The sequence below is a fragment of the Eubacterium sp. AM05-23 genome (assembly GCF_003477535.1).
GTDB lineage: Bacteria > Bacillota > Clostridia > Eubacteriales > Eubacteriaceae > Eubacterium > Eubacterium maltosivorans.
This window is the reverse complement of the sequence record NZ_QUDF01000006.1, coordinates 236915-294585: the sequence shown is the minus strand read 5'-3', so window position 1 is coordinate 294585 and position 57671 is coordinate 236915. Positions and strand designations below refer to the sequence as shown.

Below are 57671 nucleotides of genomic sequence, written 5' to 3'. Positions count from 1 at the left end.
AGGGCAGAGGGACTGCTATCTGGCAGCTTTTCTTCAAAATGAACTTCCACCTTGTGGTCTGCGTTCATATCACTGAAGGTAAAGCTTCCACCATCCTGAAGGGGCCGCGCGGAACCATCCACAACAACTCCTGTGACCCGGTACAAATCACCCGCGTTCCATGTCACCGTATGGTTTTCACCTGCTGCGATTGTCTGGGTTTCTGTCAGGGAAGTGGTGGCATCGCCGCCAACTTTCACGGTCTGCACGGTATAATAGACCGCCTCGCCGGACGGGGCGTCCGCGTCCTTTTCAAAAATGACGTAAACGATACGGTTTCTGTCCGCCCTTGACTGTGTATAGCTGCCGCTGTGTCCATTGCCCAGCAGCTCGTCATGAACGCCATTGTCGATCATCACCTGGGCGACGTGATAGCCCTCGTCTGCTTTCCAGCTCACAGAATACCTGCTGCCCTCATCGACTGTTTTAGAAAGATCGATGGTTCCATGACCCACCTTAGCGGTCAGGATGTCATAAACCTTTTTCCATTGCGCCTTGGCTGTCATGGCGTCTCCTGAAACCTGCCCTTCATTCTTGACGGTTTCAGCCGTGATGCTTTCTTCCCCGAATTTCCAGCCGTCAAAACGCCATTGCTGCCCCTGGCTGTCCATCCAATTCTGAGGCGTTTCCGGCAGTTTATCGCCGATGGCCTGTCCGTAAACCATATTTACCTTGGCTGCCTCTGTCCCCTGGGGGCCGTAGTCAAAGGTAATGACATAACCGGTATTCTGCCAGACAGCATATAGTGTTGTGGGGCTGTCCGCTTTAAAATCCTTTCCAAGCTTGTCCTCAGAAATCAGCTCAGCAGCCGAAAAATCTTTGTCTGTCGCAGCAAAATCTGTGTGTGGCTTGGCCGACCAGCCCAGAAATTTATAGCCCGCCCTTGCGTTTGCCTGTGCGTTCATATCTGGCAGGGTAAAGGTGTTATCGGCTGAGACATTGACCTTTTCGCCATATTGCTTCAGCTGGTCTGCTGTCTCTGGGGTATCACCGACCTGCTTCTGGCTGCTGTCTAGAAAGGTTATCTGGGCATCTTTGAATACACTGTAGATTTCCAGTTGCGTGTTTTTCCCGGCTGCTGCGTTCTCCGCGTCCCTGGCAAAGACCTCTTTTCCAAAGAGATCCTTTGTGATTTTGCTGTCCTTTGTAAAGGCACTGTCCTTTTCCTCCTCTGTCTCTGCCGCCGGTGCCACAGCCTTCGACGGGTCCTCCACGCTCCAGCCTGTAAAAAGGCGGGATTTTGGCTTGCCTTCATCATCGACTGCTGTGGTATCCACAAAATTTTCGGCTATCGGCGCGCCGTTAAAAGAGGGAAAATCATTTTCCTGGACCGAGCCGTTATAGGCGATGTCCTTAACAGTCCTGCCGTCGCCGGGTTTTGCCGGTTCAGCGGCAGACGGATCAAAATCGAAATGGACATCATAGGCGTTGTTTTCCCAGACCGCATATACCTTTGTATCCACAGACACAATGGATTTACCAGGAATAAAGGCATTGGCCGGCTCGGTATAGTCCGGGCTGTCAGGATTGGCGGCTGTAAATGCCTGCAGCTCCTGTTTGAAATCAGCCAGACGGATATCGCCATCTGTCATTTCCTCATCCTTTGTGCTGTCTGGCACCACCTGGCTGTTTTTTGACCAGCCTGCGAACGTGTATCCTATACGGGATGGGGCGTCAATGGTGGTTTCCGCACCGTCATTGCCAGTTACTTTTTTCTGCAGCGCTGTTGTTCTGTCGCCAGCCTTGAGTGTCCGTTCGCCAGTGCTGTCGCCGTAGATGTCAAATACTGTTTTATCCTCAGTCGTATTCCGGTCAGCCTCATCAAACCCTTCGGGATTTGCGTATTCGGCAGCATCCGGGGCTTCTGCTTTTACATTGTTGTAGTAGGTGACGGTGAGAGGGTCTGTGACGGTGAGGGTTTTACTGTCCTCATAGGTCGTGACCGCACCTGAACCCCCCGCTACAGGTATTTCCCATCTATACTTGATTCGATAGGTTCCCCGGTCGTCAGAGGTTGCCGTTCCTGATACATCCTCGCTGCCATTTGTAAAATCTTTCTCTCCACGAAATTTAGCGTCCAGGTTATTCTGAGACAAATCTGAAATCAGTGTCTCAATTTCCTTGCCGGGGTTGTCCTTATCCTTTGTCACCTTATATACCGTAGTGGTTATTTTTCCACGGTCATTATTTGTTCTGTCTACAGCGATGTTTGTATAACCGGTATCTATAATATCCGGATTATATCGGATGGCTGACAGACTGGAACCGCCTGAATTTTTCATAATATTATCCAATTCCTCTGCGCTGGTCTTGACAAAGGCAATGGTGTTCCGGTGGTTATATTTCTGGTCAACATCTGTGACAAGCCCTCCGTCATTTTTCTGCAGTCCCACATATATCCGAGAATCTTTAGAGCCCGGCGCCAGAGGATGGTCACTCTCGCCAAGAGACATTGTAGTGGTAGGAATAATACGCATGGCCCGTTTACCGACAACGGTATTCTCACCTTCTGTCATGGCGACCTCCACATTTGCCCAGCCGACACCTGGGTACATCCTGGTGATATGGTCATCCTGAACCACTGTCCCGTCTTCTTTAACGGTGCGTCCAATGGTCAGTACCGGCGGATTGATCATCTCCTTTTCCGGGTTTCCATCTGCGCCCAGTACCGGTTCGCCTTTGTTGTCCTTTTTTGTCTGTTCAATCTGGAGTGGGCTGGCGTCGCTGCCGGCTGTCCATTTGACATTGTATTTGCCGGTGTCAACCACCGTGTTATTGCTGAAGGTCGGCGGCTTTAAAATATTCCGAACCGTGTCGTAACCCTTGATGGCCCCAGTATTTTTATCCTTCTCAACGTTAAAGATTGCGCTGGATGCCGAAGCCGCTGAATAAGCCCTGGCAGTCAGCCGTTCGTAATCAGAGGAAAAGGCTGTATCTGCCGGGTTTGCGAGCGTATTTAACTGCGGATATAAGCCGCTTTCAATGGTGTAGGCATCCATCGGCTGCTTCTGGAGCTCCTCGGTGGTGAGGCCTGTGATTCCATCCTGCTTATCGGTGGTACCGCCCTTGGCGTACTCACCCATGGCAGTGGTCTGTTTATCGTAATAGCAGTTTTCATAAGCACCTGCGCCTGTTCCGGCAAAACCACCCCAGGATGCTTTTTGACTTTCATTTAATGTGCCCACCTCACCGGCAGCGTAACAGTTTTTAATGGTGGAGCCACCGTTATTTCCAACAAAGCCTCCCAGATTTGTACCGCCATCCTGCATACCCACCATAGCGGTGGCATAACAGTTCACAAATCTTTGATTTGATCCCGAATTTCCAATAAATCCACCTAATTTAGACCCTGCCTCAACAAAACCAGCGGCATAACAGTTTTTAAATACATCATTTTGACTATTATTCGCCCCGATAAAACCGCCCGTTTCATTTGTACTATAAACAGATGTGTTGGTAAAACAATTTTCGATATGAGTATTCCAACCACATGAAATAAACCCACCAGAGTGGCCAGTAGCATGGGTAGAAATAACCACACCGTTAACCGCATAACAGTCTTCTATAATTCCATCACTACCTGTTGATATACATGCTGAAAAATTCCCCTCACACAGGGTTCCTTTGACATAGACTTCTGAAACCCCACATTTTTTTATTTTATTTTTGCCAGCACTATTAAGATTTGTACCGAGTAAGCCTCCAGTATGCTTTAATCCCAGAACTAGCCCTTTTTCAAAAGTAATCCCCTCCAGATAGAGACCGGACGCACTGGAATAGGCAAAGATGCCAGTACCTTCAACAGCATTACTTTTAATTTTTACTCTTTGAAAATGAAGGTCTGTCACCTTTAAAGCTTTGTTGAAATCGCCAATGAATCCTCTTCCATCAATATCCAAGTTATAAAACCTGTGTCCGTTTCCCGTAATCTCCAATTCGCTCGTCAAATTGACCGGTGTCCACTTTTTCGTCTGTGCAGCATCTTCACGGCCGCCCATATCCATATCTCTTTGGATATCAATCAGCGTGATCTTTTGGCTGGCAGTATTTTCCAATGCCCAGCGCAGTCCTTCAGGAGTGCGAACTATACAGGCTTTTTTATTGGTTTCTATTTCCCTGAGTTCTGCATCATCTATTGGCTTTTGCGAAGCTGCTTTCATACCATTCCATGGTATGAGGGCATTGCCATCTGCACCCGGCACGTTGTCTAAAAAATTTATTTTAGATTCACAGTCTGCCCAGACAGCGTCGACATCTGTCGCGGCCCTTGCTGTTTCTGGCACTGCCACGGACATCATACTGAGTAGCAGGGCCATGATCATCACTATACATCCCAAATACCTTACTCCCTTTTTTGCGCCATTCATGTTAATCTCCTCACTTCTTATCTTATTCTAATCCTTTTTGGAAGCTTTGCATGCTGTCATTTTAAACTTTTTTTACCGGATTCTAAGAATCCCTGATAAAGCGTTCCCTGATTTTTTAGACCATCTTTTTTGGAAAAAGGGTTCATTTTTTATGCCTGTGTCTAAAAAATTTTCTGTTCTTGACAGAATGCTGGGATTGGCCTATCCTATAATCATGAATAAAATGAGCCCAAAACTTAAGAAAAAAATTGAATCCTTACTCGTGGCATATGGAAAAGGGGACTGTTCAGCCTTTGAGGAGGTATACCGGCTTGCCTACAACTTTCAGTTTCTTCAGGCCTGTCAATTTCTCGGCGACGCCTGCATGGCAGAGGACGTTGTCCAGGAGACCTTTCTGCGCCTTTATAAAAACCCCGAGAAAATCGCCAATATCCGCTATCCCTACGCTTATCTGAAACAGATTACCTATAATCTCTGTATCGATAAAATCTCCTCACCGATCAACACGAATGAGTGCCGGGCGGACGAGGAGCTTCTGTGTTTTATCGAGGATGAACGGCCGGATGTTTCTCCAGAATCCCATGCTGTTCTCACAGCCGCCAGCGATGAGCTGAACGCTGCGCTCCAGACGCTTCCGCTGGATGAGCGGACTATTTTTATCATGCGTTTTGTTGACGAGCTGAAAATAAACGAAATCGTTCTTGCTACTGGGTTGTCAAAAAGTACGGTTAAGCGCAAAATCCAAACTGCCAGAGAGCACATGAAAAATATACTTCATCCCAGATGGATGCCTGGTTTTCTGCTCACTGGAACGCTGGCTTCCTTTGTCCAGAAGGGATTTACCGATTTTGCCATGGACACAGCGAGGGCAGACAGTATCCTTTACGCGCTGATGGAACACGGCTCTGAGCTGGCAGGGCAGGGGAGTGCTGCTGGCATCTCCGCACAAACGGTATCCTCCATATCCGCCAACTCCAAGTTTTCTGTCTTTTTCTCGTCCTTAAATTCCTCGACCCTTATCACTGCAACCTGTACGGTAGCGGTGACCGGAGCGGTGCTGATTGCGCCATCGGCCATTCATCACAGCATTGTAACGGCAGATGATACAACAGAATCCCTTGAACCGGAACCCTATACCCTTGCTGAAGAAAATCCGGAAGCGGCAAATGCCTCCACAGACACACAAATACCAGAACTGGTTTCCTATGAGTGCATCGACGGGACCATTGTGCTGACTTTAAAGGACGACTCCTCCGGTGTCGATTACGCTGCCATAACTGCCACTTCGGATGCCGGACCTATCCCTCCTGTTAACATCAACGAGGCTGAAAACCAGGTGACCTTTGAAATCTCAAATGCGCCTTTAATGGTCAATATCTGCGATAAAGCAGGGAATAGCGGGAGCATGGTTATTGAACCCGACCCGGCCCCTGAGCAGCCATAACCACCATTGCAAAAGCATAACAAAAACGCCCCTTTAGACGCTGTCTGCTGGCAGCCATCCAAAGGGGTATTTTTTATTGAGGGGTATCTTCCTTTTCTTTTTGATCTCCCAGCAAAATTAACATCAGTGCTCCCATCAGAAGCAGTATCAGGAAGAGGGGAGACCACTTATCAAAAAAGGTAAATTTCAAAATCAGCGGTTGTGTGGCAAAGAACAAGATAACCGCAGTAAGCGAGGCAATGACGCCAAAGCCCCATGCCCGTTTTTTAAACAGGAAGGCCGCCAGAGTCAGCACAATCACACCAGAGGTCGCAAACAGGTCAAGGAGCGATAATGCGCTGGCGCTGTCTTTTAACCCAAACAGTTTCTGAAGCAGGGGCTTCTGGCCGTTTTCCTGCGCCACACGGTCTCTGATTCCGGTAACTGGCGCAATGCTGCTCATGGTCACCTGTGTTGTTTTTTCAAACATTGAAGCCGGTTCACTATTTACAGCTCCGCCGCTATACTGTCCGCTGTCATGACCTCCCTGTCCGTCTCCATCGGGATAACCCGGCGTAACAGCTCCTTCGCCAGATGGGGAATCGGTTTTTTTATAGGAAACCCGGATATCCTGGCTGTTTTCCACGTGCTTAAGGTCAATTCCATTTTTCCCAATGAGGTCTGGGCGTTCTTCGCCGTTTATCCAGACCATCTCAACCACGTATCCCTCTGCTGGTGTCCAGCGGACAGAGGCGTTCTCTCCTTTTTCTATTGTCATGCCGCCGCTGATGGTTCCAAGTCCGCCCTTGATCCCTGTTGTTATCTGAACCGGCTCGCCTGGGGAGGGCACGATGCCGTCTTCTTTTTCAAAGATAACATTGACGGTATGATCTTTTCCGATGCTGTCAAAAGTGATTTCATCTTTTTGGGTAGGCTGTGGCTGAACCACGCCGTCAATCTCTACCCGGACTGCTTTCCAGCCTTTTTCAGGCTTCCAGGCAACTGTGTAGCTGCTGCCTTTTTCCAGGCTGGCCGTAGGCGTGATGTAGCCCTGTCCCTCAATTGAGGTGCCGATCTCATAAAAATCTTTCTGAGTTTCCCCACCGCTTCCGGCTGGGGTATAGATTACCGTAATCTGGTGATCCTCTGTGACGTTGTCAAAGGTAATACGGTCTTTATCTCTGAGGTCATCGCGGACGACGCCATCCACAATAACAGTGCCGACCTCCTGGCCTTCGCCTGGCTGCCAGTGAACCGTATGGCTTTGGCCGTCCGGCACAGCTGCGGTGCTGTCGATGCTGCCGCTGCCTCCGCTAATAGTGGTGTCGATGGTGTGTTCATGCTTTTGTCCGCCGCTTCCGCCGTCTTTTTCAAAAGTCACCTCAACCTGATGGCTCATCTGAATGTCCTTAAATCCTGCGCTGTCCTTATCCACAAGATCTGGCCGCTCAACGCCATCCACAATCACCCTGGCCACTCTGTAGCCTTCGTCCGCTTTCCAGGTAACCCGATGATCTGCTCCTTTATCAACGGTTACGGTAGGGCTTATGGCGCCTCCGGCATTGCGGAGGGTAGAGATGGTATACTGGCTATTTTCGCCGGGTATATCACTAGGATCCTGACTTTTTTCCCTCAGAATAACCTCAATCCGGTGATCGGCCTGAATGTCTGTAAAATCATAGGCTGTGGCCTCCTTCAAGCTGTCAACAAGGTTTCCGTCAATCCTCACCTCCTGTACCTCATAGCAGCTGCTGTCAATCTTCCATTCAATGTGCTTCTGGCCCCCCGGGGCTATGCCCACGATGGATGGGGTTATCTCTCCCTCGCCGTTTTTCACGGCTGTCTCAATGGCGTAACGCGTCTCTGGTGCTTCTGGCGTTTCGGGGTCACTGCTGCCAGAGCTATTGTTTCCTTTCATGCCAATGGTCACAATGATGTCATAATGGTCATGAATATCCTCCAGGCTCAGACTGCCCTCAGACACAGAAGACGCGAGGTCCGGCCGTTCTACGCCGTTGACGGTCACGGTCACTTTTTTGACCTCATAGGTGTCCGGAATCCCTGTCCATTGAACAGTTGTTCCTTCTCCAGCTTCAAACATCCCTGTACCGTTCACTGTCCCCGGGCCGCCTTCAATATGGCCTGTGACAGTATGCATCTGTTCCTCAGAGGGTGGCACTTCACCGTTCTTAGCATAAATTACCTTTACCTCGTGGTCTGTGGTAATACCGCTGACCGGTACGACGACCTGGTCACCGACAATGTTGGTATCAATTTCGTTTTTTTCTGCCGCATACACAATCTGTTCCGCGAAAGGATTTTTGATACTGGCTGTCTGCTGCGCATCCGGGTCTTTATACTCGTGGATGGTCTCGCCGTCAACCTTGACTTTCCATAAATACCAGCCCTCGTCCGGCTGAGCGTTAACCTCATAATCCTGTCCGTAGAACAAGGTGGCCGAGGGGGAGATGGTTCCTTTTCCAGCGACCGCTGTCTGAATATTGTACAGATTTGGCTTCAGGATAACCTTGACTACCTGATCCTCCTCGATCGCGTTAAATTCTTCAACGCTCATATCCTTGCTGTGCTCCTCATCATTGACGAGCACCTTGTCCACCACATAATAATTGTAATATTCGCCGTCCGGCTTTGCGATTTCATCCGGAAGCTTCCATTCAACTTTATAGTCGCTGCCCTTTTCAACCACGGCAGAGCTGGTGATCTCACCCGGTCCACCAACCAGACTGGTAATGATCTGAACCTTTTCTATGGGATCAGGTTGGCTGCCGGATTCTGCCTTTTTAAAGACAACATCCACAACATGGTCAGCGTCTGTCTGGTTAAAGTCAAAGGAGCCCGCCGCGATTTCCCCTGGTGTCAGTATTCTTTCATGATCTGTCCCCTGGTCAATAATAATACGCTCGACGCTGTAAGGCGCCAGTGCTGACCAGCTGACGGTATGGTCGCTGCCCGGCTTAACCACACTGCTCGGTGTCAGGAAGGTTTTCCCATTTTCTGAAGGGTCGCCTCCGATATGGTTGGTGGTGATGGTATAAAAACCTGGGGTTGTGCTGCCGCCAATAGAGGTGCTCTTTTCATAAATCACTTCTACAAAGTGGTCACTCTGTATGCCGGTAAAGGGAATGAATCCCTCATCACTGGCCGGATAGCTTACGCCATCCACGATCACCTGTGCCACATAGTATTTTTCCGCAGCTTTCCATTCAACCACATAGCTGCCTTCTTTGTCTCCCGGAAGCGTCTTGGTAGGACTCAGGAAGCAGTCGTCGCTGCCGCCGGTCTTTTTGGTATAAACTGTATAAAAACTGTTCTCTCCGGGCACTGGGCTGCCTTCGGTTTTTTCAAAGGTCACATAAACATGATGATCTGCCGTAATATTCTCAAATGCCACACTCCCGGCTGCTCCGCCATTCAGCAGATCATCGCGGATCTGTCCGTCGACCATGACCCTGCTTGCTACATATCCGTCATCCGGCTTCCAGGCCACTGTCGTGGCAGCCCCCTCCTCAAAGTTTCCAGTACCGCCGGTAATACTTCCCCGGCCATATTTAGAAGCAGTTATCTCAAAGAGTCTGCTCCAGACAGCTTTCAGACTGACATCGGACGCTGGCATGGTCTCAGGGAAGGCATAAAAACCGTCTTCCAGACTTCCATCTGCTCTCACAGTCTTCCAGCCCTTAAAGGCATAACCTGAAGCCACTGGATTTTGGGGTGGGGTAAGGCTGGAGCCGTAGGGCAGGGTAATCGGGGCAAGCTGCTCTCCGTGGCCATTCATGTCAAAACGAATCGTTGCGTTGACACGGTCGTAGTAAAGTCTCAGCACCAGGTGGGTGCTGTCGCCGGTGATCACTCCCTTGACCGGTTGTTTTCCGTCCTTGTCTCCTTTACATATAAATCCTGTATAAGCCTTTGAGATGGCGGTTACCTCTGTTCCGGTGGTCCCCGCCAGAGTGTCTGTCTCTGCCAGAGTATAACTGTCTCTGTCTACATTTTGCCTGTAATGCTCTACTGTATAAGGCGTGTTGATATCACTGCTCCATTTAGCATAAAAGCTCTGGTCTCTGGCTGCTGTAAAGTTTTGGCTGAAGTCATAGGGCTCACCGCCCTGGTTTTCTCTGTCCGCATACCATCCGGCAAAAATATAGCCGTCCCGTACCGGGCTGGCCTCTGGCGTTTTATAAGGCTGGTCTGTTGTCTGTTCAATATTCTGAACGCTCTGTCCCGCCCCAAAACTGCCGCCGTTAGCGTCAAAAACTGCCATATAGGCATTGGCGCTCCACAGCGCGTAGACTTCCATTTCCTTTTCAGTAATCCGCGTATTCTGGTCAAAATTATTGACAGCCTTATCCAACGACCAGCCCATAAAGCGGTAACCGCTCCGGACAGGTTCCTGTGGATATCGACCAACCTCGCTCAGAGTCTGCTCGTATTTTATGGCGTTAACTTCCTGATACGGTGTCTCTGGGTTATTGATATTTGGATAAAAGCGCACCGTTAACGGCACGTAACGCCAGACCGCATAATAGGTTATTTCTTTTTCAAAGCCTTCATAGGGTTTTTCTGAGCCGGCTGGCAGTTCATCATCAAAGGTCTGTTCAAAATCTAGAGGTTCCTCTGCCTTCCTCGACCAACCCATGAATTCAAAGCCTTCGCGCGCTGGCTCAGCCTGTGGCCGGGTGTACAAACCGCCGTAAAGGATAACAGCTGCCTCCACAAAGTGATGGTCTGTACTGTCATTCATCTTAAAGACCAAGGTTCCCGCCGCCTCCCGGAACACAGGGTAGACATGCGTATTTGCCGTGACTGCGTAGTCTGCATTCACATTGGCATCTGCTGTTTCAGCATCTGGCGTTAATGCCCATCCGATAAATACTTTTCCTTCAGGCGGCGCCGGGCTGCCTGTTGGAAACTGACCGCCGATGGCCTGGCCTGAGGGAATATTTTCGACAGCCATAAAGGTTTCTGAATTTTCGCCGCTCTCTTTGTGGAAGGTGACATCATAGACCTTCTCATACTGAGCCTGAAGGTCAAGGACATTGTCACTGCCCACCGACGCGTCGCCAACATGATAGACAGTCTCCTTTGTGACTGCCTCTGTGGTATGCTCCCGGTTGACCCATCCGGTAAAATGATATTTCTGGCCTGAACTGTCTGTGTAATATTGATAGTCCCTCATATCCGGCAGAGCAATCCTTTCTCCGTAGATACCTGTCTGACTGAGGGTATCTTCGGGAGTGTCGCTGCCCTTTACATAAGCATTGACCGTGTAGGTATTATCACGCCAGACTGCATAATATTTTAAAACAGGCTCCTGTCCGTCATAGATGGCGCCCTCTGGAAAAGCATCGGTAAATTCGTCTTCAGCTGGCCCCTGTGGGGTGAACAGCTTAACTGGTTCCTCCGACCATCCTAAAAAGACACGGCTGTTTTCCCACGAGGGATCATCAGGTCGGGTGAGGGCGGCGCCGAAATTTACCGTTCCGCCGGCGCCTGAGATTAAAGCGCCACCATTGCCAGGTTTGTCCAGAGCAGTATTTTTATTGTCGTAAAATTTACAACTTCCCGTACTGTAAACAAAAACCGGGTAGACATCAATAGTGCTGCTGTTGTCAAAATCAAAATTCTTTAACGGATTGTCCTTTGCTGTTTTATCGCCCTGAGTAATGGCTGTATCTTCTGTAAAATTCCCAGCAAAGATAAACTGCTTACCATCTTTATAGGGATTGAGCGTGCTCCAGCCCATAAATCTTTTGGCAGTACCGTCAACGGTGCAGGTCGCTCCCAGCGCCAGATCAGCCGGGAAAGCCTCTGCGCCTTTTTGGACTATGGCAGTGTCGTAGGGAATATCCGCCACGTTTTTTTCTGCCGGCACCACACCGTCCGGCAGGATGATTTCTTTGCCGTTTTCCATAAAATTAAATTTCACATCATAATTTTTTGGCTGCCACAGGGCGTAAACCTTCAGGGTTTCAACATTGGGAAGAGCCGTTTCATCGGTAAAATCCGCGGCGCTGGCAGTCTTATCCACTGACCAGCCCACAAAGGTATAGCCTGTGCGGTCCGGGTCTGCGGGCATGTCCACATTTTTATCCTTCAATGTCTCACCAACCAGCAGCTGGACGGTTGAGCTTCCCTCCGGCAGGACGGCGTAGCTCTCCACTGTGTCATCGTGGACGCCGTCGTTCCATTTAAACTGAATAGTCATCGGATCACGCACGATGACACGTTTGCTGTTAGTTAATTCGGCAGTCTGCCCATTTTCAATGGTCCAGGTGTATTTAATGGTGTAGGTTCCTTTATCCTCCGAGGTAAAGGTTCCGCCTGCGAATAAATCTTTGTAGTGCTGCTGCTGTTCCGTTGTGCCGCTGCGCAGCAGATCCGCTGACAGAGTGCCGTCAGGATTTTCTTTAAAGATTTCCACCTTGACACTGCCGTTCTTTGCAGAAACAGTGACATTTGGATTGTAGGTCGTATCATCCAATGGATAATTGATTGGAGTTATTGTATTTCCAGTCGCCAGCTGTGCTGCCGTGGCGTAGACAAGGCTGACGCCTGGCCGGTGGTCGTAGGTGTTTTTCCCTGCGATATTCGGATACAGGTAGGTATCCTTGCCTGCGTCCAGGCTGCCCTGGCCGCCGCTCAGGGAGAGCACCGAGGTGGGGACAATCCGCAGCGACCGGCGGCCGATCACGGTATCTGCGCCCTGTGTGTAGGGCACCTGCACATCTGCCCACCCAATGCCCGGCGCCATATTGGTCACCTGATCGTTATTCGGAGTGTTCAGGGCGTTGGTTCGCCCGATGGTCAGAACCTGCGTATCTTTGACAATACCACTCTCGATATCCCGGGCTGTCCAGTTGATCTTAAAGCTGCTGCCCTTTGCCATGGCGTCATTACTGAGGGGGAAGAGCTCGGTGATCTCCCGGACGGTATCGTAGTCTGTCAGGTTTTCTGCCGTGGTGTTATCCCGCATAAAGGCCGTGGTGACCGAGGCCGCTGAGTAGGCCTTGGCGGTGAGCTTATCCTCCTCGCTGGTGAAGCCGTCTGCTTCGGTGAAAGCTTTGAGCTGAGGGTACAGGCCCTCGAAAAAAGCCCAGTCTGCCTCAGAGAGCTTCATGGTTTCTTTTGCTTTTTCACCCGTCAATTCACGGGTAACCTTCCCGGAAATACCACTGGAAGCTGGTGTTCCTGGTCCTACAGCGGTTTCCCTCATGGCAGAGGTTTGCTTATCATAATAAGCATTCTCAATTACAGTACCTGGAACACCGCCTGAAAATCCGCCTACCCAAGGCGTAGTGCCCGCATTTGTCACCAGAGCGCCCACCTCTCCCGAGGAAAAGCAGTTCTTTATTGTCACGTCCGCATCGAAATTTATCGTAGCGGAATTTTCTTCCAGTCCAATAAAACCACCTTGATAGGTGCCATTCTGCCGCATTCCCACCATGGCGGTCGTATAACAGTTTTCAAACAAAAATTTACATTGGCCAACTTTCTCACAATTTCCGGCCCCTGCCACAAAACCGCCGAGATTGGTATTGCCTTCAACAAATCCCGCGGCGTAGCAGTTGATAAATTTAGAAATACCATCGCCGCCTGGCGTATAAACACTATCTTCCGGGTGCCCCACAAAGGCGCCAGTATTATTGTTGCTTGCATATGCCCGCACATTGGTAAAGCAGTTTTGAAAAATATAGTTACCCGCGCAGGAGGTAAAGGCTCCGGAATGGCTTGCTGTCCTCATGGTACCGTCAATGGCGTAGGAATTTTCAATATAGCCACTGATGGGTCCAAAAATATTTCCAGAACAACTATTAGATTGTACGTACACATTTTTAGTATGGCAGTTAGAAGCATATACTCTGCCAAAGCTTCCGGCATGGCGGTAATAAGCATGACCAACTAGACCTCCAACATGGCCTGTTCCATTGATCAGCGCGTGCTCCAGACTGACCTCTTCCATAGAAATATAAGTACTGATGTTTGTCCCTGTAAATAATCCACTCTGCATCTGGGCAGACACCACCTTAATATTTTTCGCGATAATCGGCTGGCTCCAAGAGCCAATCAAGCCACCCCCAGTGGTATTTAAATTATAAATGGTGTGTCCGTTGCCGTCCATAAAAACTTTACTGCTTAAATCAGCTGTCGACCATGTCCTGTCCCGTCCGCCCATATCCAGATCGCTCATCAGCCTGAAGCTTTTCTGATTTGTAATAGCCCAGCGCAGTTGTTCTGGAAAATAGATTTCATAGTACGCTACCTCTTCCGTTTCTTCTGCCGGCAGCGTAAGGGTCCCGTCTCCCGCTACATTGATTGCTTTATATTGGACGGTCTCTTGTAAAACTTGATGTGGTATGACCGCAGCATCCTTTTCGGGGTCTCCATCATTTTTAGTGGAAACAGCATTGCTGCCGCTCCATTTAGGGACAGCGTCTTGCGTCTCTGTCCATCCCTCATTGCCGTAGCCCTTAAACTCCGCCACATCGCTGGCCCAGTCATCTGCTGCCTGGACGTTTCCCGGCTCCAGAGCAGAGCCCAGCCCGGCGGGCAAGCTCACAATGGCCATGATCATCGTCAGCGCCATGACCATGATCTGTTTGATAAATTTCTTTTTACCTCTCACCCTTACTCCTCCATCATATTAAATCAATGTTAAAGCCCTGCGCTGGATTTTTTCGACGAGCACAGGCGCTGATTCTTTTAAACCGTTAATAAGACGCACAGACTTTTCAAAAAGGTTCATTTTTTCTGAATTCTTAAGAAAAAAATTTTCTTATGGCTGGTCTTAATGTTTTTAAACTTGACAAGCCAGGCAGATTAGCTTACAGTTTAGTTAGATAAGGTAAAAAGGAAGGTTTTTAATGAAAAATTTAGATTACGAGCAGCTTGGCGCGCTGGTTGTAAGCGTTCAGGAGGGCAATAAAGCAGACTTTGAAAGGCTCTACCGATTAACCTATGATTCACAGTATTTTCTGGCTTCACAGATTATGGAAGATCCCTATCTGGCAGAGGACGTCATTCAAGATGTGTACATAAAGCTCTTAAGCAACATTGATACCATCAGAAAGCCGGGAATGCTTATCTCCTATCTCAACCGAATGACCTACAATACCTGTATCTCTTACAAACGAAAGCAATACTATATTGTGGAAAAACCGTCAGAGGACAGCTATCTGGATTCTCTCAGCAGCACACACTCGTATTATCCCGAACCGGCTGAAAAGCTTATGCATCAGGAAACCAGCCTGGAACTCTTAAGCTTTTTGTCGCTTCTTTCAGACCGTGACAGAGCCATCTTCATTCTTCGCTACCGCGAGGATATGAAGCTTAAGGACATCGCCCTTTCTCTGGACTGCTCACTGAGTACCGTTAAACGGCAGCTAAAAAAAATCCGTCAGTTATTTGTCGAAAAGCTGGGGAAGGAGCGCAGTCCGGCTTTTTTTCTTATGCCCGCGCTCAAAACCTCAGCTGCCGGCTTTGCTTTTGAAAGCTCCGGGGCTTCTGCCCTTTTAAATAAAATAATGACTCAGCCAGAGGGCTTTGCAGCTTCGCAAAATCCAAACACCTTCCAAAGTTTTTTAAACACCGCCGAGCGTATAAAAAGACAACAGCATCTAAAATGGCTTCTCCCACCGGTTTTTGCGTTTGTATCCATATTACTTGTTCTGCCCGCTGCCCTGAGCGATCTGGTATTTTCTGCTGCTGAACCCATAACGGTAGCAGACACAACCATTCCTGAGCTGCTCTCCTATCAAGCAACCCCGACAACTCTTTCGGTTATCCTTTATGACGAAGGCTCTGGTGTTAATTTTGCGTCCATCTACGCTGTCACCAGCCAAGGTGAAGTTATCTATCCCGAAAGCACATCCCCCGAGCAAAACGGTATTACCTTTTCGCTTCCGGAGCGTCCCGGCCAGCTGGAGGTTTATGTTTCAGACTATGCTGGAAATCTCGGACGATCAATTGTAATAATCGAATAAAATAAAACGCCCGTTCCAGCCTGTGGTAAGTGCACAGTGCCAAAACGGGCGTTGTTTTTTCATAAAAAGCTATTCAATTTCTTCTTCCGGAGCGTCCTCGTTTTCTTTAGAAAGCCGCCGAGCCGCCAATTGACAGACTATCAAGGCGAGAAACAAAATACTCCAGCTGTCAAATATCACAAAGCGTAAAATCAAGGGCTGTGTCAGTAAAAACAGCAGTAAAGATGTGATTGCGGCCATCATTACAACCATCCTTGCTTTTTTCTTTCTTCTGAACACAAGCCCTTCCGCCGCCAGCGCGGCCGACAGGGCTGTCAAAATCAAATCTGCCAGTGCCATTCTGTCACTTTTGAGTGGCCACTGCCCGTTCAGAAGCTTTGCGAGCAGGGCCGTCCTTCCCGCTCCGCTTTCACGCAGTCCTGTATTTGGTGCAAAACCGCTCAGAACAATTTTTTTACTTGAAACACTTTCCGCAGAAGGTGTTTCTTCTTTTTCTGTCATACCTTCGTCAGGATACATAGGCTTCATAGAACTGCCGTTATCTCCTTCTTCCAGTTTATTCCCATCCTCAGGCCCGCCGTCAGTTTCTGGGGGAACACTGCTCTCAATGGGTTCAAAAAATATTTCTATTTCCTGATCTTCTGTAACTTTTTTCAGCTCAAGGCTTGTCTTATTTAACAGGTCAGGGCGAGTTGTCCCATTGATCAAAATTTTGCCAACACGCCAGCCTTCCTCGGGCTGCCAGTTAACTGTGTAGCTTTCGCCCTTTAAAACAGTCGCTGACGCGCTCACTTTTCCAGAACCTCCGGTAACAGCCACGCGGACCGTACAGGTTTCCACAGGGATTACCGGTTCACCGTCTTTTTCAAAAATCACCTGTACCTGGTGGTTTCCTGAAAGCTGTTTGAAAACAATTTTTCCCTCTTTAATAAACTCTGGACGGCTCACACCGTCGATTTCCACACGCGTTACCTTATAGCCGGGATCTGGGGCAAAAACAACCTCATGGTCTGAACCCGCTTTGATGGCCGTGGTGGGAGTGATGCTGCCGTTTCCTTGCCTGAAGGTTTCGACCACATAATTTTCAGGGGTAATGCTCCCGCTGTCCTTTTGGAATACTACGGTCACCGTATGATTTCGGTCTATTTTTTCAAAAACCACACTTCCTTCTGAACCCGGCTTTTGCAGATCACCCCGCACAATTCCGTCGATAATAACGGTTGATACTTCGTAACCCTCAAATGCTTTCCAGTGCACCACAGCGTCGCTGCCTTCCTGTACTGTCACAGCAGGGTCAATACTGCCGCCGCCTCTGGCGGCTGTGCTGACCGTAAACTGGCCCTTTTCAGGCTCCTTTTGCTCAATAACTCCCAAAACAATTTCGATGCGGTGATCTGACTGAATATCGTCAAACGCGTATTCAAAGCTGGCAGCCAGCTCTGGATGGCTGACGCCGTCGACGTTGACCGCTTTCACCTCGTAGAGCAGAGCGTCATAGCTCCACTGCACCGGCACTGAGGAGCCGGCCGCCAGATGGTACTGCGACGGGGTGATGTCTGCCCCCGCGGCGCCAGTAATGACTGTCTGAATATTATAGTACACAGGCGCCTCGCCGCCAGATGGGTCATCTGTCTCAAGGTCGCCGTGTTTTAATACCACTGTGATATCGTAAGCATCGCAGATATCACTGAGAACTAGGCTGTTATCCTGTACCGCTGCTGAGAGGTCATTTCTTAAAACACCATTTACCCGGATATCCACATGGTCAACGACAAAGCCTGGATCCGGGCTCCAGTTAATCTGGATACCTTCTCCTCTGGCAACAGCACCTCCCGGCGTAATTGTGCCTGTGCCGCCTTCAATATGTGTTGAAACGTGAAACAAATCCTCCGCTGGCGTTTCAATCTCACCTTCTTTTACAAACGTCACCTTAACCTGATGATCTTCAACAATGCCCTCAAAGGGTATGACAATATTTTGATTTTCATCAACAGTAACCTGATGTTCTGCCGGATCGGCCAGAGTGCTCATGAGCATGGCATTTTGCGGGATAGCCGGATCTGTAAACTCTCCTGCTACCTCGCCGTCAAGCTCTACCCGCCGCAGATACCAGCCCTGGGCCGGCGCTGCCTTAACGGTGTAGCTGTCTTTATAAAAAACGGTTTTGGACGGATCAATGCTACCCTGTCCCACTCTGCTGGTCTCAACCACGCGCAGGTTTGGCTTGAGCTTTACTTCCACCCGGCTGTCCTGCTGGATGTTTTCAAAAAATGTTTCCTCTTTGCCCAGGTCCTGGGGCGCGCCGTTGATCTTGATTTCCTCCACAACATAATGTTCATCCTCTGGCCCTTTCCACTCAACCTTGTACTGGTCGCCTTCCTCTACCACTGCCGAGCCAGTAATCACACCTGGCCCTCCGGTGAGTGCTGTCTCAATTTTGTACTGCTTTTTATCCGGGTCATCCGGTTTTTCCGGATAGTCAAAGACAACATCCACGGTATGATCCTTTGAAATGTTGTCAAAACGCCACTGGCCGGCCGCGATTTCATCGGCGGTCAGCGTCTGCTCATCCGGGGTTTCCTTGTCGATGACCACTGCCTTTACAAGATAGCCGCTGTCTGGTGCTGCGGACCACTCGACCACTGGACTGGTGTTTTTGACCACCACAGCGGTGGGGGTAAGGGCAGTGGCGCCTCCTGAAACATCACCGCCAGTCTGGCGGGTAGTAACGGTCCAGAAGCCTGGTGTTGACCCGGCGTCCAGCTCTGGCGCTGCCGCTTCAAATACAACGATGACCTCATGGTCGCTTCCGATCTGGTTAAAATCAATTTTGCCCGAATCGCTCACTGGATGCGCCACACCGTCCACCGTGATGCTCGCAACGCGGTAACCGTCGGCGGCTTTCCATTCAACCTGATAATTTTTCCCTTCCTCAACCGTCGCTGTTTTTGTAAGCGTGGACAGGTCTCCGCCGCCGGTTTTCGTTGTGGCCACAGTATACCAGGGCTTTTCAGGGCTACTTCCGCTGTCCTTATCAAAGGAAACATAGACCTGGTGATTTTCGTGAATATCCTTAAAGGCAATATCGCCGCCTCTTCCGCTGTTCAGCAGGTCATCCCGCACAACGCCGTCAATCATAACCCGGGTCGTTTTATAGCCGCTGTCCGGCTGCCAGCTGACCACTGTGTTCTCTCCAGCCGGGTAAATACCAAGCCCGTTAGTAAAGCTTCCGTGGCCGTATTTACTTCCCGAAATGGTGTAGACCCTCTGATTATAAGTTCCTGTGATCACACCGTGATCCTCTTTTAAATCTCCTGGATTAAAAACAGTCTGGTTATTTACCGGATTACCGTCAGCATCGACATAACCGGTAAATTCCCATTTCTGACCGCTTTCATCTGTCCAGTACTGGGGCGGTGAAGGCAGGCGGTCGCCAAGGGGTGTGCTGTATGGCACATCCTCGACAACCCTGTCAGGCTTTGACGGATCTTTTGCGTCCGGGGTTAAAAACACATCCAGGCTGTAGGGATCTTTAGACCAACAGGCATAATAGGTCTCATCGCTCCCGACCACTGGATTTTCCGGAAGCTTCTCTGTACCTTCAGGACTCCTGAACCATCCAGTAAAAGTATAGCCCTCCCGCACAGGCGGTTTTAGCTGCTCATCACTCAAAACGCTGCCGTAGGCGATATTTTCCAGCAGGCTTTCATTGTCTGTTCCGTCATTATGCTTCAGTGTAACTGTAAAGGTCTTGATGCGCCATACGGCGTAGTAGTCCTTGGTTTGGTCAAAGGTTCCGTTCTCAGGATATTCGCTGTCAAAGGCTTCGTCCGGTTTTAATACTGGCTTCTGTTCACTGCTGTATCCCACAAAAATATGTCCGGGGCGCTCTCCTGCGTCCGGCGGGGGAAGCAGAGCGGCGCCGTACTGGTAGGTGACTGCACCGCCAATCTGCGGCCCCTTACCATCGTTATCGGGACTTCCGTCATTTTTATAAAAGCTCAATATGCCTTCAGAGGGCCGGTAAACCGGATACACCTGGATGGTTCCGTTGTTCTCCGTCTCACCCACAAGGGTCTCGTCAATGACGGTATCGCCCTTCAGTGAGGGCACCGCGCCGGGGTTGTCTGCCGGATTTTCTGTGCTCCAGCCCGCAAACACATAGCCCTCCTGTTCCGGAGCCTGCGGTATACTGTCGCCCAGAGCTTCACCGTAGGTTCCGCTCACTGTGACGGACGGGGCTTCTCCTGGCATATTAAACTCGAAATTATAGCTGTATGGTTTCCACAGGGCATGGACCAGCACATCACTTTCCATGACCGTATCTTTTTTAAACGCCACGGTGTTATTTTTTTCCTTGGTGTAGTCTGCCTCGGTAGCGTCTGGACGGGTTGACCAGCCGATAAAGCGGTAGCCCTTACGCGATGGATCCTGCGGCATTTTATCGCCAATGGCATCGCCCACCTTCAGGGTATCCTCTGGCGGCTTCAGTTCTGCGTAGGTGCTGCTGTTTTCACCGCTTTCCTCTGTGTGAATACTGTCATTCCATTTAAAAACAGCTGTGAGTCCGTCACGCACAGTAACCTTTTTACTGTTTTTAAGAATCATATCCGGATCGGTGTCATTGACCTGCCAGGAATAGGTAAGGGTATAAACGCCCTTATCCGCTTCGGTAAAAGCTGTAATGCCGTTAAACAAATCGGCATAATATTGGGTATTACCGCCTGTAAGAAGATCCTCGCTCTGGGTGCCGTCGGGAAGGGTTTTTGTAATGACCACGCTGATTTTCCCAGTCACTTCCTGCCCGCCGTACTGGATCACCACCGGCTGGTCTTTATAGCCGTTACCCTCAGGATAGGGGTAGGAGGGGAGTGTGGCCGGGTTTTTGCTCAGGGTCGCCGCGTCGGTCTTGGCCAGCTTCACGCCGTCAACATGGTCGTACAGCGTTTCCTCGCCGGTCAGAGACGGGTAGAGCACCGCGTCCTTTCCTGCTCCCAGACTTGAATCGCCCTCCTGATCCAGCGACAGGATCACTGTAGGTACAAAGCGCACGGCATGATTTCCTGAATACCACTTTCCGTTCTCGTAAAGGTCTGCTTCGATTCTGGCCCAGCCGATGCCGGGCGTCATATTTGAAACATGATCCTTTGAGCCGCTGTCTGAAATGGTGAGAATGTCACTGCCAAAGGGCCCCACGATGTTGTCTGGGTGGGCCGTATCCTGCTCCCAGGTGAAATGTACCAGGCCATTTTTGCCCTCGCCAGTGTTCTCATCATTGGACATGGGGAACAGGTCCGTGATTTCCCGCACAGTATCATAGTTCTTACTGTTAGGATCACCCCCGGTCTGGTCTCTCAGAAAAGCAGTCGCCACGGATGCCTGAGAATAAACCTTGGCGGTAGCGATATCATCCGGATCAGTGAAGGCAGAGCCTGTGGAGAATACCTTGAGCTGTGGGTAACGCCCTTCCTGAAAATCCCAGACTTCCGGGTCAAAGCCAGACAGCTCAACACCTGTCAAGTTCTTGGTTGTTAAACCCTTAACTTCTGCGGTTCCACCGCCAAACTCACGGCGTGCGCTTGTCTGTTTATCGTAGTAGCAATTTGTAAAGCTGCGGCTGTTAGCGCCTATAAAGCCGCCTATATTGCTATAGGAATTATTAGATGTTGTCAATGCTCCGACTTCACCCACAGCGTAACAATTTGAAAATACAGCTGCTGTCCCATCGCTATACCCGGCAAAACCGCCATAATTACTTCCAGCCTCGTTGATAACCATGGCACTCGAATAGCAATTTTTAAATTGCGCGCTGTTGGCATCGCCAATAAATCCGCCAACTTGTGATCCTGTACCAACCACAAATCCCGCAGAGTAACAGTTTTCAAAAACAGATTTTATTCCTTCGCCCTGAAAAGAACCTATTTCAGACGTTCCATACATACTTACATTTGTAAAGACATTTGTAACCTTTACACCTGCGTTTGTGCACCCAACGACACCGCCTGCATGACTAGTGACAACTAAAAGCGAGTCCACCACATAGCTATTTGAGATTTCACCTGTAGCGGCGCCGGCGATTGTCGCCGAATGAGCATTTCCCTTAACCTGGACATTCTTAATATGGCAGCCGGTGATGTTGGAATTATACCCTGAACCCGCAAGGCCCCCCGCAAAGTCGCCGCCTCTTACCACGCCGTTTTCGAGCCCGACGTTTGTCATAACTGACGGAATGGCTTCGGTACTGCCGCTTGTGCTGGCAACAACCCCAACTGCTCCGCTGCCGTATATTTTAAAGGTGTCAAAGGTGATATCCCGGAGCACAGCTCCGAGTCCCAGGTTGACAAAGCCTGTGTTCGCGGACAGATTGTAGATGGTGTGGCCGTTTCCGTTCACCTCGCAGTTTTTCAGTGTCACAATACTCCATAATTTATAATCACCGTTGGCGATATCGGCTGTGTCATTGGCGGTACCATCGAAATTTGTTGTTTTAATCTCTCCGCCCATGTCCAGATCACACATGAGCTCGACATTTTTACTGCCGCTCAAGGCCCAGCGCAGCTCCTCCGGTGTCCATATTTCATAGACGGTCGTGCTGCCTTCCTTCAGCCTTGCCACTTTGGCACTGCCGTCCCAACGGGGAACTGCACTGCCAGTGGCAGTGTCACCCATACCTGACGTATCCTTCCGGCTGATCTTTCGGATGCCGTCCTCCCATACCTGCTGTCTTGTCTGGGCCTGGACTTTACGGGGCGTTAATGTTCCGATAAGGCCCAGAGCCAGTACAAACGCCATGACAAAGCACATGAAGCGTCTGATCTCTTTTCGCTGTTGCATTTTCTTTTTACCTCTCTCTTTCACTATTATAAAATATTTTAACGAAGCCCGCCATCTTAAATTTCAAGCCTCGGAATTCAGGGATTTTATTGGAGTAAGACGCAGTACGCATATAGAGGGGTCATCTTTTTTGAAAAATTTTTTAAAGTTTAAGAAAAGTCTGAATTTGAGATTCTCAATTGACATTCTTTTGCATATTTAGTACATTTAGATATGAACTACTCAAACTGAAGGTGACAGAATAATGGAAATTTTTGATTATAAACGCCATGAGCCCATCGTGTCACGGGCCATAGCAGGAGATTCCGAGGCATTTTCGGAGCTTTACCGCCTGACATGGCGGCGGCAGTACGTCATTGTCAAAAAATATTTTAACTCAGATATTTTAGCAGAGGATATCCTTCAGGATATTTATGTCAAGCTGCTTCAGTCTATCTCAACCCTTAAAAACCCTAAAACCTTTATGGCGTTTCTAAATCGGATTACTTATAATACCTGTATTTCCTATTATCGGAAAAAGGAACCTCAAAATGAGCAGCACTGTTCGGATGACACGCTTTTTTTAAATCAACCCGAAATGGATCTTGTCTTTATCCCAGAGGAAAAAGCATTGCGCGATGAACGCTATTCGGCATTGGCAGAGGCGATGAAAACACTTTCGGCAGATGAACGTTTTCTGCTGTCCATGCGCTATTACCAAAATCATAAGCTCTCAGAAATCGCGGAAATTATGAACTGCTCCCTCAGCACCGTAAAACGCCGATTGAATACCGCGCAGAAAACACTTCATCAATACTTTTCTCAGCGTGGGCTTTACAGCTTTCAAATTAGTCTGCTGCCAGCTATGTTCAAGCTCTCCGAAGGCGCTCTTCCCGAAACGCTGCCTTTTTTATCAGCGCTTCCTGAGGCAACCGCACAGCCCCCGGCAAAAAATATTTCTTCCAAAAAGCGCGGAATTTGGTGGATTCCCGCTGTCTTTGCTGCTGTTATAGGTCTCATTCTGGGCGTATCCAGTCTCAATCCGGAAAATACCGGCTCAATTGAGGATACCGAACCACCTGTTCTCTCAGGCTACTCCTCCAGCGATAAGGAACTCACCTTTACGCTAAAGGACAATCAAAGCGGCATTAACCCAGACAGTGTTTATGGGCTTGACGCCGATGGAAATCAATATTTCCCTGCGCATAAATCGGGCAGCACCTTTGTTTTTGAAATTCCTGACAAAAATCTGACGCTTTTTTCCAGTGATTTTGCTGGAAATCAGAGCAGCGCTGCGCTTACCATATCAGAATAAATTAAAAAAAGCCCCGCCTTTTTCAGCGGGGCTTCTTTATCTAAGTGGTCTAAGTTGGGTGTATTAACGAGTTGGTTTAATCTTGATAATGGATTACGGTCTAATCTACCAGTCCTTCAAGCCCTTCCATGGAGATATTTTGAGTCAGGGTTTTCTGGACTTCGTTGTTTTTGATATAGAGGACCGCCGGCACTTCGGAGATGCCCAAACGTCTGGCAATGCCGTCGGATTTGTAAATATCCACATTGGTGACGTGGAGGTCACCTGCGTGTTTTTCCTGGAAGGCTTCAACGGTGGTCATGAGCTCACGGCAGTTGGGATCTACCGCGTTCCATACATAGACGACGGAGGGTTCGCCATTGTTGAGCACCTGGCTTTCGTAGATTTCCAGTTCGGAGATATATTTTTCTGCGCCGTAGCCGGCAATGGCGCCGTCGCCTACGGCTGTGGCAACCTGTTTTAAGAATTTATCACGGACGTCGCCTGCGGCAAGAACACCTGGCACGTTGGTTTCCATCCGTTCGTTGGTAATGAGATAACCGCCGCGGTTCATATCCAGAATATCCTTAAACCATTCGGTATTGGGGAGATAGCCGATAAAGAGGAAACAGGTATCTACCTTGACGGGGATGGACTCCTCGGTTTTAATGTTTTTCAGCACGACAGTATCCAGGTGCTCGTCGCCCTCAAAGCGTTCGGCAACGGTATTCCAGATAAATTCCATCTTTGGATTTTCCAGGGCCTGGGCCTTGGCGATCTCGTTGCAGTCCATTTTGCCTTCCTCATGCATAACGGAAACGATGACCTTGTCCGCGAATTTTGTCAGGAAGGTGCCTTCCTCAATGGCCGCGTCACCGCTGCCGATGACCATAACGGTCTTTCCGGTGTTGGCGGCCGCGTCACAGGTCGCGCAGAAGGAGATACCCTTGTCGTACAGATATTTATCCTCGTTTTCAGCGCCGGTCAGACGCGGCTTTCCGCCGGTGGCCACAATGACGACCTTGGCCTCAAAGCGGTTTCTGAAAGTTTCAACCACCTTGGTTTCGCCGGAGAAATCTACGGAGCGCACATCGGTCAGCTTAAATTTCACGCCGAATTTCTTGGCCTGTTCATGGAATAAATCCATGAGCCCCAGACCGCTTGAGCCTTCTGGAAAACCGGGATAGTTTTCAATTTCACTGGTATAGGTGGCAAGCCCCCCCACCAGTGCCTTTTCGATCAGCAGGGTTTTCAGGCGGGCACGCCCGCAGTAGATCCCCGCGGTCAGGCCAGCAGCGCCGCCGCCGATTATTACAACATCATACTGCTCTGTTTTCTTATTCATTCCATACTCCTAATTGATTTTACATAAAATACTTTGCCAGCAGTTTACTGCCGATAAAGGCGCCGACCATCAGGAAGGCTGCGAAAATCCAGCCGGAAAGGGACAGGGAAGAGATTCCGCTGTACAGCGCTCCAATATTACAGCCGTGGGCCATTCTGGCGCCATAACCCATGAGCAGCCCGCCTAAGATGGCGGCCACTACCTGACGGATAGACTTGATCTTTTTAATTTTAAACTGTGATGCGTAGAGCGTGGCCAGCAATGCTCCAACGATGATTCCAATATTTCGGATAGAACCGCCGTCGTGCAGAAAGCCTGCGGCCAGGGTATGCTGCGCCTTTTCGCCTGCAAAATAAGCCCAGGAGCTCACATCCCCGCCAAGGCCCTGGTATATCCAGGCGCCCCAGTCCGCAAAAGCGCTGGTAACGCCCCAGGCACTGCCGAGGGACGCCAGGTGCGCGATCTGGAAAACAGACAGGAGCACCGCGCCAGCCACATAGGTCAAAGGCTCTTTCATCAATTTTTTATAAAAATCATTTTTACTGAGCTTTTGAAAAAATTCTTTCACAATAACAACCTCCCCCTCATATTGGGTTATTTGGTTTTTTCAATCACAACTTCCCATTCGCCATCGTCCACTTCCTCGATTTCGACGTTATGGCCCTGAGCGCGCGCCCATTCCGGCACATTTTTCATGGCACAGCTGTGGTCAATAGAGACGATTAACAGATCGCCGACATTCAGTTTTGCCAGTTCCTTTTCAGTTTTCATCAATGGCACTGGACAGGCTTCACCTAAACAATCTAACGTATATTCACTCATTTTAATTTCTCCTTTTTCTTATAATTTCTTTTTTGAATTCCAAATTAATCCGCTGTTCCCATCTTCTTTTTCTGCCACTGCCTTGCGGCAATATACAGCAGAAGAATAATTAATCCCTGGACGACTAAAGCGCCAAACCATCCAAACACATCCGGTAAAAAGATCTTGGGCGCGTTGGTGTTAAAGACACCGTCCCAAAATCCCATGTCGTGAGCGCCCCAGAAGGAACCGACCACAAAGAACACCAAAGCCAGCATCTGCATGGTGAACCCTTCACCGACACGCATCAGCGTTCCAGAGGCACAGCCCCCGGCGATGACCATGCCGATACCGAAGAACACCGCCCCCAGCGCCAGCGGCAAACTGATGGGCGCTACTGAGCTCATGCCCGGTATTTCCTGACCGTTTAGGTAGGCACCATACTTGATGGCTGTAAACCCAATGGTCGTCACCGCAAAGGCGATGAGCACCGCCCGGGTCAGTGAGGTGCTCCCGGTAAGGCTCGGGTCACGCACCGATGCGGTAAAGCAGAAGCGCGCCCGCTGAAGGATAAAACCAAAGCAGAGCCCGATAATCCAGTAGACTGGCAGTTTCTCGCTTCCCAGTCCAAGATAGACGCCCGCGATTACGACTAAAATCGTTACCACAATGGCGATGGGTATCTGGTTTTTTTTCGGCTTCCTCGGCGCGCGGGTCCTGGTAGACCGCTGAATCTTTTCTTCCAAATCCTTTCCCCTCCTTTGTTAAAAAACTATCAACTTTTGATGATTCCATTATAGCACCTCATCAGTAATTTGAATAACATTGAAAAGCGATTCAGCATAAGAAAAACTGATGGCAGAATTTCCGCACCTTATTCCTGTTCTGTGATATACTGTAATCAATGACAAAGGAGGCAATGGCATGAATATCGAATCTTTGAGAATGTTTATAAAAATAGTGGACAATGGCAGCATCACCAAAACAGCTGAGCAGACTTATATCTCTCAGTCTGCTCTCAGCCAGCAGATCAAAACCATGGAGCAGCTTTTCAATACTCAGCTCATCGAGCGCAGCAACCGTGGCGTCACACTGACCTGTAACGGCAAGGTTGTCTACGAGTACGCCAGGCACCTGACCTCTACCTATGACAGCATGATCCGTGAAATTCAGGAAAATGAGGAGAGCAACCGCGTGCTTCATATTTTATCCACACACATCATCGCCTCCTATGCGCTGCCCTGCACCCTGTACTATGTAAAAAAGAATTTTCCAACTTACTCACTGGAAATCTCCTCGGTGGCGAGCGCCCGTATCGAGCAGCAGATCAACTGCGACCAGGGGGACATCGGCTTTATTTCCGGGCCGCCGTCAGACCCTTCACTGACAGGACAGAAGGTTTTCTCCGACGATGTTTTTTTGGTGGCCGGCAGTGAGATGAACATTGCCGACACCATTCATAAGGAGGACCTCTACCACCATCCGCTGCTGACCCTGACCTCAGACCAGCGCACCGAGCAGCACCTTGAAAAGCGTCTGTTCGAGGAGGGGATCGACCCTGATCGTCTGATGATCATGTTTAAGCAGGATTCCATCGAGTCCATCAAGCTTTCTACCATGAACGGTTACGGCATGGCCTTTCTCCCGTATATGTGCATAAAAAAAGAGCTGTATCACAAACAGCTCAAAATTATCGGGGTGGAGGAAATGGCCCTGCACAACGACTATTACATTATTAAGAAAAAGGCTTCGGAATACCGGGACCGGACCCTCCTGAAGCTGACCTCCTATATTGAAAAGATCCTGGCCGACACTATCTGCTGACTGTGATCTCCCAGACGCCGTTCATCACCTCGTCGCACAGGCAGGAAAACTGCCGGCTTTCGCAGAACTGCCGGATGGTTTTCACCGCGCAGCTGTGGTCCGTGACAAGCATGACACTGTCGCCGGGCTGCATCTTTTTTGTCTCCTTCTGAAGCTTCATAACCGGCAGGGGACAGATATCCCCGAGGCAATCGATGGTTTTCATTTATATCTCCTTGTACAAAGCCCCTCATATAAAATTTATATGAGGGGCTTTTATATTAATCAATAATCTTTATCAGTTTAAAGAAGTTTTCTGTAATCTGAACAATCGTGTCCACCATGTCGTCAATGCTTTCGATTTCCATGCGGTGCATGATCAGATAGTTGGCGATGGTGAGGGACAGGCGGCAGGCCTCGTTGCGTTTTTCCCGGTCCTCGATGGTGTCAAAGTCGGGGAGAGGGACAAGCCCGCCTACACGGCTCGTAATCTGGCATCCGGTAAAACCGCAGACCTCCTGAATAAAATTCCTGAGAATGGACTCGCGAAAATCGTCAAAATCGCGGTAGGTCACCTTTGCGTCCTTTTTCCAGCACTCGGTATAAACCGCATTGTAGGTATGGATAATGTCCCGCATATAGCCGAGAATAGTTTCCCTGAAATCCTTACAGAAATCCTCAGGGTAATCATCCATATAAAACCAGCGAATGTATTCATAGAGCACACTGCCCATGAGATAGCCAGTATCGGAGGATGAAGCCCCCATAAAGGCGTATTCCTGGTCAATAATTTTCATTTTTTCGTCGTTTATCATAATGTTGGAGGTGTGCAGGTCGCCGTGTACCAGACATTCGCAGTGCTTCATGTGAATGTCGCGCAGCTTGAGCATTTCGGTGCGGAAGGCCTTGCTTTTCCATGGCGCGTCGCCCATGGCCAGACGCTCGGGATCAGCGTTTGGATCATCGTGAGGATCATGGTCGTCGATAGCATGCTCATCTTTCAGGAACAGGCCGATCTCAAATACCAGACGCATATTGGGGTTCAGAAATTTTGCCTGAAGCTCCTTGTAAACCGTGGCGTCCAGATAATACTCGGAGGTGTAAAAGTTGGATTTAGCAATAAACTCGCCGATCTTCTTTGGAAAATCCGGAAATTTTTTGCCCTTCATCAGTTCAAACCGCAGAATTTTTAAATCGCTGCAATCCTCACAGAGGTAAATATGGTTGTCAAGGTCTACCTGATAGACCGCTGGAATATATTCCGGTGTGATGGCGCCCTTGATGCGCATGACATCCGCCTCCAGCGCGTTGCGGTCCTGTACAAAGGGGCCCACGCCTTCCTCAAAGGCCTTATAATAGGTCTTAGCCTGCTTGACGATCACGGATTTTCCGTTTTCGTCCCAGACACGGTACAGAAAATTGATAAAGCCGTCGCCGTCTTCCTCGCTTTCGCCGATTTCATACACGCTCAAACGCGCATCCGGCGCAAAATAATCCGTACACTCCTTTAAATAGTCCTTAACCGTTTCTTTGTTAATATCTTTAAAATTTTTACACCCCATGGCAATTCCCCCAAGCTGATACTAAACTTTTACTTATTTATTATATCACTATGGTGTCACCGGTTAAATGCACTTTTTGTGCTCATAAAGGCTAATTTTTGACTCTGGTTAGTTTTCGGCCCGGTATTTCTTGAGCAGTTTGGCCACAGTGGACTGATCGATTCCCAGTGCCTCGGCAGCCTTGTAGGTTGATCCGCAGGTCTCGTAGGCCCGCTGCACCAATATTTTTTCAAGGGTGCTTTTAGCTTCCTTGTATGGCATAATCCCGTTGCAGACAATGTTGAGTGAAGGCTTCTGGGCGTTATTCAATGCCTCGTGAAGGGTTTCGGAGTTAATCTCGTCGCCTTCGCTCATCACGATCAAGCGCTCCAGGGTGTGCTCCAGCTCACGCACGTTGCCTGGCCAGCTGTACTGGTATAGCTCATAGATAAGGTCCGGCGCCAGTTTTTTGTTCAAGCCATACTTGCTGTTAAATTTTTTTAAAAAGAATTCGATGAGCTCGGGAATATCCCCTGTGCGCTCACGCAGCGGGGGAATGGTCAGGTTAAAAACATTGAGCCGGTAAAACAGATCCTGCCTGAAGGTGCCCTCCTGCATCATTTTATCCAGATTCCTGTTCGTGGCAGATATGATGCGCACATCGGCCTTCTGTGGCTTTACGCCGCCTACCCGCACAAAGGTAGAGTCCTGGATAAAATCCAGCAGCTTGATCTGGAGAGGAAGCGGCATATCACCGATTTCATCAAGAAAGAGGGTGCCGCCGTTGGCCATCTCGACCTTGCCGACCTTGCCGCCTTTGGAAGCGCCAGTGAAAGCGCCCTCCTCATAACCGAAAAGCTCAGCCTCGATAAGGTTTTCTGGGATCAGCCCGCAGTTGATCTTGACAAAGGGCTGATGCCTCCGGTTGCTTAAATAGTGGATGCTCTTAGCGATAATTCCTTTGCCCACACCGGTTTCTCCCTGAATCAGAACAGTCATGTCAAGGGGTGCAGTGCGCCGGATGGAGCGCATAACTTTATACATTTCCGGGCTGTCAAAGTAGAAATTCATCTGCTCAAATTCTTTTTTCTGCATCCGCTCAATTTCCTCATCCTTTTGCCTGAGCTTGGCTTTTTTGGAGAGCAGCTGCTGGTTGAGCCTTAAAATCTCGCCCACATTTTTCGAGGTGCACACCGTATATTTTATCCCGCCGTTCTGGTCAAAAATAGGGATAGCGGTGCTCAGGCGCTCCTCTCCGTCCTTCAGGGTTGTCTGCATGTCCACTTTTTTCCTGATTTTTAATACCTCCAGGGCCGCGCTGGGATAAAAAATTTTCTTTTCCACCAGCTCTTCAAGACTCATACCCACCAGCTCTTTGGCCGGCAGCCCGATAAGATGCTCAGCCTTGGGATTCAGATAGGAGATACGGCCGTCTCCTGTGGAAACAACGATTTCTTCTTCAATATTTTCAAAAACCTGCTGAAATCCTTCAATGGATAAATCAAAGGTCCTGTTGGCAGACAGCAGTTCCCGTATGGCTTTTGTATAGTGGAGCACGCCGACGGGCTTTTCGTCTTTAAGGGCAATGATCAGCGTCCCTTCCGCCATTTCAGGAACCTGCTCAACCGGCAGATCTGCCGATAAAATTTTAAAGGCCATTCTTGAAACGCAATCCTCTAATGTGCTTTCACTGCCGCCGCTCTCCATATAAAGGCGCAGGAGCGCCCTGTCTGTAAATACCTTTTCAACCTGGCCGAGATCAGCCGCCAGTACGAACGCTGTATCCTGCCCCGAAAGTTTTTTGACCGCCTGCTCAAGGCCTTCCTCAAGGTCCGCGAGCAGATATTCTGAACTGCAGATATCACCTAAATTCATTTTCCCTCACCTTTTTACAACCAATACTTCCAAAACAAACCATCTTTTTGAGTGATGAATTCTATCATCACGGCAATGAATTTTTTCATCATTTCCCCGATGATAGCCTGTTAAAAAACTGTCTCAATTGTAACACTCGGCTTTATCCTTGACAAGCATGTCGTGTTTTTTACGCCTAAAATCAAGGGCTTCCAGCATTATACCTTAAATTTTACAAAAATTTTTTTGACATTTCTGCCTTTTGGCACACGCCTTGCGTTATAACTGAGTATCCGATAAAAAAGCTTTTGGCTGCCGGTATTCTCCAAAGCCAGCAAAGCATTTATCACATAAATATTAACCAACCGGGAGGAAGAGAATGTACAAAAAAAATGATATGGCCAGAAGACATGACCATGAACTCATCCGCAATCACGTGGCGATTTTTGACTTCACCATGGGCCTTGTGGAAATTACCGGAAAGGATGCACGCATCTTTTTAGATGAGATGTGTGTAAACGATTTGGCGCACCTGATCCCAGGTAAGGTCATGTACACTAGTATTTTAAACGAGGAAGCTGTGATGATCGACGATGTCACCTTCTACTGTTACAGCGATGAAAAATTCTGGATGATTTCACCCTTTAAGGACAACACACTTGAGTGGTTTGAAAAGCATAAAAACAAACGCGCGGTCCGCTTTGAAGACCTGAGCGACGAAATTTCCCTCTGGTCTGTCCAGGGTCCGGATTCCCGCCGTATGCTGGCATCCTACCTGAAGTGCGACATGACCGACATGAAGTACTACACCTTTATGGAAAATGAGGCCGGCGGTATTCCCATTATCCTGTCCCGCACTGGGTTCACCGGTGAGCTTGGCTTTGAAATTTTCGCAGACAGCGCCCGTATCAGCCAGATCGTCACAGACCTGCTGCGGATCGGGAAAAAATACGGTGTCCGCATTGTTGAAAGCGACGTCACCCTCGAGAGCGTTCCCACCGAAAAGGGACTCATCACTGTCCGGGATTTCGGTGGAACAAACCCGCTGGAAATGGGCATGGAATGGTCTGTCAACTGGGATAAGCCCTATTTCACTGGAAAAGAAAAGCTCCTCAAAATCAAGGAGAAGGGTCCTGAACGCAGACTCATGGGTTTTGTAGCCAGTGACGATGCCATCGACATCGAAAACGAAAGCCCGGTTTTAGTAAAGGAAAAGGTGATCGGAAAGGTCACTACCGCCAATTATGGCTACACAGTGGAAGAGAGCATTGGCTATTGCCTCATCGAATCCGGACACGCTAAAAACGGGGAGAAAGTTATGGTAAAAACCGGAGGACAGACTGTGGAAGTCACCCTCTGCGACCGTGTATTCTATGATCCCCAGCGACTGCGCATCAACGCTAAAATGGACATGGGCAATTTGAAGCAGCAAAACAGCCGAGCTTACCTGGAGGGAAAGGAGCTGCCAGCGGCCAAATCATTTAAAGGTGTGTATGCAGCCATGGTAACCCCCATGAATCGTGATGAAAGCCTGAACGTCGAATCGGTGAAAAAGCTGGTGGATCATCTTGCCGATGAAAGCCTTGACGGTATTCTGGTGGGCGGCAGCTCCGGCGAATATCCAGCCATGGGTATCGAGGAGAGAAAGCAACTGTTCAAGGCAGCTGTCAAAGCTGCAGATGGCCGTCTCAAGATCGCTGCCTGCTGCAGCGCCAACACCACCGCCGGCACTAAGGAGCTCTGCTCATACGCCGGCGAAATCGGTGTGGACTTCAACCTCATCATGACTCCCTTTGACCCGCCAACCACTGAGGAATCCATGGTAAACTACTATAAAGAAATCGCCCGCTTCTCAAAACCCGGCGTAATCATTTACCATTATCCGGATTACACCAATGTAACGCTGTCTGTGGAATCCATTGTTGAGCTGTCCAGAGAAAAGAATATCTGTGGCATTAAAAATGTAGCCGATCTTACCAGCACAGTGTCCATCATCAATGAAACCAGGGAGCAGGCCTTTGGCGTTTTGACCGGAACCGATGAAACCTTCCTCGGGACACTGGCCTGCGGCGGGCACGGTTTTATGGGTGTGGGCGCCTGCGCTGCTCCAAAACTCTGCCGCCGCCTGTACGATAGCTTTATGGCAGGAGATCTGCAAAAAGCCCAAGAATATCACCGCAGGCTCTGCAAGGTCATGGCGGTTATCTTTGGACACCCCTTCCCAAGCTCGCTGAAAGCAGCGGTTGAAATGCAGGGGATCGACTGCGGATTCCCGAGAAAGCCTGCTGCCGCCATCGATATCGACGGCAAACGCCAGCTCTACAGTGTTCTGGTAGAAGCCGGCATCATCTAAGCCCCTCTTTTAAATTATATAATGGAGAATGTATCATTAAGGACGGAGAATTGTTATGTGATTTTCAATTCTTCGTTCAAGATCCTCCATTCACAAACTTTTGTGTTATCCTATTTACCATAAAACAGGTTCACACAAAAAAGGAGCACAATATCATGCTTAAAAGTCAAAAAGCAAGAAAAGAAAATCCCGAGTTTGACCCCATGCGGCTGGGAACCGGATGGATCCCCGAGGAGCTGTCACAGCCTCAGATACTTTTAGAGAGTACCTTTGGCGACAGCCACCCTGGAAGCACCCATCTGAACGCCCTGGTCGACAGCGCCGGACTCGGTGTCTATAAAAAAAATGCCAAGCCAGCGGTCCATACTGCCACCGATATCTGCGACGGTGTGGCCTGCGGACACGAGGGCATCCGATACTCACTGGCCTCACGGGATATTATCTCATCACTGGTAGAGATTCATGCGAAATCCGCCCCTTATGACGGAATGGTTCTTTTTTCCTCCTGTGACAAAGCCGTACCCGCACACCTCATGACCATCGCCCGGCTCGATATTCCCGCCATCCACTTCTGCGGCGGCGCCATGATGCCTGGGCCAGAGTTCATCACCGGTGTCGTTGGCTATGAAACGCCCGGGCGGCTCGCGCGGGGAGAGATTACTCAGGATGACGCAGAATTTTTGCACTGTAACGCCTGTCCTACTCCTGGCTCCTGCCCGTATATGGGCACAGCTTCCACCATGCAGCTGCTTTCAGAAGCCCTTGGCCTCGCTCTTCCCGGCAACGCACTCATGCCTGCCTGGGCCGGTATGATCAGGGCATACGCTCAGAAAGCCGGACAGCGCATTGTTGAAATGGTGGAGGAAAGCCTGACGCCTCAGAAAATTCTCACTAAGCGCTCTTTTCTGAACGCCATCATGGTTCACGCTGCCGTTTCCGGCTCAACCAACGCAACCCTGCACATTCCTGCCATCGCAAAGCAGGCCGGAATTAACATTACTCTGTCGGATTTTGACCGTATCCACCGCCAGATACCTGTTCTGACATCACTGATCTCCAGCGGAAAATGGCCGACCTCTTATCTGTACTTTGCAGGCGGCGTGCCCGCCATCATGCGGGAGATTGCGAACTTCCTTTACCTGGACGAGATGACTGTCACAGGCAAAACCGTCGGGGAAAACCTCGCGGAGCTTGAGCGCACCGGCTTTTTCAGACATACTGCCAGCTATCTGAAAAACTTTGGCCACGAGCCGCGGGACATCATCCGCCCGCTGACAGATCCCTGCAAGCCTGACGGCGGTATGGCGGCCCTCTACGGAAACATCGCGCCTGGCGGCGCTGTCATCAAACATGCGTCGGCCGACCCGGCTACCCACATCTTTACTGGCCGTGCCAGAGTGTTCAACAATGAGGAGGACGCTGTAGAGGCCATCGAATCCGGCAGAATCGTACCGGGCGATGCCGTGGTGATTCGCTACGTCGGCCCAAGGGGATGCGGCATGCCCGAAATGTTCCGGGCTACCGAGACGCTGCACTACCATCCAGAGCTGCGCGCCAGCACTGCCATCATCACCGACGGTCGCTACTCCGGCGCCACCAGAGGCCCAGCCATCGGCCACGTCTCACCAGAAGCCGCCGTAGGCGGCCCCATCGCTCTTATCGAAGACGATGATATCATCGACATCAATGTACCCAAGCGCACCCTGAGGCTTGTTGGCGTAAAGGGAAAACGAGAGAGCGATGATGAAATGGCAGCGGTACTTGAAAAACGCAGAGCCATCTGGAAAAACCAGTCACCTGAGTACAATGGTGTTCTAGGATTGTTTACCCGTTATGCCGGAGACACAGCTTCCGGCGCAACACTGTTATAAGAAGGAGGGATAGAAATGAGCAGCGTAGTATCCGATTTACTGAAAGACACACCGCTACCAAAATTTTTTAAAATCAAGCAGACCTTTCCAAGGCCTGTGATCAAACCCGAGAATATTCCATCGGTTGTGCACAGCCAGCTGGAAGCGCCAAAATTTGCAGATCAGATAAAGCCTGGCATGCGTATCGCCATCACAGCCGGCAGCAGAGGGCTGGCCAACTATGCCAGAATCCTGAAAGCCATTGTCGATTTCTGCAAGAAAAAGGGCGCAACCCCCTTTGTTGTCCCGGCCATGGGCAGTCACGGCGGCGCAGTGGCCGAGCTCCAGACTTCAATTTTAAACGGTTATGGCATTACAGAGGAGGTTATCGGCTGCCCGATCATTTCCTCCATGGAGGTTAAAAAAATCGGCCTGACACCTGACGGCCGGGATGTATATATTGACAAAAACGCCGCTGAAGCTGACGGCATCATTATCTATAACCGTGTAAAGCCCCATACCTGCTTCCGGGGCCCTTACCAGAGCGGGATCATGAAAATGATGGCCATCGGTCTCGCAAAGCAAGCCGGGGCGGAAAACTGCCATGCCCAGGGCTATGAGCTTCTTCCTAAAAACATACACATGTATGGCCAGGCCATTATCGACCACTCTAAGATGCTGTTTGCAGTCGCCACAATAGAGAACGCTTATGATGAAACCTGTAAAATCGCCTGTATCCACCGCGATGATGTCGGCGATGCGGAACCAGTGCTTTTGCAGGAAGCGACAGACCTCATGCCGCGTATTCTCGTGGATACGTGCGATGTACTGATTGTGGATGAGCTTGGCAAAAACTTCAGCGGTGACGGTATGGACCCTAATATTACCGGAACTTTCTGCACGCCCTATGCTGACGGCGGCATTAAATCGCAGTATGTCTGCGTTCTGGACCTTTCACCCGAAACCCAGGGAAACGGGATCGGGATTGGCATGGCCAACGCTACCACAGCCCGCTGCGCCAGAAAGCTTGATCTTGAGGAAATGTATCCAAATTCAATTACCTCAGTTGAGGTCGGCAGCGCCCGTATACCCTGTGTCATGAAAACAGACCGTGAAACCATCCAGCTCTGTGTGAAAATCTGCGTCGGAAACGACAAGGACAATCCGAAAATTGTCCGCATTCCAAACTCATCCTTTATTCAGCACATCATGCTGTCCGAAGCCTACTATAGCGAGGTTCAGGGCAGGGATGACATTGAAATTCTCAGCGAACCGGCTCCGCTTCCATTTGACAGCGAGGGAAACCTGCTTGATCTGGAACCGCGGGTACGATCATAAGAAAAATTCAGGGGAAATTTATTTAGAAGTTTTTATAAGTAAGGGGGAAAATACTGATGAAACCAAACACTTCTATAAAAAGTCCCAATGAAGATAAAGTGCGTGTTGACCGGCTTATCTTTATCGGTGCTTTCATTTTGCTAGCTGCTCTTATTATTCCAATTCTTGCCTTTCCTGAGCAAAGTCAGAAAATCATGACAGCCATTCAACAGGCGTCGTTAAATGGCTTTGGCTGGGGATTCCTGCTCTTCTCTTTTGGCGCGCTTATCCTGTGTATTGCCATTGCTGTCAGCAAGCTCGGCAAAACAAAAATGGGTTCTCCGTCCGAAAAGCCAGATTACTCCACCTTTTCCTGGATTGCCATGCTTTTCTGCGCAGGACAGGGCTCCAGCATCATTTACTGGGGATGCATTGAATGGGCGCATTACTACACTTCGCCGCCTCCGGGATACGCTTCTTTATCTGTCGAAGCCGCCAATATCTCAACTGCCCTTTCATTTCTTCACTGGGGACCTACAGCCTGGGCGCTCTATTGCCTGCCGGCCATTCCCATGACCTATCTCTACTGGCGCCGGAGAGACCCAATACTCCGCCTAAGCCAGACCTGCAGCAAGGTACTGCCGGTTAAATTAACCCGCGGGAGAACCGGGTCTGTCATCGACCTCGTTGTTCTAATCGTCATATTGATTTCCTATGTCGCTACCCTTGGTCTCGGCACTCCGATGATCGCTACCGGGCTGGAATATTTCTTCAATATTCCACCGACCATGTGGACAAAGCTGGCCATTATTCTGGCCTGGAGCGCTGTATTCTGTACCAGTGTCTGGAAAGGACTGGACTCTGGTATTCAAAATCTAAGCCGCATTAACGTGTGGGTAGCCTTCGTGATGCTGGGAATGGTCTTAATCTTTGGACCAACCGCTTTTATCTTCAATAAAGCCTGCGATTCCATTGGTTTACTTCTTCAGAATTATATGCAGTGGAGCCTGTTCACAGACGCAATCGGACAAAACGGCTTTGCGCAGGGCTGGACCATTTTCTACTTTGCCTGGTGCATCACGGTCGCGCCCTTTATGGGTCTCTGGGTTGCCCGGATCTCTAAAGGCCGCTCGCTCCGTGAAATCATTATCGCTGAGCTGGTCGTCAGCGCAGGAAGCGCGCTGATGGTATTCGCCATCCTGGGCGGCTACGGCGTTCACGCCCAGACTATTCAGGGGATCGATATCGTTGGCGTGCTTGAAGCCAAGGGCGATACCTGGGCCATCGTCACCATTCTGACCAGTCTGCCGCTCGGCAAGATTATACTGGCGCTAATGCTGATAACCATGTTTATCAATCTGGCTACCTCACTGGATTCCACTGCTTTCGTTCTCTCTCAGTTATCCTGTAAAAATCTGAAGCTTGGGCAGGAGCCGCCAAGATGGTATCGTATGTTCTGGGCTGTCGCACTGGTCGTCGTACCGGTTGCCCTGACAATCTCCGGCGCGGACGGATCCCTGCAGACACTCCAGACCTTTATCATCGCGCCGTCCATACCAACGCTGATCTTTATCTGCATCATGATGGTCTCTTTCTTCCTGATGGTGAAGGAGGACAAAGGCCTGCCTTACGCGGAAATTATACGAAATCACTATAAACGCAATAAGCCTGAAATTGAACCAGAAGCTGTCGTTGAACTCGTCGCACCGTTTGAAGGAGACGACAGTCAAGAATCATCAGAAGATAAACAGCTAACTGAACCGGTTGATATCCAGCCTGCCGAAGCGTGAATCTTTAAATGACGACTAAAACTAACTGAAGCCTGGGCCTTTATTCTGGGCCCGGGCTTTGCCTTTCGGAAATGTTTGAATTGAAATATAAGGAGAGAATATCCAATGATTAGAACAAGTTTAACCGATGTCTTTTTTACCAAAGAGGATGTCGAAAAACTGCACGAAAGCGTGCTACATATTTTAAGCACCGTTGGTGTTAAAATTGAAAACGAGGAAGCCCGCGGTATTTACAGCCAACATGGTGCCAGGGTAGACGGTGATATTGTCTATATTGATGAAGCTCTGCTGAACAAGGCGCTTAAAACTGTACCCGACAATTTTGAGCTTCAGGGCTTTGACAGAAGCGTCGCGATCGGCCTGGACCATGACCCGGTCATCATTCCAACCAACGGCACGCCTCTGGTTTTAAACTTTGACGGCAGCTACAGTGACACAGATCTTCACGATGTCATCAACTTTTACAAGCTTATTGACACCTCTGACGTCATCGGCATCACAAGCCAGATCGCCATCGACGTTCCCGGTCTTGATAAATCCAGGGACCGCTACCTGCCTCAGCTTGCTTTGATGCTGAAGTACAGCCACAAGCCTATCTTTAACGTACTCACCGCCACCGAGAATAACTACAAAAAATCCGACCTTGAAACCGGTACCCGCGAGGGCATCCAGTTTGCCAAAAAATTCTTTGGAATAGAGGATAAATACGTATGCTACAGCGGCGGCTGTGTCATCTCACCTCTGGCCGTCGGCTGGGAATCCATGGCCTACTTTATGGGGGAAATTAAGGAAAACCAGCCGCTGAGCATTACGGCCTGCTCCATGACCAACCTGACGGCGCCGGGCTCTCTGTTTGGCTCTGTGGTGCAGGACGCGGCAGCGGTGTTGTCCATTGTCGTTTTATCACAGCTCATGAATCCAGGCCTTCCCTGTATGTACACCAGCCTGTCCTCCATGACAGATATGCGCTATGTTCAGCTCTGCATGGGCGCGCCGGAATTCTCGCTCATCACCCTGGCGCACATCGCCTTAGCCAACTATTACCGTATTCCTGCCCGCATGGGCGGCGGCCTGGGCGATGCGTTCAAGGCCGATTACCAGGCCGGTGTAGAATCCACAGTAGGCCTTATGGCGCCGATGCTCACTCAAACTGCCATGATCGTTCATGGAGTAGGTACCATGGGCAGCTTTAATCTCACAAGCTACGAAAAATTCATTGAAGACGAAGAAACCATCCGCTATCTGAAACGCATGCGCAAGGGGTTTGACGTCTCCGATGACCATCAGAAAAAGGCCCTTAAATCCATCGAAAAGACCGGCCCACGAGGCAATTACCTGAGCGGCCGTACGCCAAAGGAATACCGTGAGGATAACTACCTGGCCAACGCTGTATTTAACCGAAAAGGCTGTAAGGAAAACACCCGTGAAGAAGAAGGTGATATCCGTGACCGCGCTAAAAAAATCTACGATGCCCGTATGGATTCCTATAAACTGCCGAACTTAAGCCTAGAACAGAAAAAACTACTCAACACCGAGCTGCCCGAGGGGTTTAAATTTGAAATATAATTATAAAAACAGCGCTTCCGCCATTTGTACGGAAGCACTGCCTGCGTTACTGGGTCTTTTTATAAACATGGACGTCGCCTGTGTCCCGGTCTGTCAGCGTCAGGGTATCCCCGTCAATGACATAGGACATATGAGTGGTCTGCCCGCCGTAGGCCTGAGCATACTTCATGTCCACGTTTTTTTCCTTTGTATCCATTGTATAGGTCGCGACGTCGTCACCAAACATTTTAAATACATTGTTATCCGCAAATTCAATATTGACGCCAGAATCATCTGCCCACGCTCCAAGAATCAGCTTTTCATCCTTTGCAGCCTCTGAACCTGTTTTAACCTTTGTACTGATACCGGTTGTCAACAGCGCCAGCACAAGGCTAAGCACCGCAACCGCCACAATGCCCATGGCAAGTTTTTTTTTCTCCATTTAAATCTCCTCAAATCCATTGGATGTTCCTAATGGATTTTATTATATCATAATTATTTACACGTGGTGTGATAGTTTTATGATTTTTTGGGAATTAACCTTTTTTTAAGGATATAATTAACGGTTTTTATCTTTACAAATTTAAGCAACAGCGTATATAATAAAATCATATAGGATCGATTTTCAATTTTGGAGGTAATATCGATGAATGAAGCATTAAAAGAAACCCTTGACAGCATAAAAGGTTTTATCTGTGATATGGACGGCGTTATCTATCACGGTAACCGCCTTCTTCCCGGCGTTCCCGAGTTCGTGGACTGGCTGTACCGGGAGGATAAAAATTTTCTCTTCCTTACAAACTCCAGCGAGCGCTCGCCACTCGAGTTAAAGGAAAAGCTCTCCCGCCTGGGCCTTGACATTGACGAGAGTCATTTTTATACCAGCGCCCTGGCCACCGCTAAATTTCTGAGCACACAGTCACCAGGCTGCTCTGCTTATGTCATCGGTGAGCCCGGTCTCATCAACGCCTTATACAGCGCCGGTATTACCATGAATGATATGAACCCGGATTACGTTGTTGTGGGCGAGAGCTATAATTACAACTATGACACCATCCTGAAGGCCGTTCGTTTTGTCTTAAAAGGTGCTAAGCTCATTGGGACAAACCCGGATCTCACCGGCCCTGCCGAAGGCGGCCTGGTACCAGCCTGCCGAGCATTTACCGCGCCCATCGAGCTGGCAACCGGAAAATCTGCTTATTTTGTCGGAAAGCCAAATCCGCTCATGGTCCGCACTGGTATTCGTATGCTCGGCGTTCATTCTGAGGATGCCGCCATTGTCGGCGACCGCATGGATACGGACATTATCTCCGGTATCGAATCCGGCATGCACACCATCCTGGTCCTCTCCGGCGTCTCCACACCAGAAACCGTCCAGGAATTCCCATACCGTCCACAGTTTATTTTAAACGGGGTGGGGGAAATCCCGACAAATTAGTAAAATTGCTTCTCAGCGGCCTGTGGGCCGCTTTTTTATTGGACAAATTCCAGAATCTGTCTGAATTTTTTACAAAGCCAGACATTGTCTAATTACATGCAACTCTCCTGATGCTATAGTAAAATCAGAAAATCGGGCGCTAAATGCAGGCAAGATTTACAGAATGGAGGCTTTAAAATGGCATCAAATATGAGTTTAAGTGAAAACATTAAGTCCTTTGGTATGAAACAGGTCATCAGGTATCTGGATGCAGACCCGGATAAAAATATTCCAAGAATCATTGAGTGGGTCGAAAAATTTGATAAAGACCAGACCATCGCTGGCCAGATGAAGGTCGTCAAGAAAGCTCTGGCCGATGAAAATAACAACTGGAACCGGCTGGTAAAAAGCCTGTGGACCGACATTGACCCCGGTGTCCGAAAGCGTCTCTTTAACAATTTTATCATCAACAGTGTCATCATCGGCTGCAAACGCCAGAACATGAACAAGGAAAAATACGACTGCAATATCCCGTGGGCCATTCTCATGGACCCTACTTCAGCCTGCAATCTGCACTGTACAGGCTGCTGGGCTGCGGAATACGGGGATAAAATGTCCATGGATTTCGATACGCTGGACAGCATCATCGAACAGGGAAAGGCCCTCGGGACTTATATGTATATCTATTCCGGCGGAGAGCCCCTTGTGCGCAAAAAAGATATTATCAAGCTGTGTGAAAAGCATGACGACTGTGCCTTTCTGTCCTTTACCAACGCTACCCTCATCGACGAAGCCTTTGCCGATGAGATGCTGCGGGTTCAGAACTTTATCCCGGCCATCAGCGTCGAGGGTTTTGAGGAAGAAACCGACATGCGCCGCGGTAAAGGAACCTATGCTGCGGTCATAAAAGCCATGGATATTTTAAAAGCCAAAAAGCTGCCCTTTGGTTTTTCTACCTGCTACCACCGTCAGAATACTGATGTCATCGGCAGTGAGGCGTATTTTGACGCCATGATCGAAAAGGGCTGTAAGTTTGGCTGGTTCTTTACCTATATGCCTGTCGGTGTCGACGCTGTCCCCGAGCTCATGGCCACCGCGGACCAGCGAGAGTACATGTATCACCAGATCCGCAAATTCCGAGGCACCAAGCCCTTGTTTACCCTGGATTTCTGGAATGACGGCGAGTACGTCAAGGGCTGTATCGCAGGTGGCCGCAATTACCTGCACATCAATGCCGGCGGCGACATTGAGCCCTGTGCCTTCATCCATTACTCCGATTCCAACATCCATGAGCAAACCTTACTGGAGGCTTACAGGCGGCCGCTTTTCATGCAGTACCATAAAAACCAGCCCTTCAACCCAAACCATCTGCGCCCCTGTCCGCTGCTTGATAACCCAGGCCGCCTGACCAGCATGGTTGAACTGTCCGGCGCGCACTCCACCGACCTCACTCACCCCGAGGATGTAAAAGCGCTTTCGGACAAATGCCTGGACGCCGCAAAAGCCTGGAAGGTCAACGCTGATCGTCTCTGGAACGAAAGCCATCCAAATCACTGACATTAAAAGCACTTCTGACTCAGGAGTGCTTTTTTATTGACTCAGACGCTTTACAGGCCTCGTCAAAATTCTAAACGGCATTTTTCATACAGAAAAATAAAATGGTATATCTTTCTGTAACCCTGTGAAGTATAATAAAAGCAATCAACAGGCAGAAGGGAGGACTGTTTTATGGGTATCTGGATTACAAAGTAATGGCAAGGTGTACCTTTGTTATTACGCCTTGCTAATCAAATAATTAAAAAAATGATTAGGAGGCAGATGAATATGTCATATTTTAATTATCAGTCAAAAAAAATATTTTATAAAGAAGCTGGTTGGGGTAAGCCGCTTGTCATGTTACATGGCGACACCGCTTCATCAGTTATGTTTAAAATGCTGTTGCCCTTATATCAAAAACATTTCAGGGTAATTTTGATCGACTTTTTAGGCAATGGACAATCAGACAGAGTTAAAAAATTTCCGCCGGATTTATGGATTTCACAGGCTCAGCAGGTTATCGCACTTATTGAACACTTAAAAATTGAAAAAGCAAATCTGATTGGAACAAGTGGAGGCGCCTGGGTTGCTGTCAATACAGCGTTAGAGCGTCCCGACCTCATAGACAAAATTATTGCAGACAGCTTTGACGGCAGGACTCTAAATGAAGACTTTGCAGTAAATTTACTGAAAGAACGCGAATACGCAAAACACGATCCTTTTGCTAAGCAGTTTTACGAATGGTGCCAGGGCAAGGATTGGGAAACTGTGGTAGACCTTAATACACAGGCACTGACAGAATGCGCAGAGAAAAAGTTACCGTTGTTCTCAAAACCTTTGAAATCATTGAGGGTTCCTGTTCTCTTCACAGGAAGTTTAGAAGATACAATGTGCCGAAAGAATATGCTGGAAGAATACGCAGAGATGAAGAGAATCGTTAAAAATGGAACAATCTATTTTTTCAATACCGGCGGACATCCTGCGATAGTTACAAACGCGGAAGAATTTTCAGAAATCGCCTTAAAATTTTTGAACAGCTGATAAGTTAAGCGGCACTTGCCGCTGAAAAAAGAAAGCTGCCCGTGCAGCGCTCTAAAAAGATAGGCTTTTGCCTATCTTTTTAATTATATAATACTATTTGCCAAATTTATTTCCCTAAAGTACAATAGAATCATCAAATCTCACACAAAGGATTTTTATATGGATGCTAAGAAACTTTTTAAATTGTTTATCTCTACCTTCAGTCTGAGCATGTTTACCTTTGGCGGGGGCTACGTCATTGTGCCGCTCATGCGGAAAAAATTCGTCAAAGAGCTGGGCTGGATCGAGGAGCAGGAAATGCTGGATCTCACGGCCATTGCCCAGTCTTCTCCCGGCGCCATGGCAGTTAACGCCTCCATCCTGGTCGGCTACCGGGTGTCGGGTGTTCTCGGCGCTTTTGTAGCTATTGTCGGGACAGTACTGCCGCCCTTAATCATTTTGTCCGTTATCTCACTTTTTTATACCGCTTTCCGCGACAACCTGTACGTGGGGTTTCTGCTTAAAGCCATGCAGGCCGGGGTATCCGCGGTCATTGTGGATGTCGTCATTGACATGGGCGGCGATATTTTTAAAGCACGAAAGGCCTTGCCCGTCGTTATGATGTTTGTGGTTTTCATCCTCAGCGCTTTTGTAAAAATGAATGTGATTATCCTCATCCTGATCTGCGGCCTCATCGGCGCTCTGGTGACCTTTACGGCCAAACGTACCGGAAAGAATCTTTTATAGGAGGCGGCCATGACTTATCTTCAGTTATTTATCAGCTTTTTCCAGATCGGGCTTTTCAGCATCGGCGGGGGATACGCGGCGCTCCCGCTCATTCAAGAGCAGGTTGTCAACCTCCACGGCTGGATGGATATGACCCAGTTTATTGACATTATCACTATTTCCCAGATGACGCCAGGCCCCATCGCCATCAATGCCGCCACCTTTGTGGGCATCAAAACCGCAGGAATCGGCGGCGCCATTGTCGCCACTGTCGGCTGTGTCACACCCTCCTGCATCATCGTGCTGGTCCTGGCTGCGGTTTACTACCGCTTTCGAAATCTGCACACCATCAAAGGCGTGCTCTCTGGCCTCCGCCCCGCTGTGGTAGCCCTCATCGCCTCGGCCGGTCTTTCAATCGTCATTGTAACCTTTTTTAAGAACGGCCTGGTACAGCTTACAGCAGACAATATCGATTTTGTGGCTGTGGTTCTCTTTGCCGTCAGCCTTTTTATCCTCCGGAAATTCAAGCTCAATCCCATTTATGTCATGCTGGGATGCGGGGTCATTGGCATGGGCGTATATGCGGCGCTTAATTTTATATGATAAACACGTATTAATTTTATAATCTTATTGACCAGTTGGTCTATTTCCTATATTATAGACTTATAAGTCTATAATATAGGAGTTTAACGATGAAAAAAGAAGCAAAAACAGAAATCACGAAAGAGCGAATTATGACTGCCGCCATGCGGGAATTTGGTGAAAAGGGTTACTTTGCCGCATCACTCAATAATATTTGCGGTACTGGTATCCCAAAGGGGCTGTTGTACCATAATTTTAAAAATAAGGATGCCCTTTACCTGGCATGCGTAGAGAAAAGCTTCAGTGCTTTAACCGCTTATCTAAAAAAACAGAACACCGGCTCAGACCTGCGCGGATACATGGATGCCCGTCTGCGCTTTTTTCAGGAAAACGAGTATGAAACACATCTTTTTTTTGAGGCCATTCTCCAGCCGCCCGCACAGCTAAAAAAAGAGATCCAAAATATCCAGAAGGATTTTAGAGCCTTTAATCTTATACTCTATAAAGAGATATTGTCCTCCATTACTTTAAGGGAGAGTATTTCTGAGGAAGATGCACTGGCATATTTTTCCTTGATGCAGGATATGTTTAACGGCTACTTTAGCAGCCCTGTCTATAATAATTTGCCGTTTTCTGACATTGTCTCCTCCCATGAAGTTAACCTGGCAAAATTTCTGGATTTTATGCTTTACGGCCTGGCAGAAAGAGGGTATGAGTCATGATCACTGCTCTTTTAAGACTTCTGCTCGCCATTTCCGCGGCTTTCTTAGTCGGAAAGCTTGTTTCACAGATAAAGCTGCCCGCCATTCTGGGCTGGCTCATCGCCGGCATGCTTCTGGGGCCACACGCCGCAGGTCTTGTAAACAACGCCATTTTGGATGCTGGATGGTACCAGTCTGTTATTCATATTCTGGAATGCACAGTCGGCCTGATGATCGGTACAGAGCTTGTCTGGAACCGTATCAAAAAATCCGGGAAAGCGCTTGTCATCACTACTCTCACACAGTCCCTCGGTACTTTTCTTTTAGTATCGACTGTGTTTGCTGTTGTTTTCTGGATAAGCGGTATTTCGCTTTACCTCGCTGTAATTTTTGGCGGAATCGCTCTGGCAACCGCTCCAGCACCGGCACTTTCAATCGTCAGAGAGTTTAAAACCGACGGACCGGTCACCAAAACCCTGATTCCTATGGCCGCTCTGGATGATATCGTCGGGGTCGTTGTTTTTTTCACCACTATCGCTCTTGTTGCCGGAAATATCGGTGAACAGAAGCTTCCTGCGTATATGATCTTTGTTGTCGTGCTTCTGCCGCTTGTTATCGGCGTGGTGACCGGCGTGCCCGCCGGGCTTCTCCTTCGCAGAAAATCAACACCACCAGTTACATTGTTTATCCTTATAATCATGCTGCTCTTAACCTCTGCCATTGGTTTCTTATGCAACACCTGCCTGATGCCAAAACCGATACTAAACTTTATGCTCATGGGCATGGCATTCTCTGCTGCCTTTTCAAACCTAGTTTCCCCAGAACGCCTGGAAGAAATAGTCGCCGGTTTTAACCCTATCCTGGGCCTGGCCATGATTGTTGTCATTTTAAATCTTGGCGCGCCGCTGGACTACCATCTTATTTTGGGAGCCGGACTCTTTACCTTTATTTATATCATTTCCCGTGCCTGCGGGAAATACGGCGGTGCGTGGATCGGAGCAAAACTTACAAAATCGCCGGAAACAGTTCGGAAATACCTTGGCTTTACTTTATTGCCTCATTCGGGCGTTTCACTGGTATTTACCGGTATTGCTGTCTCAGTGCTGTCTGTGGCCGCCCCGGAAAACGCCAGGATTATCCAGGGAACTATCGCCGCTGCTGCTGTGATCAATGAGGTGATCGCTGTCATTATAGCAAAAAAAGGCTTTGAATGGGCAGGGGAATTTAACCAGCTCGAAACATCTCTTCCCGAATCATCTCTCCGGGAGGAATCACAATAAACCGCTCATCAGTGCTGCCGCCCAGCATCTCAATGATCAGGTCCACATCGCCCTCGGTTTCCTGCAGCTCGAGGTTCAGCTTTTCTGCCACACCAGCGCATTTTTCACGGACACTCTGGTCCTCCACGCCGGTTTTGACAAACATGAGGTACTTATAATTTTTATACATGGCTTTTATGACGCGTAAAGCCCGTTTTTCGCCGTATTTTTCTTTCATGCGGTCATATTCATATCCGAGGCCCTCTTCGCCCCATAACCAGCCCTGTGATACGAAATATGAGCTTCGTCGCATTTCGGTGGTGTTTGGGTTATGACAGAGCAGAACGTCGATGCAGTCCTCTACCTTTGGCAGTACCACCGGACAGTTTTTTGCCTGTATGCCCGTCAGAGCCTGTCCGCAGTGCCCGTAGAGCAGGTAAATCCTTTCTGCACCGGTCTCCGCGTCGATGGCGGCCTGTACCTTTTCATGAAGGGTTTCCGGCACATTGTGCAGCTGATCCTCCAGCCAGTTGAATTTAAAATCCGATCGCTCCCCAAGCGCGGCTTCAATCTCCTTTCGAAGCACACTGCATCCGATAACCACCTTTTTCATTTTTTCTCCTCCTTTTTCACCGCCTTTTTGGCGGCATCCCTTAATGTCATTATAGAAATCTGCGAAAGCTCTGTCAATCCTGCAAAAAAAGAATACAAAAAAGGGCTGGTCTTCCAGCCCTTATCGTCAACTTTTATTTTTTATCAGCATTTCCTTAAACACAGCTTCCGAGACCGGCCTGGAATAATAGTATCCCTGGACAAAGAGGACGCCGTTCTTTTTCAGGAAATCGGCCTGTTCCCGGGTTTCCACGCCCTCGCAGATGATTCTCAGGTTCAGCACCCGAGCAATATTGACAATGCCGGTGATAAACATCGCGTTGCGGTGTTCGCTCAAATCTCTGTTGATAAAGCTTCTGTCTATTTTAATGACATCTACGGGCAGCTCCTGAAGAACGCCCATAGAGGAATAACCTGTTCCAAAGTCGTCGAGGGCGACGCTGAAGCCCATCTCCCGAAGCTTACAGGTCTGGGTAATGGTCTCATCCCAGTTTTCCATGAGCACCGTCTCGGTAATCTCGATTTCCAAAAAGGAAGGCGGTACAGACAAAAGCTCCGCAATACGCCTGATTTCATCGGCAAAGCCGGGGTTTGCAAAATGGCGGCTGGAAAAATTAACCGCTACTGGCACTGCCGGCTCATTGTTTTTAAACTGTCCGGCCAATGTCCTGCAGACCTTTTTAAAAATATAAAAATCCAGCTGGACCACAAAGCCGTTGGCCTCAAAAACCGGTATAAAGTGGGCCGGGGAGAGGACTCCTCTGGTCGGATGGTTCCATCTTACCAGCGCCTCCGCTCCCATGATCTCCCCGGTTTCGATGTTATATTTTGGTTGATAGTACGCCTCAAACTCCCGCCTGGCAAGGGCACCGTACATTTCATCCTCGACCTGCTGCTCGTGCTCCTGGGTATACTGCATGGCCTGGAGATCGCTGTCGTTGGCGTAGTAAAACTTAAAATGTCCCTTTCCCTGCTGTTTTGCACGGCTGCAGGCCAGATCGGAGCGGTGCAGCACCTCACGCAGCGGAAGATCGTCCGCCTGGCTGTCCCACAGCAAAACCCCAACGCTGACAGATACCGGAAAATCCTTCCGGGCTTTCCGGCTGCTCTCAGGTTTTATCTCAGAAATAACCTTTATAATCTGCTCTGCGGTCTTTTGCGCTGCCAGCTGTGTCTTAACAGACGGCAGCAGCATAGCAAATTCCTCTCCGCCGACGCGCGCGGCCATCCCGCTGTTTTTTTCCGCAATAGCCCTCAGCCTTTTACCAGCCTCTGTCAGAACCCGGTCGCCGACAAGGTAATCATACCGGTCATTGAGTCCTTTAAACTCATCCATATCCATAAAAAACAGGGCCATTCTGCCGCCATGTGTTTCGATGGTCTCCTTGATATAAAGATCAAAGGCTTCCCGGTTATAAAGTCCAGTCAGTCCGTCGGTCCGGCTCTTTTCAAGCAGCGCAGCATTTTGATTCTTTAAGTCCTTTACCATGCTGTTAAAGCTCTCAGCGAACTGCTGAAGCTCCTTAGAACCTGCGGGGATTAAGGGCTCTGCACTGTTTTCCCTTGAATTTTTCAGGCTTTTATAATAGTGGTGCAGGGGAGTGGTGACAAAAAACAGCAGAAAGAAAGACAAGACCAGCAGTAATAAAAGCAGAAAAAAATTATAGACCAGCATATGGTTCAGCGAGCCCATTGTCTCACTGTTAGAGAGGGTATTCTCACTGGTTTTTCGGTTGTAAAGCTGGCTTCTGAAGCTCGTTATATTGTCTGTGATTTCTTTTTTCTGATTTTCATAGGTGTTATTAAAAATACTTTTGATGGCCAGCTGTCCCTTTTCCTCCGGACCGCTGCTCTCCTCACCGTTTTTATAGACATAAGCCGCCACTTCAGGAGGCATCTGGCTTTCTGGAATTCCAACAGCGTCGGCCTTTAACCGCATGGCAAGGGTTTCGGTCTCCATGAGCCTGTCGGAAGCCTCCATGGCATTTTTTAAAAGCGTCCGTTCCTCTTCACTAATGCCTAGAGCATTAAGGCTGTTTACAGCGTCCTCGCGATGGCGGGATTCATCGGCCTCCTGCCAGTACTGGTTCATATAAACCGGATCTCCTGTTGCCACAAAATGCCGCGTGGCAGTGGTGAGATCATCAGAAGCTTTCGAGAATTCCAGTATTTTATCTTCACACTGGTTGTGATTTTCCATCCGGTCTGCCTGTTCACGAATCTTAAGGTCAACATTTTGTGTATTGATAAAAGACAGAACTGCCGCGATAATCGCCAGAGCACAAAAAATAAAGGTCGTCATCCTCAGACTGATTTTTAACTTCATCTCGCTTGTCCCATATCTTTCTTTTGAATAAATTCTGTTTCTAATAAAACAGTTAAAGTGTATCATTAAATTTTCCGAAACACAAGCCGCTTTTCAGCCACTTTCGGATAACAAAAAAGCGGCCGGAGCCGCTTAAAAATGAAATCCTATTCGAAAAAAATCGTCTGTCTGTTATCCTTTCAGAATTTCCAGCAGCTCGCCGGTTGTCTTCTGAAGATTGATGCCTGTTAAAAAGGAACGGCCATTCATGACCGGAATATCAATGTCGCCATCGAGCTGACAGGTACATACAATAATGTCCGGCTTAATCTCAGCGGCCTTCTGAGCCACCTCCGATGCCTTTGCCTGGACGGTCTTCAATTCAACACCATTTTCCGACGCAATTTTTTCAATTTTTTTGGCCACTACGGTAGAAGTCGCCACAGCGGCGCCGCAGGCCACTAAAACAGTTTTCATCTCTTTACACCATCCATTATTTCTCTGAAACGGCTGATATTTTCTTTCATATCGCCGCTGAACAGGCAGGAGCCCGATACAATGACATTGGCGCCGGCTTCGACAACAGTACTCAGGGTTTCAAAGTTCACGCCGCCGTCGATCTCCAGATCAACATCACGGTCGCCGATCATGGCGCGGATTCCCTTTAAACGCTCTGTTGTTTCAGGAATATACTTCTGTCCGCCAAAGCCAGGATAAACGCCCATAACCAGAATCATGGAAATGTCGTCCATAAAAGGCGCCAGCACCTCGATGGGGGTGTCCGGAGAGATGACCAGGCTTGCTTTGCAGCCGGATTTTTTAATCAGGTCAATACATTCTCTGGTATCGTCCTCGACTTCGACGTGAACCGTGATGATATCTGCTCCGGCGTCGGCAAAGCGTTCGATGTATTTCAGCGGTTCGCTTATCATCAGATGGACATCAAAGGGAAGGCCGATGGTTTTACGGAGGCATTTTACCTGATCTGGCCCAATGGTGATGTTTGGAACAAAATGGCCGTCCATCACGTCCACATGAAGCCAGTCCGCCCCGCCGGCTTCCACGGATTTCAAATCACGGTCCAGGTTGGCAAAATCCGCGCTCAGCATTGATGGGGAAATTTTATAATTCATAATGAGTACCTCTCTCTTATTAATGATCATCTTAACGATCGGCTGAGAAACTAATCCAGCCCGTCGATATCTTTTACTAAATTATATATCCACTCAGGACTTTTTGCACCTGCTATTTTTTGTAAAACCATTTCATCTTGTATCATCAGGACAATTTTCTGCAGCGTTTCAATCTGCTTTTCACCGTCTTTTATGGCTAAAAGAAAAACAATAGAGACCTCGATACGCTCCTCCGGCGCTCCCATACCGTGAAAAACTACCGGATTTTTTAAAGTAAGCAGCGATACAGCCTCCTCCAGCACATTGTCCGGCTCGGCGTGGGGAATGGCGACGCCAATGGACGTCGGCAGTCCTGTCGGAAAAATTTTCTCCCGCTCACAGGCCGCTGCAATGTAAGCCTCGTCAATTTTATGATCCCTTAAAAGGGGAGAGGCGGCGGCCTCTATCGCTTGAAAGCAGTCCGCCGCCTCTCTGTTAATCTGAATGTATTTTTGATTGATCAGCATTTTCTATTTCTCGTCCATAATGGAAACCTGGCCGTCCTCAATATCTTCTTCCGGGTCTTCCTTGTAAACTTTGGAAATGGTCGCGATCTGTTCTCCGGCCTGAAGCTTCATCAGGCGCACGCCCTGGGTATTACGGCCAACAGTGGAGATGTCATTGCCCTCCAGCTTAATGACCACGCCCTGGTTGTTGATCATCATGATCTCACCATCTCGGCTGATGACGCAGAAGCCAACCAACTCGCCGGTTTTCTTGGTAACCTTATAGGTCTGGACACCCTTGCCGCCGCGTTTCTGCGAGCGGTACTGGTCACCGGAGGTCAGCTTGCCATAGCCGTTGTCGGATACACAGAGCACAAATAAATCATCGGATACGATGTCCATGCCCACAACCACATCGTCGTCGCGCAGCTCAATCCCCCGTACACCGATGGAGGTACGTTTCAGCGGACGCACTTCTTCTGAGGCAAACCGGATGGCATAACCTTTCTGAGTCCCCATGACGATCTCCTCATTTTCTTCCACCAGACGGACATTGATGAGCTCATCGCCCTCGCGCAGGTTAATGCCGATGATGCCGTTCTTTCTGGAAGAATCATACTCGGTGAGATCAGTTTTCTTAATAATCCCCTGCTTGGTCGCCATGATCAGGCATTTATCCGCTGTAAATTCCTTAACCGGAATCATGGTCGTGATCTTTTCATCCGGATCAAGCTGAAGAATATTCACGATGGCAGTCCCTCTTGCGGTACGGCCGCCCTCCGGCACTTCAAAGGCCTTCAGACGATACACCTTGCCCTTGTTGCTGAAGAACAGCAGGAAGTGGTGGGTAGTGGTGGTAAAGAGATGTTCCACAAAGTCGTTCTCACGGGTAGAGAGGGCAGTGATTCCCTTGCCGCCGCGTTTCTGTGAGCGGTAAGTATCTGCTGAAATCCGTTTAACATAGCCGATGTGAGTCATGGTAATGACCACTTCCTCCTCTTCGATGAGGTCTTCCACATCAAAGTCTTCCACGTCGATGTCAAAGGAGGTTCTTCTTTCATCGCCGTATTTTTCCTTGATCTCTGTCAGCTCATCCTTGATGATGTTTAATACCAGCTGTTCGTCTGCCAGAATCGCCTTGTACTCAGCGATCATTTTTTGCAGCTCCGCGTATTCTTCCTCGATCTTTTCGCGTTCCAGACCGGTCAGGCGCTGGAGGCGCATGTCCAGAATGGCCTGTGCCTGGATTTCGGTCAGAGCAAAGCGTTCCATGAGCTGGATTTTGGCTTCCTTGCCGTCCTTAGCCGCCCGGATCAGCGCGATGACTTCGTCGATGTTGTCAAGGGCAATGCGCAGACCTTCCAGAATATGCGCTCTTGCTTCAGCCTTCTTTAAATCGAAAATGGTTCTTCTGGTAATGATTTCCTTCTGGTGCTCTACATAGTAGTGCAGCACCTGCTTCAGGTTCAGAACCTTTGGCTCAAGTTTTTTCTTGTCGTACTCATTGCCCACCAGCGCCAGCATGATCACCCCGAAAGTATCCTGGAGCTGTGTATGCTTGTACAGCTGATTCAGAATAATGGTCTCATTGGCGTCGCGCTTGAGCTCAATGACAATACGGATACCCTTTTTAAGGTCTGTTTCATCACGGAGATCCGCAATTCCCTCTACACGCTTTTCCTTGACCAATTCGGCGATTTTTTCCACCAGCTTGGACTTGTTGACCATATAAGGAATCTCAGTGACAACAATCTGTTTACGGCCTTTTTTGGTGGTCTCCATCTCAACCTTTGAACGTATCTTGATACGTCCTCGGCCGGTACGGTAAGCTTCCTTAATACCGGATTTTCCCAGCAAAATACCGGCGGTTGGAAAGTCTGGCCCCTTGATATGGGTCATCAGCTCATCGATGGTAATGTCCGGATTATCAATATAAGCGATGGTGCCATCAACCACCTCGCCTAAATTGTGCGGCGGAATGTTTGTGGCCATCCCGACCGCGATCCCGGCAGAGCCATTGACCAGCAAGTGGGGAACACGGGCCGGAAGGACTTCCGGTTCCATCTCAGATTCATCGAAGTTCGGGATAAAGTCAACGGTGTCCTTATTGATGTCACGCAGCATTTCCAGCGCGATTTTAGACATCTTGGCTTCTGTGTAACGCATGGCGGCAGCGCCGTCACCGTCGATGGAGCCAAAGTTACCTTGTCCGAAGATGGTCATGTATCGGGTTGAGAACTCCTGGGCCATACGCACCATGGCGTCATAAACCGCTATATCGCCGTGTGGGTGATATTTCCCCAGAACTTCCCCGACGATACGGGCAGACTTACGGGTCGGCTTATCCGGCGTCATGCCGAGTTCGCTCATGGCGTACAGAATACGTCTGTGAACAGGTTTTAAACCGTCGCGCACATCCGGCAGAGCACGCCCGATGATAACACTCATGGCGTAATCCACATAGCAGGACTTCATCTCTTCTTCAATATTTACTTCTTTTATTCGGTCATATTCTATAATTTCATCCATATTTTAGTTTAACTCCCAAGTTTAAAATGATCGTATTTTGCATAAAAAATCTTATATCATCCTTCGGATGATTTTTTATACAAAATGCGTTAGCCTCATTGCCGAACACCCGGGCGCGGCGGCTCCCTTTGCGTGTTCTGCCAAATTTTTTCAAAATTTGGATTCGACGTCAGATGTCCAGATTTTTAACCTTAGCCGCGTTGCGCTCAATAAACTCTTTTCTCGGCTGTACCTTATCGCCCATGAGAATGGTGAATACCTCGTCGGCATAGGCGGCGTCCTCGATGTTGACGCGGTTCAGGATACGGACAGAGGGGTCCATGGTGGTTTCCCACAGCTGATGGGCGTCCATTTCCCCAAGACCTTTGTAACGCTGGATGGTGTATTTGCTGCGGTCTTTATCCTCAAACATTTTGTCAAGAGCCTTTTCATTGTAAACATACTCGACATGCTGTCCTCTGGCTACCTTAAAAAGCGGCGGCTGGGCAATGTACACATAACCTTCCTCGATCAGTCCACGCATGTAGCGGTAGAAGAAGGTTAAAAGCAGTGTACGGATATGAGCGCCGTCGACGTCGGCATCTGTCATGATGATGATTTTGTGGTAGCGGGCCTTTTCAACATTAAAGTCCTCGCCGACCCCTGTGCCAAAGGCAGTAATCATAGATTTCAGCGTATCCGCTGTCAGGATACGGTCAAGACGGGATTTCTCAACGTTCAGGATCTTACCACGCAGGGGAAGAATCGCCTGAATTCTGGAGTCGCGGCCAGATTTGGCCGAGCCGCCCGCGGAATCCCCTTCCACGATAAATATCTCAGACATGGACGGGTCTTTTTCACGGCAGTCTGCCAGCTTACCCGGCAGGGCAGTGGTATCCAGGGCGCTTTTACGTCTGGTGAGCTCACGTGCTTTTTTGGCTGCCTCGCGCGCTCTGGAGGCGCTCAGTGTTTTTTCGATAACGGTTTTAGCAATGGTTGGGTTTTCCTCTAAGAAAGCAGAGAGCTCGTCACCGACAATGGTTTCAACGATCCCCTTGACTTCAGGATTCCCAAGCTTGGTTTTGGTCTGGCCCTCAAACTGCGGGTCCAGCAGCTTAATGCTGATGATGGCTGTCAGGCCTTCGCGTACATCCTCGCCGGTCAGGTTTTTATCATTGCCCTTGATGTAATTATTCTTTCTGGCATAGGTGTTGATGGTACGGGTCAGGGCGCTCTTAAACCCGTTTAAATGGCTCCCGCCCTCAGGTGTGTAAATATTGTTGGCGTAGGAATAGATATTTTCTGAATAGCCTGCAGTGTACTGGAAAGCGATTTCCAGGCTGTAATCTTCCATTTCCTTTTCATAATATGCGATCTGTTCATAAAGGGGGTCCTTATTCTTGTTCATGTATTCAATGTAAGAACGGATACCGCCTTCGTAGCAGTAGGTTTCCTTGCGCTTTTCAGCTTCGCGTTCATCGGCCAGCGTGATGGAGACACCTTTGTTTAAAAAGGCCAGCTCTCTGAGGCGGTGCTCCAGAACATCAAAGTCATACACCAGCTCGTCAAAAATGTCTGGGTCAGGCTGGAAATGGACCGTGGTGCCCGTACGGTTGGTATTGCCGGTCACTTCAAGCTCAGAGGTTTTTTTACCCTTGGCAAAACTCTGATGGTAAATCTTCTTGTTCTGCTTGACCTCAACCGTCAGTTCAGAGGAGAGGGCGTTAACCACGGAAACCCCAACACCGTGAAGACCGCCGGATACCTTGTATCCTCCGCCGCCAAACTTACCGCCGGCGTGCAGAACCGTCAGAGCCAGTTCAACCCCGGTCTTTTTCATTTTGTGGTTCATACCTGTCGGAATACCACGTCCGTCATCCACAACAGTGATACCATTGTTTTTATCAATGGTGACCACAATATTCTTACAGTAACCCGCCAGGGCCTCATCAATGGAGTTATCCACGACTTCGTAGACAAGATGGTGAAGCCCCTGCTTGCCGGTGCTCCCGATATACATCCCAGGTCTTTTCTGGACAGCCTCAAGGCCCTCCAGCACCTGTATCTGGTCAGCTGTATAGCCGTTTTGTTCATTTTTTAAATTGTCTGACATAAAAACCTCCGTTTATTCAAGTGGAAGGTGGAAGATGGAAAGTGAAAAGTTAACGTCCAAATTTGCTGTGCAAATTTGATTCAAAATCAAAAATGCCCAGCATTTTTGTTCAATAACCTTCAACCTTCAACCTTCAACCTTCAACGATTATTAGTCTTTTTGTTTTCCATCCTCTATCCTAAAAATTTTTGATGGGTATTCGCTGTAATGCTCGATAAAAGATGGGTCCGTGCAGGTGATAAAAGCCTGGGTCTTTCCCAGAATGGAAAGAATATTGCGCTGGCGTCTGTCATCCAGTTCGGACAGAATATCATCAAGGAGCACCACTGGGTAATCCCCGGTGCTCTCCCTGTAAATTTCAATCTGAGAAAGCTTCAAAGAAATAGCAGCTGTCCGCTGCTGTCCCTGTGAACCGTATTTTTTTGCATCCTTACCGTTTAAGTGAATCATGATATCATCCACATGAGGCCCGTAGGTGGTGGATCCACGGGCAATGTCCTCCTGTCTGGAGGCCTGCAGCTTTTCTTTAAAAATCCGTTCAAGGTCTGAAAACTCCTGGGGATTTTCAAGAACATTATTCTGATAAAAGAGCACCAGCTCCTCACGGCCGCCGCTGAGCTCACGGTGAAGCTCACGGGCCTTTATGTTCAGCCGCCTGAGGTAATCAATGCGGTAGCGCATAAGCACAGCGCCGTATTTGACCAGCTGCTCATCCCAGGAATCCAGGGTAAGGGCCAGGGTACTGTCATACTTTATTTCTTTGAGCAGTGCATTGCGCTGATTATGTATTTTGGCGTAATTCTTTAAAACATAGGGGTAGTTTGGCTTGAACCCGCTGATCTCATTGTTCATGAAACGCCTTCTTTTTTCTGGCCCTTCTTTCACGATTTTCAGGTCGTCGGGTTCAAAAAGAATGGTGGTCAGGACACCCAGCACAGCGTCACGCCTGGTTTCCTTCTTACCATTTAAAAGAACAGTCTTTTTTTTATCCTGCATCTTAACGGACAGGCTGTGGGTGATGTCCTTCTTGACAATATCCGCTTTTACAAAAAAACCGGATTCGTCAAAGCCCACCATATCCGCCAGAGTTCCTGTCTTGTGGGAATAGCCTCTGGACAACAGGTGAACGCTCTCGACT

General features: G+C 48.9%; 35 protein-coding genes (2 of these 35 running past the window's edge). 16 read left to right on the top strand and 19 right to left on the bottom strand.

What is annotated here, in order from left to right:
* On the bottom strand, positions 1-4406 hold the 5' portion of the coding sequence (locus DW091_RS10600) for an InlB B-repeat-containing protein (RefSeq protein ID WP_118518129.1). 2971 nt of this gene lie to the left of the window's left edge; the window shows 4406 of its 7377 coding nt (coding positions 1-4406); its start codon is at positions 4404-4406; the stop codon falls past the left edge of the window.
* 214 nt (positions 4407-4620) lie between these two features.
* On the opposite strand from DW091_RS10600, the gene DW091_RS10595 reads away from it, so the two are divergent.
* The gene (locus DW091_RS10595; RefSeq protein WP_207665239.1) at positions 4621-5850 is read left to right on the top strand and encodes an RNA polymerase sigma factor; all 1230 of its coding nucleotides are present in this window, start codon (positions 4621-4623) and stop codon (positions 5848-5850) included.
* 73 nt (positions 5851-5923) lie between these two features.
* On the opposite strand, the gene DW091_RS10590 is transcribed toward DW091_RS10595, so the two are convergent.
* Positions 5924-14473, bottom strand: coding sequence for an InlB B-repeat-containing protein (locus tag DW091_RS10590; RefSeq protein WP_118518127.1), 8550 nt, complete (start codon positions 14471-14473; stop codon positions 5924-5926).
* 238 nt (positions 14474-14711) lie between these two features.
* Here DW091_RS10590 and DW091_RS10585 point away from each other — a divergent pair, with 238 nt between their 5' ends.
* A complete protein-coding gene (locus DW091_RS10585) occupies positions 14712-15830 on the top strand; it encodes a sigma-70 family RNA polymerase sigma factor (RefSeq protein WP_118518126.1) in 1119 nt (372 codons plus the stop codon).
* A gap of 69 nt (positions 15831-15899) precedes the next feature.
* Here DW091_RS10585 and DW091_RS10580 read toward each other — a convergent pair whose 3' ends face one another.
* Positions 15900-22664 carry an InlB B-repeat-containing protein gene (locus DW091_RS10580; protein WP_118518125.1) on the bottom strand — a complete coding sequence of 2255 codons (6765 nt, stop codon included), beginning with the start codon at positions 22662-22664 and terminating at the stop codon, positions 15900-15902.
* 244 nt (positions 22665-22908) lie between these two features.
* Here DW091_RS10580 and DW091_RS10575 point away from each other — a divergent pair, with 244 nt between their 5' ends.
* On the top strand, positions 22909-23958 hold the full coding sequence (locus DW091_RS10575) for a sigma-70 family RNA polymerase sigma factor (protein WP_118518124.1): 1050 nt from the start codon (positions 22909-22911) through the stop codon (positions 23956-23958).
* A gap of 100 nt (positions 23959-24058) precedes the next feature.
* Here DW091_RS10575 and DW091_RS10570 read toward each other — a convergent pair whose 3' ends face one another.
* Genes DW091_RS10570 through DW091_RS10555 form a run of 4 tightly spaced genes read right to left on the bottom strand, consistent with a single transcriptional unit; the run spans position 24059 to position 26829 of the window.
* Positions 24059-25282, bottom strand: coding sequence for an FAD-dependent oxidoreductase (locus DW091_RS10570; RefSeq protein ID WP_118518123.1), 1224 nt, complete (start codon positions 25280-25282; stop codon positions 24059-24061).
* 19 nt (positions 25283-25301) lie between these two features.
* Positions 25302-25850: a YeeE/YedE thiosulfate transporter family protein gene (locus DW091_RS10565; RefSeq protein WP_074616371.1), complete on the bottom strand. Its 549-nt coding sequence runs from the start codon at positions 25848-25850 to the stop codon at positions 25302-25304.
* 26 nt (positions 25851-25876) lie between these two features.
* Positions 25877-26104, bottom strand: a complete 228-nt coding sequence (locus DW091_RS10560) for a sulfurtransferase TusA family protein (protein WP_058692982.1) — start codon at positions 26102-26104, stop codon at positions 25877-25879.
* Positions 26105-26148: 44 nt separating this feature from the next.
* On the bottom strand, positions 26149-26829 hold the full coding sequence (locus DW091_RS10555; RefSeq protein WP_083337015.1) for a YeeE/YedE thiosulfate transporter family protein: 681 nt from the start codon (positions 26827-26829) through the stop codon (positions 26149-26151).
* 178 nt (positions 26830-27007) lie between these two features.
* On the opposite strand from DW091_RS10555, the gene DW091_RS10550 reads away from it, so the two are divergent.
* Entirely contained in the window at positions 27008-27907 is a 900-nt protein-coding gene (locus DW091_RS10550) for a LysR family transcriptional regulator (RefSeq protein WP_118518122.1), read from the top strand.
* Here the strand turns inward: DW091_RS10550 and DW091_RS10545 are convergent.
* The 3 genes from DW091_RS10545 to DW091_RS10535 all read right to left on the bottom strand — a co-directional run bounded on the left by DW091_RS10545 (position 27897) and on the right by DW091_RS10535 (position 31302).
* The gene (locus tag DW091_RS10545; protein WP_118518121.1) at positions 27897-28112 is read right to left on the bottom strand and encodes a sulfurtransferase TusA family protein; all 216 of its coding nucleotides are present in this window, start codon (positions 28110-28112) and stop codon (positions 27897-27899) included. The genes DW091_RS10550 and DW091_RS10545 overlap by 11 nt on opposite strands.
* A 55-nt stretch (positions 28113-28167) precedes the next feature.
* The gene (locus DW091_RS10540) at positions 28168-29448 is read right to left on the bottom strand and encodes a phosphotransferase (protein WP_118518120.1); all 1281 of its coding nucleotides are present in this window, start codon (positions 29446-29448) and stop codon (positions 28168-28170) included.
* A 108-nt stretch (positions 29449-29556) separates the two neighbouring features.
* Complete coding sequence (locus DW091_RS10535; protein WP_058692978.1) at positions 29557-31302, bottom strand: sigma 54-interacting transcriptional regulator; 1746 nt, start codon at positions 31300-31302, stop codon at positions 29557-29559.
* Between the two features lie 358 nt (positions 31303-31660).
* On the opposite strand from DW091_RS10535, the gene DW091_RS10530 reads away from it, so the two are divergent.
* From DW091_RS10530 to DW091_RS10510, 5 genes are all read left to right on the top strand, one after another.
* A complete protein-coding gene (locus DW091_RS10530; RefSeq protein WP_118518119.1) occupies positions 31661-33634 on the top strand; it encodes a dihydrodipicolinate synthase family protein in 1974 nt (657 codons plus the stop codon).
* 155 nt (positions 33635-33789) lie between these two features.
* Positions 33790-35505 carry a dihydroxy-acid dehydratase gene (gene ilvD, locus DW091_RS10525; RefSeq protein ID WP_118518118.1) on the top strand — a complete coding sequence of 572 codons (1716 nt, stop codon included), beginning with the start codon at positions 33790-33792 and terminating at the stop codon, positions 35503-35505.
* 15 nt (positions 35506-35520) lie between these two features.
* Positions 35521-36822 (top strand): lactate racemase domain-containing protein, encoded by a 1302-nt coding sequence (locus DW091_RS10520; RefSeq protein WP_118518117.1) that lies wholly within the window; start codon positions 35521-35523, stop codon positions 36820-36822.
* A gap of 56 nt (positions 36823-36878) precedes the next feature.
* On the top strand, positions 36879-38591 hold the full coding sequence (locus DW091_RS10515) for a BCCT family transporter (protein WP_118518116.1): 1713 nt from the start codon (positions 36879-36881) through the stop codon (positions 38589-38591).
* A gap of 105 nt (positions 38592-38696) precedes the next feature.
* A complete protein-coding gene (locus tag DW091_RS10510) occupies positions 38697-40157 on the top strand; it encodes a trimethylamine methyltransferase family protein (protein ID WP_118518115.1) in 1461 nt (486 codons plus the stop codon).
* 46 nt (positions 40158-40203) lie between these two features.
* Here DW091_RS10510 and DW091_RS10505 read toward each other — a convergent pair whose 3' ends face one another.
* Complete coding sequence (locus DW091_RS10505) at positions 40204-40578, bottom strand: hypothetical protein (RefSeq protein ID WP_118518114.1); 375 nt, start codon at positions 40576-40578, stop codon at positions 40204-40206.
* A gap of 204 nt (positions 40579-40782) precedes the next feature.
* Between DW091_RS10505 and DW091_RS10500 the strand changes: the two genes are divergently transcribed.
* The 7 genes from DW091_RS10500 (at position 40783) to DW091_RS10470 (ending at position 47398) form a co-directional block, all read left to right on the top strand.
* The gene (locus DW091_RS10500; RefSeq protein ID WP_058692971.1) at positions 40783-41574 is read left to right on the top strand and encodes an HAD-IIA family hydrolase; all 792 of its coding nucleotides are present in this window, start codon (positions 40783-40785) and stop codon (positions 41572-41574) included.
* A gap of 177 nt (positions 41575-41751) precedes the next feature.
* On the top strand, positions 41752-43110 hold the full coding sequence (locus DW091_RS10495) for a radical SAM protein (protein WP_175557167.1): 1359 nt from the start codon (positions 41752-41754) through the stop codon (positions 43108-43110).
* A gap of 267 nt (positions 43111-43377) precedes the next feature.
* On the top strand, positions 43378-44130 hold the full coding sequence (locus DW091_RS10490; protein WP_118518113.1) for an alpha/beta hydrolase: 753 nt from the start codon (positions 43378-43380) through the stop codon (positions 44128-44130).
* Between the two features lie 159 nt (positions 44131-44289).
* A complete protein-coding gene (locus DW091_RS10485) occupies positions 44290-44856 on the top strand; it encodes a chromate transporter (protein WP_058692970.1) in 567 nt (188 codons plus the stop codon).
* A 9-nt stretch (positions 44857-44865) separates the two neighbouring features.
* Complete coding sequence (locus tag DW091_RS10480; protein WP_118518112.1) at positions 44866-45438, top strand: chromate transporter; 573 nt, start codon at positions 44866-44868, stop codon at positions 45436-45438.
* 89 nt (positions 45439-45527) lie between these two features.
* Entirely contained in the window at positions 45528-46139 is a 612-nt protein-coding gene (locus DW091_RS10475) for a TetR/AcrR family transcriptional regulator (protein WP_118518111.1), read from the top strand.
* Entirely contained in the window at positions 46136-47398 is a 1263-nt protein-coding gene (locus tag DW091_RS10470) for a cation:proton antiporter (RefSeq protein ID WP_118518110.1), read from the top strand. The genes DW091_RS10475 and DW091_RS10470 overlap by 4 nt, the downstream gene beginning before the upstream one ends.
* Here DW091_RS10470 and DW091_RS10465 read toward each other — a convergent pair.
* From DW091_RS10465 to recF, 8 genes are all read right to left on the bottom strand, one after another.
* Positions 47343-47990, bottom strand: coding sequence for a DUF1638 domain-containing protein (locus DW091_RS10465; RefSeq protein WP_096918810.1), 648 nt, complete (start codon positions 47988-47990; stop codon positions 47343-47345). The two genes, DW091_RS10470 and DW091_RS10465, sit on opposite strands and share 56 nt — an antisense overlap.
* Positions 47991-48116: 126 nt before the next feature.
* Entirely contained in the window at positions 48117-50315 is a 2199-nt protein-coding gene (locus tag DW091_RS10460) for a bifunctional diguanylate cyclase/phosphodiesterase (RefSeq protein ID WP_158577869.1), read from the bottom strand.
* A gap of 171 nt (positions 50316-50486) precedes the next feature.
* Entirely contained in the window at positions 50487-50771 is a 285-nt protein-coding gene (locus tag DW091_RS10455; protein WP_058692964.1) for a PTS sugar transporter subunit IIB, read from the bottom strand.
* Positions 50768-51427, bottom strand: a complete 660-nt coding sequence (gene rpe, locus DW091_RS10450; protein ID WP_074616387.1) for a ribulose-phosphate 3-epimerase — start codon at positions 51425-51427, stop codon at positions 50768-50770. The genes DW091_RS10455 and rpe overlap by 4 nt, the downstream gene beginning before the upstream one ends.
* Positions 51428-51477: 50 nt before the next feature.
* Positions 51478-51933, bottom strand: coding sequence for a PTS sugar transporter subunit IIA (locus tag DW091_RS10445; RefSeq protein WP_058692962.1), 456 nt, complete (start codon positions 51931-51933; stop codon positions 51478-51480).
* Between the two features lie 3 nt (positions 51934-51936).
* Positions 51937-54441 (bottom strand): DNA gyrase subunit A, encoded by a 2505-nt coding sequence (gene gyrA, locus DW091_RS10440; RefSeq protein ID WP_096918806.1) that lies wholly within the window; start codon positions 54439-54441, stop codon positions 51937-51939.
* Between the two features lie 169 nt (positions 54442-54610).
* On the bottom strand, positions 54611-56533 hold the full coding sequence (gyrB, locus tag DW091_RS10435; RefSeq protein WP_058692960.1) for a DNA topoisomerase (ATP-hydrolyzing) subunit B: 1923 nt from the start codon (positions 56531-56533) through the stop codon (positions 54611-54613).
* 150 nt (positions 56534-56683) lie between these two features.
* A protein-coding gene (gene recF, locus DW091_RS10430) for a DNA replication/repair protein RecF (RefSeq protein ID WP_118518108.1) crosses the window boundary here: on the bottom strand, positions 56684-57671 show its 3' portion. The gene runs 116 nt beyond the window's last position; only the last 988 of its 1104 coding nucleotides appear in the window; its start codon lies off the right edge, out of view — the gene reads right to left on this strand; it ends in the stop codon at positions 56684-56686.

Excerpts from the sequence above, each read along its gene's own strand:
- DW091_RS10595 (WP_207665239.1), top strand. The coding sequence starts at position 4,621 with ATGAATAAAATGAGCCCAAAACTTAAGAAAAAAATTGAATCCTTACTC.
- DW091_RS10585 (WP_118518126.1), top strand. The coding sequence starts at position 14,712 with ATGAAAAATTTAGATTACGAGCAGCTTGGCGCGCTGGTTGTAAGCGTT.
- DW091_RS10580 (WP_118518125.1), bottom strand. The coding sequence starts at position 22,664 with ATGCAACAGCGAAAAGAGATCAGACGCTTCATGTGCTTTGTCATGGCG.
- DW091_RS10575 (WP_118518124.1), top strand. The coding sequence starts at position 22,909 with ATGGAAATTTTTGATTATAAACGCCATGAGCCCATCGTGTCACGGGCC.
- DW091_RS10570 (WP_118518123.1), bottom strand. The coding sequence starts at position 25,282 with ATGAATAAGAAAACAGAGCAGTATGATGTTGTAATAATCGGCGGCGGC.
- DW091_RS10560 (WP_058692982.1), bottom strand. The coding sequence starts at position 26,104 with ATGAGTGAATATACGTTAGATTGTTTAGGTGAAGCCTGTCCAGTGCCA.
- DW091_RS10550 (WP_118518122.1), top strand. The coding sequence starts at position 27,008 with ATGAATATCGAATCTTTGAGAATGTTTATAAAAATAGTGGACAATGGC.
- DW091_RS10545 (WP_118518121.1), bottom strand. The coding sequence starts at position 28,112 with ATGAAAACCATCGATTGCCTCGGGGATATCTGTCCCCTGCCGGTTATG.
- DW091_RS10540 (WP_118518120.1), bottom strand. The coding sequence starts at position 29,448 with ATGGGGTGTAAAAATTTTAAAGATATTAACAAAGAAACGGTTAAGGAC.
- DW091_RS10535 (WP_058692978.1), bottom strand. The coding sequence starts at position 31,302 with ATGAATTTAGGTGATATCTGCAGTTCAGAATATCTGCTCGCGGACCTT.
- DW091_RS10530 (WP_118518119.1), top strand. The coding sequence starts at position 31,661 with ATGTACAAAAAAAATGATATGGCCAGAAGACATGACCATGAACTCATC.
- ilvD (WP_118518118.1), top strand. The coding sequence starts at position 33,790 with ATGCTTAAAAGTCAAAAAGCAAGAAAAGAAAATCCCGAGTTTGACCCC.
- DW091_RS10520 (WP_118518117.1), top strand. The coding sequence starts at position 35,521 with ATGAGCAGCGTAGTATCCGATTTACTGAAAGACACACCGCTACCAAAA.
- DW091_RS10515 (WP_118518116.1), top strand. The coding sequence starts at position 36,879 with ATGAAACCAAACACTTCTATAAAAAGTCCCAATGAAGATAAAGTGCGT.
- DW091_RS10510 (WP_118518115.1), top strand. The coding sequence starts at position 38,697 with ATGATTAGAACAAGTTTAACCGATGTCTTTTTTACCAAAGAGGATGTC.
- DW091_RS10505 (WP_118518114.1), bottom strand. The coding sequence starts at position 40,578 with ATGGAGAAAAAAAAACTTGCCATGGGCATTGTGGCGGTTGCGGTGCTT.
- DW091_RS10500 (WP_058692971.1), top strand. The coding sequence starts at position 40,783 with ATGAATGAAGCATTAAAAGAAACCCTTGACAGCATAAAAGGTTTTATC.
- DW091_RS10495 (WP_175557167.1), top strand. The coding sequence starts at position 41,752 with ATGGCATCAAATATGAGTTTAAGTGAAAACATTAAGTCCTTTGGTATG.
- DW091_RS10490 (WP_118518113.1), top strand. The coding sequence starts at position 43,378 with ATGTCATATTTTAATTATCAGTCAAAAAAAATATTTTATAAAGAAGCT.
- DW091_RS10485 (WP_058692970.1), top strand. The coding sequence starts at position 44,290 with ATGGATGCTAAGAAACTTTTTAAATTGTTTATCTCTACCTTCAGTCTG.
- DW091_RS10480 (WP_118518112.1), top strand. The coding sequence starts at position 44,866 with ATGACTTATCTTCAGTTATTTATCAGCTTTTTCCAGATCGGGCTTTTC.
- DW091_RS10475 (WP_118518111.1), top strand. The coding sequence starts at position 45,528 with ATGAAAAAAGAAGCAAAAACAGAAATCACGAAAGAGCGAATTATGACT.
- DW091_RS10470 (WP_118518110.1), top strand. The coding sequence starts at position 46,136 with ATGATCACTGCTCTTTTAAGACTTCTGCTCGCCATTTCCGCGGCTTTC.
- DW091_RS10465 (WP_096918810.1), bottom strand. The coding sequence starts at position 47,990 with ATGAAAAAGGTGGTTATCGGATGCAGTGTGCTTCGAAAGGAGATTGAA.
- DW091_RS10460 (WP_158577869.1), bottom strand. The coding sequence starts at position 50,315 with ATGAAGTTAAAAATCAGTCTGAGGATGACGACCTTTATTTTTTGTGCT.
- DW091_RS10455 (WP_058692964.1), bottom strand. The coding sequence starts at position 50,771 with ATGAAAACTGTTTTAGTGGCCTGCGGCGCCGCTGTGGCGACTTCTACC.
- rpe (WP_074616387.1), bottom strand. The coding sequence starts at position 51,427 with ATGAATTATAAAATTTCCCCATCAATGCTGAGCGCGGATTTTGCCAAC.
- DW091_RS10445 (WP_058692962.1), bottom strand. The coding sequence starts at position 51,933 with ATGCTGATCAATCAAAAATACATTCAGATTAACAGAGAGGCGGCGGAC.
- gyrA (WP_096918806.1), bottom strand. The coding sequence starts at position 54,441 with ATGGATGAAATTATAGAATATGACCGAATAAAAGAAGTAAATATTGAA.
- gyrB (WP_058692960.1), bottom strand. The coding sequence starts at position 56,533 with ATGTCAGACAATTTAAAAAATGAACAAAACGGCTATACAGCTGACCAG.